Origin of the sequence: Streptomonospora mangrovi, from assembly GCF_027604915.1 — a bacterium.
Lineage (GTDB): Bacteria > Actinomycetota > Actinomycetes > Streptosporangiales > Streptosporangiaceae > Streptomonospora > Streptomonospora mangrovi.
The window spans coordinates 1-56247 of sequence record NZ_JAJAQC010000024.1; the positions used below are offsets into that span (position 1 = coordinate 1).

51 protein-coding genes are annotated in these 56247 nt (G+C 76.0%); 21 read left to right on the top strand and 30 right to left on the bottom strand.

Annotation, left to right across the window (positions count from 1 at the left end; translation table 11 throughout):
• Positions 1-267 precede the first annotated feature (267 nt).
• The 4 genes from LG943_RS14600 to LG943_RS14615 all read left to right on the top strand — a co-directional run bounded on the left by LG943_RS14600 (position 268) and on the right by LG943_RS14615 (position 3766).
• The gene (locus tag LG943_RS14600) at positions 268-1239 is read left to right on the top strand and encodes a hypothetical protein (RefSeq protein ID WP_270072823.1); all 972 of its coding nucleotides are present in this window, start codon (positions 268-270) and stop codon (positions 1237-1239) included.
• A gap of 240 nt (positions 1240-1479) precedes the next feature.
• Positions 1480-2748 (top strand): sensor histidine kinase, encoded by a 1269-nt coding sequence (locus tag LG943_RS14605; protein WP_270072824.1) that lies wholly within the window; start codon positions 1480-1482, stop codon positions 2746-2748.
• A gap of 90 nt (positions 2749-2838) precedes the next feature.
• Positions 2839-3483, top strand: coding sequence for a response regulator (locus tag LG943_RS14610; protein ID WP_270072825.1), 645 nt, complete (start codon positions 2839-2841; stop codon positions 3481-3483).
• Between the two features lie 61 nt (positions 3484-3544).
• Positions 3545-3766, top strand: coding sequence for a hypothetical protein (locus LG943_RS14615; RefSeq protein WP_270072826.1), 222 nt, complete (start codon positions 3545-3547; stop codon positions 3764-3766).
• 16 nt (positions 3767-3782) lie between these two features.
• Here LG943_RS14615 and LG943_RS14620 read toward each other — a convergent pair whose 3' ends face one another.
• From LG943_RS14620 to LG943_RS14630, 3 genes are all read right to left on the bottom strand, one after another.
• Complete coding sequence (locus tag LG943_RS14620; RefSeq protein WP_270072827.1) at positions 3783-4223, bottom strand: hypothetical protein; 441 nt, start codon at positions 4221-4223, stop codon at positions 3783-3785.
• Between the two features lie 103 nt (positions 4224-4326).
• Positions 4327-6207, bottom strand: coding sequence for an AMP-binding protein (locus LG943_RS14625; protein ID WP_270072828.1), 1881 nt, complete (start codon positions 6205-6207; stop codon positions 4327-4329).
• 157 nt (positions 6208-6364) lie between these two features.
• Positions 6365-7642, bottom strand: a complete 1278-nt coding sequence (locus LG943_RS14630; protein WP_270072829.1) for a multidrug effflux MFS transporter — start codon at positions 7640-7642, stop codon at positions 6365-6367.
• 334 nt (positions 7643-7976) lie between these two features.
• Here LG943_RS14630 and LG943_RS14635 point away from each other — a divergent pair, with 334 nt between their 5' ends.
• On the top strand, positions 7977-9188 hold the full coding sequence (locus LG943_RS14635; protein ID WP_270072830.1) for an MFS transporter: 1212 nt from the start codon (positions 7977-7979) through the stop codon (positions 9186-9188).
• Positions 9189-9238: 50 nt separating this feature from the next.
• On the opposite strand, the gene LG943_RS14640 is transcribed toward LG943_RS14635, so the two are convergent.
• On the bottom strand, positions 9239-9637 hold the full coding sequence (locus LG943_RS14640) for a DUF3037 domain-containing protein (RefSeq protein WP_270072831.1): 399 nt from the start codon (positions 9635-9637) through the stop codon (positions 9239-9241).
• A complete protein-coding gene (locus tag LG943_RS14645) occupies positions 9634-10401 on the bottom strand; it encodes a HipA family kinase (RefSeq protein ID WP_270072832.1) in 768 nt (255 codons plus the stop codon). Before LG943_RS14645 ends, LG943_RS14640 begins: the two co-directional genes overlap by 4 nt.
• A 29-nt stretch (positions 10402-10430) precedes the next feature.
• On the opposite strand from LG943_RS14645, the gene LG943_RS14650 reads away from it, so the two are divergent.
• Positions 10431-11207: a nucleotidyltransferase domain-containing protein gene (locus LG943_RS14650; protein WP_270072833.1), complete on the top strand. Its 777-nt coding sequence runs from the start codon at positions 10431-10433 to the stop codon at positions 11205-11207.
• 37 nt (positions 11208-11244) lie between these two features.
• On the opposite strand, the gene LG943_RS14655 is transcribed toward LG943_RS14650, so the two are convergent.
• On the bottom strand, positions 11245-11547 hold the full coding sequence (locus LG943_RS14655; RefSeq protein WP_270072834.1) for a hypothetical protein: 303 nt from the start codon (positions 11545-11547) through the stop codon (positions 11245-11247).
• A gap of 48 nt (positions 11548-11595) precedes the next feature.
• A complete protein-coding gene (locus LG943_RS14660; protein ID WP_270072835.1) occupies positions 11596-12837 on the bottom strand; it encodes a hypothetical protein in 1242 nt (413 codons plus the stop codon).
• 726 nt (positions 12838-13563) lie between these two features.
• Between LG943_RS14660 and erm the strand changes: the two genes are divergently transcribed.
• From erm to LG943_RS14675, 3 genes are all read left to right on the top strand, one after another.
• The gene (gene erm, locus LG943_RS14665; RefSeq protein ID WP_270072836.1) at positions 13564-14406 is read left to right on the top strand and encodes an ErmE/ErmH/ErmO/ErmR family 23S rRNA (adenine(2058)-N(6))-methyltransferase; all 843 of its coding nucleotides are present in this window, start codon (positions 13564-13566) and stop codon (positions 14404-14406) included.
• Positions 14407-14551: 145 nt separating this feature from the next.
• Entirely contained in the window at positions 14552-17590 is a 3039-nt protein-coding gene (locus tag LG943_RS14670) for a DEAD/DEAH box helicase (protein ID WP_270072837.1), read from the top strand.
• On the top strand, positions 17587-18360 hold the full coding sequence (locus LG943_RS14675; protein WP_270072838.1) for an SWIM zinc finger family protein: 774 nt from the start codon (positions 17587-17589) through the stop codon (positions 18358-18360). The genes LG943_RS14670 and LG943_RS14675 overlap by 4 nt, the downstream gene beginning before the upstream one ends.
• 57 nt (positions 18361-18417) lie before the next feature.
• Here LG943_RS14675 and LG943_RS14680 read toward each other — a convergent pair whose 3' ends face one another.
• The 7 genes from LG943_RS14680 to LG943_RS14710 all read right to left on the bottom strand — a co-directional run bounded on the left by LG943_RS14680 (position 18418) and on the right by LG943_RS14710 (position 24951).
• On the bottom strand, positions 18418-21036 hold the full coding sequence (locus LG943_RS14680; RefSeq protein WP_270072839.1) for a hypothetical protein: 2619 nt from the start codon (positions 21034-21036) through the stop codon (positions 18418-18420).
• Between the two features lie 50 nt (positions 21037-21086).
• Positions 21087-21482, bottom strand: coding sequence for an ACT domain-containing protein (locus tag LG943_RS14685; RefSeq protein ID WP_270072840.1), 396 nt, complete (start codon positions 21480-21482; stop codon positions 21087-21089).
• On the bottom strand, positions 21479-22018 hold the full coding sequence (locus LG943_RS14690; protein ID WP_270072841.1) for a GNAT family N-acetyltransferase: 540 nt from the start codon (positions 22016-22018) through the stop codon (positions 21479-21481). Before LG943_RS14690 ends, LG943_RS14685 begins: the two co-directional genes overlap by 4 nt.
• Positions 22019-22154: 136 nt before the next feature.
• Positions 22155-22358: a cold-shock protein gene (locus tag LG943_RS14695; protein WP_179765883.1), complete on the bottom strand. Its 204-nt coding sequence runs from the start codon at positions 22356-22358 to the stop codon at positions 22155-22157.
• A gap of 266 nt (positions 22359-22624) precedes the next feature.
• Positions 22625-23644: a sigma-70 family RNA polymerase sigma factor gene (locus LG943_RS14700; RefSeq protein ID WP_270072842.1), complete on the bottom strand. Its 1020-nt coding sequence runs from the start codon at positions 23642-23644 to the stop codon at positions 22625-22627.
• Positions 23645-23896: 252 nt separating this feature from the next.
• Positions 23897-24226, bottom strand: a complete 330-nt coding sequence (locus tag LG943_RS14705; RefSeq protein ID WP_270072843.1) for a hypothetical protein — start codon at positions 24224-24226, stop codon at positions 23897-23899.
• Positions 24227-24336: 110 nt separating this feature from the next.
• Positions 24337-24951 carry a TetR/AcrR family transcriptional regulator gene (locus LG943_RS14710; protein ID WP_270072844.1) on the bottom strand — a complete coding sequence of 205 codons (615 nt, stop codon included), beginning with the start codon at positions 24949-24951 and terminating at the stop codon, positions 24337-24339.
• Positions 24952-25081: 130 nt separating this feature from the next.
• Here LG943_RS14710 and LG943_RS14715 point away from each other — a divergent pair, with 130 nt between their 5' ends.
• Positions 25082-25939, top strand: coding sequence for an SDR family NAD(P)-dependent oxidoreductase (locus LG943_RS14715; RefSeq protein WP_270072845.1), 858 nt, complete (start codon positions 25082-25084; stop codon positions 25937-25939).
• A gap of 34 nt (positions 25940-25973) precedes the next feature.
• On the opposite strand, the gene LG943_RS14720 is transcribed toward LG943_RS14715, so the two are convergent.
• Complete coding sequence (locus tag LG943_RS14720) at positions 25974-26348, bottom strand: VOC family protein (RefSeq protein ID WP_270072846.1); 375 nt, start codon at positions 26346-26348, stop codon at positions 25974-25976.
• 207 nt (positions 26349-26555) lie between these two features.
• Between LG943_RS14720 and LG943_RS14725 the strand changes: the two genes are divergently transcribed.
• Complete coding sequence (locus LG943_RS14725) at positions 26556-27089, top strand: DUF1697 domain-containing protein (RefSeq protein WP_270072847.1); 534 nt, start codon at positions 26556-26558, stop codon at positions 27087-27089.
• Positions 27090-27126: 37 nt separating this feature from the next.
• Here the strand turns inward: LG943_RS14725 and LG943_RS14730 are convergent, their stop codons facing one another.
• The 3 genes from LG943_RS14730 to LG943_RS14740 all read right to left on the bottom strand — a co-directional run bounded on the left by LG943_RS14730 (position 27127) and on the right by LG943_RS14740 (position 29526).
• Positions 27127-28311, bottom strand: a complete 1185-nt coding sequence (locus LG943_RS14730) for an SGNH/GDSL hydrolase family protein (protein ID WP_270072848.1) — start codon at positions 28309-28311, stop codon at positions 27127-27129.
• Between the two features lie 96 nt (positions 28312-28407).
• Complete coding sequence (locus LG943_RS14735; RefSeq protein WP_270072849.1) at positions 28408-28977, bottom strand: TetR/AcrR family transcriptional regulator; 570 nt, start codon at positions 28975-28977, stop codon at positions 28408-28410.
• Between the two features lie 138 nt (positions 28978-29115).
• Positions 29116-29526, bottom strand: a complete 411-nt coding sequence (locus LG943_RS14740; RefSeq protein WP_270072850.1) for a RidA family protein — start codon at positions 29524-29526, stop codon at positions 29116-29118.
• Between the two features lie 81 nt (positions 29527-29607).
• Here LG943_RS14740 and LG943_RS14745 point away from each other — a divergent pair, with 81 nt between their 5' ends.
• Both LG943_RS14745 and LG943_RS14750 read left to right on the top strand, forming a co-directional pair.
• Positions 29608-29985 (top strand): winged helix-turn-helix transcriptional regulator, encoded by a 378-nt coding sequence (locus LG943_RS14745; RefSeq protein ID WP_270072851.1) that lies wholly within the window; start codon positions 29608-29610, stop codon positions 29983-29985.
• 681 nt (positions 29986-30666) lie between these two features.
• Complete coding sequence (locus LG943_RS14750) at positions 30667-31032, top strand: hypothetical protein (protein ID WP_270072852.1); 366 nt, start codon at positions 30667-30669, stop codon at positions 31030-31032.
• Between the two features lie 285 nt (positions 31033-31317).
• Here the strand turns inward: LG943_RS14750 and LG943_RS14755 are convergent, their stop codons facing one another.
• Together LG943_RS14755 and LG943_RS14760 are read right to left on the bottom strand one after the other, a co-directional pair.
• Complete coding sequence (locus LG943_RS14755; protein ID WP_270072853.1) at positions 31318-32046, bottom strand: sigma-70 family RNA polymerase sigma factor; 729 nt, start codon at positions 32044-32046, stop codon at positions 31318-31320.
• A 270-nt stretch (positions 32047-32316) separates the two neighbouring features.
• Positions 32317-32838 (bottom strand): hypothetical protein, encoded by a 522-nt coding sequence (locus LG943_RS14760; RefSeq protein ID WP_270072854.1) that lies wholly within the window; start codon positions 32836-32838, stop codon positions 32317-32319.
• Between the two features lie 326 nt (positions 32839-33164).
• Between LG943_RS14760 and LG943_RS14765 the strand changes: the two genes are divergently transcribed.
• Positions 33165-33638 (top strand): MarR family winged helix-turn-helix transcriptional regulator, encoded by a 474-nt coding sequence (locus LG943_RS14765; RefSeq protein ID WP_270072855.1) that lies wholly within the window; start codon positions 33165-33167, stop codon positions 33636-33638.
• 135 nt (positions 33639-33773) lie between these two features.
• On the opposite strand, the gene LG943_RS14770 is transcribed toward LG943_RS14765, so the two are convergent.
• From LG943_RS14770 to LG943_RS14780, 3 genes are all read right to left on the bottom strand, one after another.
• Entirely contained in the window at positions 33774-33986 is a 213-nt protein-coding gene (locus LG943_RS14770) for a helix-turn-helix transcriptional regulator (protein ID WP_270072911.1), read from the bottom strand.
• A gap of 109 nt (positions 33987-34095) precedes the next feature.
• A complete protein-coding gene (locus tag LG943_RS14775) occupies positions 34096-34950 on the bottom strand; it encodes an ABC transporter permease (RefSeq protein WP_270072856.1) in 855 nt (284 codons plus the stop codon).
• Positions 34947-35933, bottom strand: coding sequence for an ABC transporter ATP-binding protein (locus tag LG943_RS14780; RefSeq protein ID WP_408648595.1), 987 nt, complete (start codon positions 35931-35933; stop codon positions 34947-34949). Before LG943_RS14780 ends, LG943_RS14775 begins: the two co-directional genes overlap by 4 nt.
• 225 nt (positions 35934-36158) lie before the next feature.
• On the opposite strand from LG943_RS14780, the gene LG943_RS14785 reads away from it, so the two are divergent.
• Positions 36159-37709 carry a flavin-containing monooxygenase gene (locus LG943_RS14785; RefSeq protein ID WP_270072857.1) on the top strand — a complete coding sequence of 517 codons (1551 nt, stop codon included), beginning with the start codon at positions 36159-36161 and terminating at the stop codon, positions 37707-37709.
• On the opposite strand, the gene LG943_RS14790 is transcribed toward LG943_RS14785, so the two are convergent.
• On the bottom strand, positions 37706-37990 hold the full coding sequence (locus LG943_RS14790) for a DUF2277 domain-containing protein (RefSeq protein ID WP_270072858.1): 285 nt from the start codon (positions 37988-37990) through the stop codon (positions 37706-37708). The two genes, LG943_RS14785 and LG943_RS14790, sit on opposite strands and share 4 nt — an antisense overlap.
• Positions 37991-38064: 74 nt before the next feature.
• Positions 38065-38715: an HhH-GDP family DNA glycosylase gene (locus tag LG943_RS14795; RefSeq protein ID WP_270072859.1), complete on the bottom strand. Its 651-nt coding sequence runs from the start codon at positions 38713-38715 to the stop codon at positions 38065-38067.
• Positions 38716-38960: 245 nt separating this feature from the next.
• Here LG943_RS14795 and LG943_RS14800 point away from each other — a divergent pair, with 245 nt between their 5' ends.
• Together LG943_RS14800 and LG943_RS14805 are read left to right on the top strand one after the other, a co-directional pair.
• Positions 38961-40268: a serine hydrolase domain-containing protein gene (locus LG943_RS14800; protein WP_270072860.1), complete on the top strand. Its 1308-nt coding sequence runs from the start codon at positions 38961-38963 to the stop codon at positions 40266-40268.
• Between the two features lie 250 nt (positions 40269-40518).
• Positions 40519-41196 (top strand): sulfotransferase family protein, encoded by a 678-nt coding sequence (locus tag LG943_RS14805; protein ID WP_270072861.1) that lies wholly within the window; start codon positions 40519-40521, stop codon positions 41194-41196.
• A gap of 127 nt (positions 41197-41323) precedes the next feature.
• Here the strand turns inward: LG943_RS14805 and mmuM are convergent, their stop codons facing one another.
• Together mmuM and LG943_RS14815 are read right to left on the bottom strand one after the other, a co-directional pair.
• On the bottom strand, positions 41324-42208 hold the full coding sequence (gene mmuM / locus LG943_RS14810) for a homocysteine S-methyltransferase (RefSeq protein WP_270072862.1): 885 nt from the start codon (positions 42206-42208) through the stop codon (positions 41324-41326).
• A gap of 136 nt (positions 42209-42344) precedes the next feature.
• Complete coding sequence (locus LG943_RS14815) at positions 42345-43004, bottom strand: ThuA domain-containing protein (protein ID WP_270072863.1); 660 nt, start codon at positions 43002-43004, stop codon at positions 42345-42347.
• A gap of 164 nt (positions 43005-43168) precedes the next feature.
• Here LG943_RS14815 and LG943_RS14820 point away from each other — a divergent pair, with 164 nt between their 5' ends.
• Entirely contained in the window at positions 43169-46429 is a 3261-nt protein-coding gene (locus LG943_RS14820; RefSeq protein ID WP_270072864.1) for an AAA family ATPase, read from the top strand.
• A gap of 82 nt (positions 46430-46511) precedes the next feature.
• On the opposite strand, the gene LG943_RS14825 is transcribed toward LG943_RS14820, so the two are convergent.
• Positions 46512-48740 (bottom strand): ADP-ribosylglycohydrolase family protein, encoded by a 2229-nt coding sequence (locus LG943_RS14825; protein ID WP_270072865.1) that lies wholly within the window; start codon positions 48738-48740, stop codon positions 46512-46514.
• Positions 48741-49206: 466 nt separating this feature from the next.
• Positions 49207-50424, bottom strand: a complete 1218-nt coding sequence (locus LG943_RS14830) for a CaiB/BaiF CoA transferase family protein (RefSeq protein WP_270072866.1) — start codon at positions 50422-50424, stop codon at positions 49207-49209.
• Positions 50425-51118: 694 nt separating this feature from the next.
• Here LG943_RS14830 and LG943_RS14835 point away from each other — a divergent pair.
• Positions 51119-52108, top strand: coding sequence for a sulfite exporter TauE/SafE family protein (locus LG943_RS14835; RefSeq protein ID WP_270072867.1), 990 nt, complete (start codon positions 51119-51121; stop codon positions 52106-52108).
• Positions 52109-52305: 197 nt separating this feature from the next.
• Entirely contained in the window at positions 52306-52773 is a 468-nt protein-coding gene (locus tag LG943_RS14840; RefSeq protein WP_270072868.1) for a hypothetical protein, read from the top strand.
• A gap of 100 nt (positions 52774-52873) precedes the next feature.
• On the opposite strand, the gene LG943_RS14845 is transcribed toward LG943_RS14840, so the two are convergent.
• Positions 52874-53986, bottom strand: coding sequence for a hypothetical protein (locus tag LG943_RS14845; RefSeq protein ID WP_270072869.1), 1113 nt, complete (start codon positions 53984-53986; stop codon positions 52874-52876).
• A gap of 556 nt (positions 53987-54542) precedes the next feature.
• On the opposite strand from LG943_RS14845, the gene LG943_RS14850 reads away from it, so the two are divergent.
• Entirely contained in the window at positions 54543-55445 is a 903-nt protein-coding gene (locus LG943_RS14850; protein WP_270072870.1) for a Gfo/Idh/MocA family protein, read from the top strand.
• Positions 55446-56247 lie beyond the last annotated feature (802 nt).

Consider the following 56247-nt stretch of genomic DNA (forward strand, 5'->3'; position numbering starts at 1 on the left):
CCCAGGCCCTCCTCCGACTCGCCCGACAACGGATCAACGTGCTGTTCGCGATGCTCCGCGACGGCACCTTCTACGAACCCAGAACCCCACGCCTCGCTTGACCAAAGACATAGAGGCACCCCCCCGCTCACCGAGCGCATCCGCATTCACCCCTTTGGGCACGCTGCGTCACGGAACCGCCCGAACCCGTGGGTACGTGCCCCCGCCGCCGGTCGCGCGGCTCAATGGCCTCGGGATCCGCCCCGCGCACAGCCCGAGGAGAACGCCATGCACGTACCCGCCCCGGCGCGCCTGGTCGCCCTGGCCGCCGCCCTGGCCCTGGCCCACACCGGCGCGGCACCCGCCCACGCCGCGGCCCAGCCCGACTACCCCGGCCACACCGACAGCCGCTACCTGGTGCTCGACGGCTCCGAGGCCGACCTGCGCACCGCCCGCGACGCCGGCTGCGCCGACGCCCGCCAGAACCGCGACGGCCTGCGCATCCTGTTCCTGGGCACCCAGGAGGAGGGCGACCTGCTGCGCCCGCCGGGCACCACCGCCTCCACTGAGGCCGCCCGCACCTCCACCGACCGCGTGCCCCAGGTCGCCGCCGCCTACACCGAGTCCTTCGCCGAGTGCCGCACCGGCGACACCACCGCCGTGCTGGCGCTGGGGGTCAACAACAAGGACGACGGCGGGGTCTCGGGGGCCGCCGCCGGCACCGCCTGGGCCCGCGTGGTCGAGGCCTCCGCCGAGCGCGCCGACAACCGGGCGGTCACCGTCACCGGGGCCGTCGACGCCGAGCCGTCCTGGTCCACCCCCTCCTGGGCGCGGTCCTGGGTGGGCTCCTACGCGCGCGGCACCGAACGCGCGCTCTACGCCGCCAACTCCGCCGACGGCTGCCCCACCTCCGCCACCGGCACCACCGCCTGCAACAACGGCTGGGACCTGGCCGACGTCCACTACACCGCCGGCGGCGCGGCGCCCACCGTCGTGGCCATCCCCCAGATTTACCGGACCGACGGCATCCAGGCCCGCCAGTGGGCCGCCGTCAGCCACTGGGGCCACATCCACGCCGACGGGCCGCTGCGCTTCGCCGGGGCGCTGGCCCAGCACACCGCCTGCTCCCAGCGCGGCGGCTGCGAGCGCACCGACAACACCCCCAAGGCCGCCTGGACCCAGTTGCGCGACGCTCTCAACGCCAACGCCCACACCCGGGTCAGCGAACTGCCCTACGCCAGCGACATGAGCTGGGCCTGACACCGATCCCTACCGGCCATCCCTGACCGGCACCGACCCGCAGCCGGGCGCCGTTGACGCTGCGCCCGGCCCCGCCGCCGGCCGCGCTGCGCGCGGCCGGCGCGCGTGTGTGCGGCCCGCCGGCGCCCACACCGCTCCACCCGTGTCCACAGGGGACCTGGCACCACTGCGCGCACCCCCCGCCACCCCGCACAATGGAAAGGCACCGCCACCGACGCCACCCACCGCAGAAGGACCGCCATGGCACGCACCGACCACCGCCCCGCGAACAGATTCACCCTGTTCGTGTGGTCGCTGCTGCTGGTGGCCCACGCCGCCGCCAGCGTCGTGCTCACCGTCCTGAGCCTGGTGGCCGCGAGCCTGTCGGCCATCTGGGTGGGCCTGCCGCTGCTGCTGGCGCTGACCCGGCTGCTGCGGGGCCACGCCCAGACCCACCGCCGCCTGCTGGGCCACCTGCTGGCCGACGGCCCCGTGCCCGACCCCGGCTACCGCCCCCTGCCCGACACCCGGCTGCGCACCCAGATCAGCGTGGTGCTGGCCGACCCCACCGCCCGCCGCGACTACATCTGGCTGGCCACCAACGCCACCCTGGGCCTGACCCTGGCGGCGCTGCCCCTGACCCTGCTCGCCCACGCCGTCCAGGCGGTGCTCTATGTCTGGCTGTGGCGGTGGGAGGACTCCTGGTACGCGCTGCACCCGGTGGCCGGCCAGGCCGACGCCTACGTCGCCCTGGTCACCGCCACCGCCCTGTTCGCGCTGTTCTGGCTGCTGACCCCGCCGATCATGCACGCCTACGCCCTGCTCAACCGCCGCCTGCTGGCCCCCAACGAGAACGCGCGGCTGGCCGCCCGGGTGGAGCACCTGGCCACCTCCCGCGCCGAGACCATCGACGCCCAGGCGTCGGAGGTCCGCCGCATCGAGCGCGACCTCCACGACGGCGCCCAGGCGCGGCTGGTGGCACTGGGCATGAGCCTGGGCATGGCCGAGGAGATGCTGGCCGCCGACCCCGACCTCGCGCGCCGCATGCTCACCGAGGCCCGCGAGACCACCCGCCAGGCCCTCACCGAGCTGCGCGACCTCGTGCGCGGCATCCACCCGCCGGTGCTGGTGGAGCGCGGTCTGGAGGGCGCGGTGCGGGCGCTGGCCATCACCCAGCACCTGCCCATCACCGTCGACATCGACCTGCCCGGGCGCCCGGCCGACCCCGTGGAGTCGGCCGCCTACTTCGCGGTGGCCGAACTCCTCACCAACGCCGCCAAGCACGCCAACGCCGACCGAGCCTGGGTGCGCATCAACTACGGGCGCGGGCGCATGGTGGTCATCGTCGGCGACGACGGCGTGGGCGGGCTCGACCCCGACTCCGGCACCGGCCTGCCGGGCATCCGCCGCCGCCTCAGCGCCTTCGACGGCACCATGTCGTGCGTGAGCCCCGCGGGCGGGCCTACCATCGTCACCATGGAGCTGCCCTGCGCGCTGCGTGCGGCGCCACAGGCCCCGCCCGCCGGCTGACCCCCGCCGGTGCGGGGGGCGCTCCGCCGTCCCCTCACCTTCTCCGCCCGGGCGCCACGCGCGCCGGGCCGCACCACCGCGGGAGCCGCTGTGCGCGTCGTGATCGCCGAAGACCTCGCCCTGCTGCGCGACGGGCTCATCCGCCTGCTCCAGGCCCACGAGTTCGAGGTGGTGGCCGCCGTGGACAACGGCCCCGACCTGCTGGCGGCGCTGACCGGCCAGCGCCCCGACGTGGCCGTGGTCGACGTCCGCCTGCCGCCCACCTTCACCGACGAAGGGCTCCAGGCGGCCATCCGCGCCCGCCGCGCCGTGCCCGGCCTGCCCATCCTGGTGCTGTCCCAGCACGTGGAGCAGCTCTACGCCCGCGAACTGCTCTCCGACGACACCGGCGGGGTGGGCTACCTGCTCAAGGACCGGGTCTTCGACATCGGCCAGTTCATCGACGCGGTGCGCCGCGTGGCGGCCGGGGGCACCGCCATGGACCCCGCCGTGATCTCCCAACTGCTGGCCAAGCACGGCGACGCCGGCCCGCTGGCCCAGCTCACCCCGCGCGAGCGCGAGGTGCTGGCCGAGATGGCCGAGGGCCGCTCCAACTCCGCCATCGCCGGGCGGCTGTTCATCACCGACAAGGCGGTGTCCAAGCACATCAACTCCATCTTCACCAAGCTGGACCTGCCGCCCTCCAACGACGACAGCCGCCGGGTGCTGGCGGTGCTGGCCTACCTCAACCAGTGACCGCCGCGGGGCGCGCGGCCGGCGGCGGAACCCGGGGGCCACCGCGCGCGTCGCAGTGCGCATGCCGGTTTCGATCTTCATCCTGGACGCTGTGGTGCTGGCCTTCTGCGCGGCGTTCATTCTCACTCCCCGTGCCTGGCTCGGCCGCTACGTCTCCGCGCGCTTCGACGACCCCGACACCCACCCCACCCCCACCGGGTGCTGCCTGTACCGGATCGTGTTCACGGTGTTCGCCGCGCTGATCGTCTACTCCACCGTCCAACTGGCCCTGGCCGCCTCCTGACCGGGTGCCCCCCGACTCAGCCGCACCAGCAGGCGTAGTCGCAGGCGGTGCAGTTGCCGCAGGTGGCGCAGCGCGGGGCATGGCGGTGCTCAAAGCGCAGGAACAGCGCCGGATCGTCGTGGCGGCGCCGCTCGCGCGCCAGCACCACCCCGCCCGCCGCCAGGGCGGCGGCGCCGGCCGCCCCGGCGGGCAGCGCCAGGGCCGCGCCGTCGGTGAACGCGGCGGCGTGCTCGCGGGCGACCTCCTCATACCCGCGCGGGTTGGCGCCCTCGTAGCAGATGTGCTCGCGGGTCATGGGCCGCCCGCCGCACTCCACCGGCCCCCACCCCTCCACCAGGCCGCCCACCAGAGCCAGCACGGCCAGCACCAGCAGCCCGAACCCGGCCAGCACACCCGCCAGCGCCGCGGCCAGCACGGGGGTGTGCCAGCGGCCCGGGGGCCGGCCGGCAGCGGTCACGGCGCCTCCTTCGCGTGTGCGGCGCCCGGCGGGTGCGCCGGTACGGGGTCGATGATGCCCGTGCCGGCGCGCGGGCGCGACCCGCCCGCGCGCCGGCACGCCCTCAGCGGCCGGCCTGGGGGGTGCGGTAGAGGCTTTCGATCTCCTCGGCGAAGGCGCGCAGGACCGCGTCGCGGCGCAACCGCCCGTCGGGCAGCACCAGCCCGCCGGTGGGGCTGAACTCCTCGGCGAGCACGTGGAAGGCGCGCACCGCCCAGGCCGGCTCCACACCGCTGTTGGCGTCGACCACGGCGGCGCGCACCTCGGCGGCCAGTTCGGCGTCCATCACCAGTTCCTCGCGTGACCAGGCCAGCGGCCGGTTGTTGACCAGCCGCCAGTACTCCAGTTGGTCGGCCGAGAGGGTCAGCAGCGCGGCGGGGTAGGGGCGGCCCCGCCCGATGAGCATGGCCTGGGCGATGAGGGGGTGGCCGCACACCCGCCGCTCCCAGGCGCGGGCGGGCTCGGGCACCTGGTCGGGGGCCTGGGGGGCCGGGCGCGGTGGGCCGGCCGGCGCGGTGCGGCGGGCCTGGCGGGGGGCGGCGGCCAGGGGCGCGGCCTGGGGGCGCAGGCGGCGGCCCAGGGTGAGCAGCCCGGAGTCGTCGAGGCTGGCGGCGGTGCCGGTGGCCAGCCAGTCCTCCCAGCGGGCGGCGCGCCCGGCGGCCTCGTCGCCCCAGTAGCCGGTGAACACCCCGGGGCCGCGCACGTAGACCTCGCCGTCGCCGGCCAGGCGCACCTCCACCCCGGGCAGGACCGGCCCGGCCGTGGCGCCGCGCCGGCGGCCCGGCACGCCCAGGGACACCACCCCGCCGGACTCGTCGGTGCCCCACCCCTGCACCAGCTCCACCCCGGCGCCGTTGAAGAAGTGGTCCAGCCACGGCTCGGCGGTGCCGGCGGCGCACACCACCAGCACCGCGCGCCCGCCCAGCGCGTCGCGCATGCGCGAGTACATCCACTCGTACATCGCCCGCGACACCCGCCGCCACGGCCCCTTGCGGGGCGACTGGTCGAACCGCACCGCCAGGTCGGTGGCGGTGGTGAAGGCGTTGAGGTTGTCCCAACTGGTCTCGTGGGCGATGGCGCGCTCGCGGGCGTAGACCCGCGACAGCAGCCGGCCCCGGCACACCACCACGTGGGGGGCGGCGGCGCGCAGCAGGGCGTCCTCGTCGGCGCCGCGGCCCACCGGGCACACCCGTGCCCGCGCCAGGGCGCAGGCCACCAGCGCGACCAGGCCGCCGGCGCCGCTGAGCGGCAGCTCCACCAGCACGGTGGGCGCCTCGCCCTCCTCCACGCGCTCCAGGGCGGGGGCCAGGCGCTCCAGCACGGCCGAGGCGCCGGCCAGCAGCGCGCCGTGGGTCAGCACGGCGCCGCGCACCTGGCCGGTGGCGGTGGGGGTGTAGACGAGGGCGGCGGGGTCGGTGTGCTCCTGCTCCTCGCGGCGGAACCGCACGGCGGTGGAGTCCATGTAGGCGCCGGGGCGGGCCAGGGCCGCCAGGCCCTCCTCGTCCAGCCGCCACACCCGCGCCAGGTCGGTCAGCTCCCGCCCGGCGCGGGCCACCGCCTGGGCGTGGCGGCCGTCGCCCAGCACGACCGCGGCCGGGCGGCAGTCTCGCAGGATGCGGGCCAGCCGGTCGGCCGAGGCGGCGGGCTCCACCACCACCGCGACGGCGCGGGCCACCCACACCGCCTGGACGAGCACGGCGGCGGCGTACCCGGTGGCCCCGGCGATGACGACGCGGTCACCGGCGGCCACCCCGACCCCGATGAGGCCTTTGGCCACGGCGGCGACCTCGGCGACGAACTCCCGCGCCCCCACCGGCGCCACCGCGCCCTGGGGCTCGGGGCGCAGGTAGACCTCCTGGCGGGGAGCCTGGTCGCCGTGGTGGTAGGCCAGATCGCCCAATCCCCGCAACCGCTGTGGGGCCGCGCCGCGCGGCGACTTCGCCATGCCCTTGACCACTCCTCCACCGCCCAGGGGCGCACCGGGGCGGCGCGCGCCACAGCGCCCTACTGTGCACGCAATCCTCACCCGCAGGCAACCCTGCGGCGGCCGGGCGGAGGGGGCGGCCGGGCAGGTCAGGCGGGATGGTCACCCGCTGAGGCGATCATCGGATGTCAGCAGCCGCGCGGCGCGCCCAGCGGGCGCTCAGGGCGAAGGCCAGCGCGGCGGCCGCGCCCACGGCGCCCATCACCACCGCCATGCTGGCCAGGGTGGGCTCGCCGGTGGCGGTCAGCCCGGCCAGGGAGGACAGGCCCCCGCCCAGGGCGAACTGGAGCGAGCCCATCAGCGCCGAGGCGGTGCCGGCCACCGAGGCGGGCTGGCTGGAGATCGCCAGCGTGGTGGCGTTGGGGAACACGAACCCGACGCTGAACATCATCAGGAAGAACACCGCGGTCAGCACGGGCAGCGCGAAGGGCCCGGTGGGGCCGGCGGCGGCCAGCGCGCCCAGGGCGGCCACGGCCACCAGCGCCCCGCCCAGCCCGGCGGCCAGCCGGCGCGAGGTCTCCACGCGCCCGATGAGCAGCGCGTTGACCTGGGTGCCGGCCATCAGGCCCAGCGTGTTGACGGCGAAGATCAGCGCGAACTGCTGCTCGCTGGCGCCGAACTCGCTCTGGGAGACGAAGGAGAACGAGGAGATGTAGGTAAACATGGCGGCAAAGCTCAGGCCCAGGGTCAGGGCGGGGCCGGCGAAGGCGGCGTCGCGCGCCAGGCGCCCGGCGGTGGCGCCCAGGCGGGCCAGATTGAGTTCGGCGCGGCGCTCGCGCGGCAGGCTCTCGGGCAGCCCGAACACCACCACGACCAGGCTGGCCAGGGCCGCCACGCCCAGCACCACGAAGCTCAACTGCCAGGGGCCCAGCCGCAGCAGTTGGGCGCCCAGCACCGGGCCCAGCAGCGGGGCCAGGCCGGTGACCAGCATCAGCCGGGAGAAGAAGCGGGCGGCGTCGTCGCCCTCGAACAGGTCGCGCACCACCGCGCGGGCGATGACCGCCCCGGCCGCGCCGGCGATGCCCTGGACGAACCGCAGCCCGATCAGCAGCGGCGCGGAGTCCACCAGCGCGCACAGGAACGAGGTGAGGGTGAACAGCGCCAGGCCCACCAGGAGGGGGCCGCGCCGGCCCAGGGCGTCGCTGAGGGGTCCGATGAGCAACTGGCCCAGCGCCAAGCCCAGCATGATGGCGGTGAGGGTGAGCTGGATCTGCGCCTGGGGCGCGCCCAGGTCGGCGGCGATCTGGGGGAAGGCGGGCAGGTAGAGGTCGGTGGCCAGGGGGCCGGTGGCGGTGAGCGCCCCCAGGACCAGCACCAGCAGGGCCGCGGCGCGGCGCGCGGGCGGGGCGGGGGTCCGGGGCGGTGCGGACTCCTCTGTCGGGGCGCTGGTGGACACGCGGCAACTCCTCCTTCGTCGGCACTTCCCTCGGGGGCGGGCTCGCGGGCAGGGCGCGGCACCCTCAGGCTGCAACGCGCCGGCCCGCGCCCGCCATCCAATTCCACGCCCCCAGCGGCGCCCGGGCGGGGTGAGCTTGGCCACCACTCCGTCGCGCAGCGGCATAACCGCAGGCCCCCGGCTTGCTTAGTTAGCGAAGCTAAACATATGGTGGGTGCGGTGCCCCGCCCCCGCACCGCCCGCACCAGGCGCCCCACCACCTGAGGCGCCCGCCGGCGCGCCCGCACCGCCCGCGCGCCCCGCACCCGCACGCACGCAAGGAACACCGCCCGGCATGTCCACCACCGGCCACACCCGCGCCCCCGCGCGCCCCGCACCCGCCCCCAGCCCCTGGCGCCAGCCCCTGTCGGTGTGGGCCACCGCCTTCGCCGCCGTCGTGGCGTTCATGGGCATCGGCCTGGTCGACCCCATCCTGCCCTCCATCGCCGAAGGGCTCGCGGCCACGCCCTCCCAGGTCTCCCTGCTGTTCACCAGCTACTTCCTGGTCACCGCCGTGGCCATGCTCATCACCGGCGCCGTCTCCAGCCGCATCGGCGGCAAGGCCACCCTGCTGCTGGGCCTGGCCCTGGTCGTCGTCTTCGCCGCCCTCTCGGGCACCTCCGACACCGTCGGCGCCCTGGTGGGCTTCCGCGCGGGCTGGGGACTGGGCAACGCCCTGTTCATCGCCACCGCCCTGGCCGTCATCGTCGGCGCCGCCAGCGGCGGCATGGCCGCCGCCATCGTCCTCTACGAGGCCGCCCTGGGCGTGGGCATCGCCTCAGGACCTTTGGTGGGCGCGGTGCTGGGCGACTGGCACTGGCGCGCCCCCTTCTTCGGCACCGCCGTCCTCATGGCCGCCGGGTTCCTGCTCATCGCGGTACTGCTGCGCGCCCCCGCCCGCCCCGACCGGCCCACCCGCCTGGGCGACCCGCTGCGCGCCCTGGCCCACGGCGGCCTGGCCACAACTTCGGCCACGGCGCTGTTCTACAACTTCGCCTTCTTCACCGTGCTCGCCTTCACCCCGTTCGTGCTGGGCATGGGCGCCTACGGCATCGGCGCGGTGTTCTTCGCCTGGGGGGTGTGCGTGGCCGTGTCCTCGGTCGTGGCCGCCCCGCGCCTCCAGCGCCGCATCGGCACCGTCCCGCTGCTGCACACCGCCCTGGTCCTGCTCCTGCTGGCCCAAGCCGCCATCGCCGTGGGCATCGCCGCCGGCGCCACCCCCGCCGTCATCGCCGCCGTGGTGGCCACCGGGGTGCCCATCGGGCTGTGCAACACCGCCTTCACCGAGGCGGCCATGGAGGTCTCCGACGCGCCGCGCCCGGTGGCCTCGGCCGGCTACAACTTCGTGCGCTGGATCGGCGGCGCGGCCGCGCCCTTCGTCGCCACCACCCTGGGCGAGGCGCTGACCACCTGGGCCCCCTACCTGCTGGGCGCCGCCTGCTGCCTGGTGGCCACCGCGATCCTGGCCGCCCGCCGCCACCACCTGGGCGCCCTGGCCCGCGTCTGAGGCCCCGCGCGCCCCCACCGCCGGTGCGGGCGCGCGGAGCGCTGCGGGGTTCAGCGCACCAGCCGCTCCAGCAGCCGCTCCAACTCCGCCGCCGGATCGGCGGTCAGCCCCGTGTGGATGGGTCCGGGCTGCACGATGGTGCTGCGCGGCGCGGTCAGCCACCGAAACCGCCGCCCGGCGTCCTCGGTGCGCGCCGGCCCGGCACCCGGACCCCCCGCGCACACCTTCTCCACGGCCTCCAGCGCCCGGCCCACACCGCCCACGTCCACGCCCGCGTCCAGCGCCCGCAGCCGCGGCTCGTCCACCACGCACCGCGCGCCCAAGAACCCCAGCGCCTGGCAGTACAGGATCACCCCGGCGTTGACCTGCTCGCCGCGCTCCAGCCGCGGCACCACCCGCACCAGCGCGTACTCGAACACCGCCCGCGCCCCGGGCGCGCCGCCGCTCATCGGACCGCCTCCGGCACCCACACCCGCTCGCGCGCCCGCGCCAGCAGGTGGCGCACATAGGCCGCGCGCACCTGCGCCGGGGAGTCGAACCCCTCCTCGCCCTCCAGCCACACGTCCGGCACCAGGCCCACCACCTCCTCCAGCAGCGCGGCGGTCACCCGGGGCCGCAGCGCCTCCTCGGCCGCCGCCACATCGGGCGACAGCGACGCCATCACGTGGTCAGCCGCGTCGTAGGGGCGCGCCGCCGCCCGGTCGGCGCCCCGCCAGTTGTGGTGGAAGATCAGCGAGGCCCCGTGGTCGATCAGGTAGGGCTCGCCGTGCCACACCAGCATGTTGGGGTTGCGCCAGGTGCGGTCGACGTTGCCGATGAACGCGTCGAACCACAGCACCCGGCCCGCCAGAGCGGGGTCCACCTCGAACACCAGCGGGTCGAACCCCAGCGCCCCCGGCAGGAAGTCCACGCCCAGGTTCAGCCCGCCGCTGGCCTTGAGCAGCTCCTGCACCTCGAAATCGGGCTCGCCGCGGCCGATCACCGCGTCCACCCGCACCAGCGCCAGCACCGGCACCGGCAGGCCCAGGCGCCGCGCCAGCTCACCGGCGATCACCTCGGCCACCAGCGTCTTGCGGCCCTGGCCCGCGCCCACGAACTTCACCACGTACATGCCGCAGTCGTCGGCCTCGACCAGCCCGGGCAGCGACCCGCCCTCGCGCAGCGGCAGCACATACCGCGTCGCCGCGATCTCTTCTAGCACGCCGATCAGCATAGGGCGCCGCCGTCCGATAGCGTGCCGCCATGCCCCTCAGCGACGACTCGGAGTTTCGCGACCACATCGCCCAGGCCCTCGCCGGCCTGCCCGGGGTCCAGGCGGTGGCGCTGGGCGGGTCCCGCGCCGCCGGCACCCACCGCCCCGACAGCGACTGGGACTTCGCCCTCTACTACCGCCACCGCTTCGACCCCGCCGACCTGCGCGCCTTGGGCTGGCCCGGGGAGGTCTTCGACATCGGCGCCTGGGGCGGCGGGGTGTTCAACGGCGGCGCCTGGCTCACGGTGGAGGGCCGCCACGTCGACGTCCACTACCGCGACCTCGACGACGTCGAGTACCGGATCGCCGAGGCCGCCAAGGGCCGCTTCGACGTCGAGCACCTGGCCTTCCACCGCGCCGGGGTGCCCACCTACATCGTCGCGGCCGAACTGGCCGGCGCCGAGGTGCTGCGCGGCGACCTGCCGCGCCCGCGCTACCCCGACGAACTCGCCCGGCTCGCGCCCCGGCGCTGGTGGCAGGCCGCCCAACTGGAACTGGCCTACGCCCGCACCGCCTACGCCGAACGCGGCCAACTGGCCCCCACCGTGGGCGCCGTGGCCACCGCCGCCGCCCAGTGCGCCCACGCGGTGATGGCGGCCCGCCGGCGCTGGGTCACCAACGAGAAGCGGCTGCTGGAGGCCGCCGGGCTGCGCCACATCGACGAGGTCTGCGCCCACCTGGACTCCGAGCCGCCCACCCTGATGGCCGCCGTGGACGCCGCCGCCGAACTGCTGGGCAGAGCCGTGGAGGAGGCCGTGGACGCCTAGCCGGGGCGCGCCACCGGGCACAGCGCCGGCGGCGCGCTCAGCCGGACGGGGGCGCCGGCGAGGCGTAGGCGGCGGCGATGGCCGCCACCTGTGCGGCGTCCCCGGCCGCGTCGGCCCGCACCAGGCGCTCGGAATCGGCGCGGGCGGTCTCCAGGGCTTGGCGCGCGGCGCGCTCGGCGGCGGCGTCACCGGCGGCCGACGCCCGCTCCAGCAGCGCCCGCTGCCGGCCGATCGCGGCGTCGATCCGGTCGCGCGCGGCGTAGAAGGCGGCCGCGCCGGCGTGGTCGTCGCCGGGCTCGGCCGCGTCGGGGGCGGTCTCAACGGGTTCGGCGGCGCTCACGGTCAGGCTCCTCGGCGGGTTCGGCGGTGGCGGTGGGCAGGGCGCGCGCTAGCGCGCCGCGCCCCGGCGGGGTGCGGGCGGGCGGGGCGCCGAGCGGCGCGGGCTGGACGCCAGCCCCCGCGCCGCCAGCCGGGCGCGCACCGCCTGGCCGAGGCTTTTGGCCGGCCCCGGGCGCGCCGCGGCGGCCGCCTCGGCACGCGTGACGCCGTCGAGGTCCGCGATGTTGCCGTCCTCGTGGTGCCGGTTGATCCCGCGCAGGACCGTGTCGACGTAGTTCCGGTCGCCCACCGACATCCGGTCGCGCTGGCGCCGCATCCACTTGGCCGCCTCGCCGGCCAGGTTGCGCTCCGCCGCGCGGGTGGTGCCGGTGCTCACGCTGAAGGGCCGCGCCCGCCCCGAGGCCACCAGTTCGGCGCGGTGCCACATGCCGCCCGCGCGGTGGTCGCCGTTGTCGTAGGGCGTCGGCAGGTTCTTCAGCGGCGAGGTGTTGATGTATGCGTAGATCGGGGGGATGCGGGCGGCGCGATTCCACGCCTGGGCATCGCGCATCTCCCGCTCGGCGGCCGCCGCCCAGGCCACCCGCTCGCGCGGCAGGACCGCGCTCCAGCGCCCCGAGTACGTGGGCAGGCCCTCGCGGTAGGCGAAACCGGCGCGGGCGGCCTCGATGGACGCGCGCGAGCCGTCGACCACCCGCACCACCTGGTCGCCCTGCTGGCGGGCGCTCGTCACGATCGCGTCGGCGGCCTCGGAGGCGTCGGCGCGCGCCAGGTCCCGCATCAGGCCGTCCAGGACGGAGCCCGTGGCCCAGTGCGCCTCCAGGGCCGCGGCCATCCAGTCGCCCGCCACGCCGTTCAGTTCGGCGGGCCGGCCCTCGGCGACCGCGCCCACATAGGCGGCGACCTCCGGCGTCGAGCGCTCGCGCGTGGCCTCCTGCATCTGGGCGGCGAAGCGGAAGCGCTCCTGCTTGGTCAGGGTGCCCTGGCGGGCCCCCTCCACCATGGCCGCGCCCCACTCCTGCGCCAAACCCATAGCCGTCTGGAAGTTGCCCAGCGCATCCCAATGGCGGCTATAGCGCATCAGCCGGTGCTCGTCGGCCACCACCACGGTGCCCCGCGCCCCCAACTCCTCCCGCAGCCGCTGGAGGTGGGCGCGCGCGTCGGCACCGGGATACTGCACCACCAGCGCGGCGACCGGCAGTTCATAGGGGGCGTGCGCGCGGGGGCGGTGGTAGACCTCCGCGCCCAACTCGCTAAGGCGGGAATAGGCGGAGTCGGCGGACTGCTCGGCCATCGGCCATCCTCACGTGCGCGGCGGTGCGCGAAGAAGAACACAGGGGGGCGGCGCGGCCGGGGTCGCGGGCCGGTGCCGGCTACAGAACGCCCGACACACTCCCACACCAGCCCTGAACCGGCGCGCAACCACCGCGGGCGCCCCGGTGAAACCGCGGTGAACGCGCGGCGGGGCGCCGGCGCGGAAAACCGGTTGTGCGGCCCGGCCTACGGCGGCTAGCCTGCCCGGCGTTATGGGAATCAACGCGATCTACCTGCGCCGGTCCGCGATCCGGTGGTCCTCGGCGCCCTCGCGCCGGCTTCGCCACCGGTCCGCCTCCCCGGACCGGCCGCATCGACGCACCCGCGCCCAGGAGTCCCCGCGCGTCTGACGCCCCTGCCGCGCCCCCGCGCGCGGCAGCGCCGGGCAACCTGCGGCGGCCCCCGCCCGCATCGGCGGGCGCCCGCCGCCGCATGACCCCGGCGTCAGCGCCGCGCCCCTGCGGCGCCCGCCCGCGCGGCGGGCGCTCCCTGATGCGCCCCTGCGTTTTCCCGCGCGCCCTGGTGGCCAGCACTGAGCGCGTGCCCGCCTCCCCCGGTCCGGGGTCCCGTCCCGTCCTGCTCGTCGGACGGGCGGCCCGGACCGCCGCCGCATGCCCGGCGCGCCGTGCGCGCGCCCCCGCTGCCGTGCCGCCGTGCCGCCCGTCCCGTCCGCCGCCCCACCAGGGCCGGCTGGAACGGACCCGCCATGGCACGCACACCGCGCGACCGCGCACCCCGCACCACCTCCGCCGCCCCCGCGTCCGCTGGGCGCCGCACCGGCAACCGGCGCCGCTACTCCCAGAACTTCCTGACCGACCCCGCCGTGGCCCGCGCCGTCGTGCGCGCCTCGGGCGTGGGGCCCGCCGACACCGTCTGGGAGGTGGGCGCGGGCGAGGGCATGATCACCCGCCACCTGCTGCCCGCCTGCGCTCACCTGACCGCCTACGAGATCGACCCCCGCCTCGCCGCGACGCTGCGCCGCCGCTTCGGCGGGCGGGTTCGCGTCGTCCGCGCCGACTTCCGCACCGCCCACCCGCCCTCAGCCCCCTTCCACGTGGTGGGCAACATCCCCTACGCCATCACCGCCGCGATCGTGGACTGGTGCCTGGCCGCCCCCTCCCTGCGCTCGGCGACCCTGGTCACCCAACTGGAGTACGCCCGCAAGCGCACCGGCGGGTTCGGCCGCTGGTCGCGCCTGACCGTGCTGCACTGGCCCCGGTTCGACTGGCGGATGGGGCCCCGCATCCACCGCGACCGCTTCACCCCGGTGCCGCGCGTGGACTCCGCGGTGCTGCTGCTGCGCCGCCGCGACCGGCCCCTGCTGCCCCGCGAGGCGCTGGGCGAGTACCGCCGCCTGGTGGAGACCGGGTTCACCGGTGTGGGCGGCAGCCTGCGGGCGTCCCTGCGCACCGCCGCGCCCGTCCGCCGCGTCGACGCCGCCCTGGCCTGGGCCGGGGTGCCGCGCGGCGCCCTGGTCGCCGAGGTCTCCCCCGACCAGTGGGTCCGCCTGTTCGCCCACCTGCACCGCCTGGAGCCGGGCACCGGCTGAGGCGGCGGGGCGGGCCGCCGCGCGGGCGGCCCGCCCCCCTCGACCCGCGCAGGTCGTGGCCGGTGCGCCGGTCATGCGCGCCGCCGGGGCGCCCGCGCGGGCCGATGCAGGAGTGTCGGTGGGCGCGGCCATACTGGAGGGCGGCGTGACCAGGCGGCGACGGGAGGGGCGATCGGTGCTGGTGCTGCACGGGTGGTGGCGCCCCGGCGCCCAGGGGGCGCCGGGCGCGCTGCTGGTGTGGGGCGAGCACCCCCCGCCCGGCGCGGGCGCCCGCCGCCCCGGCGTGCACCCCTTCGCCGCCTCCCCCGCCGAACTGCGCCGCGCCCTGGCCGCGCGGGCGCCCCGCACCGACCCCGCCGCCTCGGTGGAGCGGGCGGCGCTGCGCCTGCCCACCGCCGGCACCACCCCGCTGCCCTCCCCCGCCCACGGCGCCGCCGCCGCGCCCCACCGCCCCGCCTGGGGCACCTGGCGGGTGCCCGCGCTGCGCCTGAACCCCGCCGCCGCCCGGCCCCTGCTGCTGGCACTGGCCACCGCGCCCGACCCCGACCCCGCCACCGGGCCGGGCCTGGCCCACCTGGGCGAGGTCGCCGCCTTCGCCGCCCGGCTGGCCGCGCGCGGCCACCTGCTGCCGGCCCTGGCCGCACCCGGCGCCCAGTGGCGCCCGGTGCTGACCGGCGCCGCCCAGACCCACCTGGACGCCCTCACCGCCGCCCTGCCGCCCAGTGCCCAGGCCGAGGACCCCGCCGCCGACCCCTCGGCGCGCCTGCTCGACGCCCTCACCCACCTGGCCGACGCCCACGCCCGCGCGCTGCTGGCCGGCCACCCCGCACCCGGCCACCCCCTGGCCGCGGCCCTGGCCGCCCCGCGCCCCCGCCCCCTCAGCCCCGCCCCGCCCGGATTGGGCGCGCGCCTGGCCGCCTGGCACCGCGACGCCCGCCGCGCCCGCACCGGCGCCCACCTGGTGCTGCGCCTGCGCGACCCCGACACCCCCCAGCAGCCCTGGCACCTGGAGTTCTGGGTGGCCTCACGCGCCGACCCCAGCCTCCAGGTACCGGCCGCCGCCCTGTGGCAGGATGCCGACCACGCCGCCGCTGTTGGCCCTGAGGCCGGCACCGCCCTGCTCACCCAGTTGCGCGCCGCCGCCCGCCACTACCCCGCCCTGGCGCCGGCCGCCGCCCAGGCCGCACCCACCCACCTGGCGCTCACCCTGGGCCAAGCCCACACCTTCATCACCGCCGACGCCCCCCGGCTCACCGCCGCCGGCATCGGCGTGGTCCTGCCCGAATGGGTGGGCCGGCGCCGCCTGGGCCTGCGCCTGACCACCCGCGAACGCCCCGCCGCCGCCCCCGGCGGCATCGGCGCCGGCGACCTCCTGGACTTCTCCCTGGCCGCCGTCTGCGACGACGACACCCTGGACCTGGACGAACTCGCCCGCCTGGCCCGCCTCAAGGAGCCCCTGGTCCACCTGCGCGGCCGCTGGCTGCTCGCCGACCCCGCCCACCTGCGCGCCGTCGTGGCGTTCCTGCGCCGCCGCGGCCACGGCGCCCTCCACCGCTCCCAGGCGCTGCGCCTGGCGTTGTCGTCGGCCTCCGAGGCGCCCCTGCCCGTGGTCGGCGTCGACGCCGACGGCGCGCTGGGCGACCTGCTGGCCGGCGCCGCCCACCAGCGGCTCCACCCCCTGGCCGACCCGCCCGGGTTCACCGCCTCCCTGCGCCCCTACCAGCGGCGCGGCGCCGCCTGGCTGCGGTTTTTGGACCGCCTGGGCCTGGGCGCGGTCCTGGCCGACGACATGGGGCTGGGCAAGACCGTCCAACTGCTGGCGGTCCTGGCCGACGAACGCGCCCCCGGCCGCCCCGCCCCCTCGGGCCCCACCCTGCTGGTGTGCCCGGTGTCGCTGCTGGGCAACTGGCGCCGCGAGGCCCAGCGGTTCGCCCCCGGCCTGCGCCTGCACACCCACCACGGCCCCCGCCGCGCCCGCGGCAACGACCTCGCCCGCGCCGCCGGCGCCGCCGACCTGGTCCTGACCACCTACGGCACGCTGCGCCGCGACGCCGAGGAGATGGCGGCCCTGCCCTGGGACCGCGTCGTGTGCGATGAGGCCCAGGCGCTGAAGAACGCCGACGCCGCCCAGGCACAGGCCGTGCGCCGGCTGCCCGCGCGCGCCCGCGTCGCGCTGACCGGCACCCCGGTCGAGAACAACCTGGAGGAGCTGTGGGCGGTGGTGGACTTCGCCAACCCCGGCCTGCTGGGCAGCCGCCAGGCGTTCGCGGCGGGGCTGGCGGCCCGCGCCGCGCGCGCCGCCCAGAACGGCGGCGGTGAGGACTCCCCCGGCACCGGCGACGAGGGCGAGGACCCCGCGGCCCTGCTGCGCCGCGTTACCGGCCCCTTCATCCTGCGCCGCCTCAAGACCGACCGCGCCATCATCACCGACCTCCCGGCCAAGCACGAGATGCGCACCTGGTGCACCCTCACCCCCGAGCAGGCCACCCTCTACCAGGCCGCCGTCGACGACATGGCCGCCCGCCTGGCAGAGTCCGACCAGCGCGAACGCAACGCCGTGGTCCTGGGGACGCTGGGCCGCCTCAAGCAGATCTGCAACCACCCCGCCCAGTTCCTGGGCGACGGCTCGCCCCTGGCCGGGCGCTCGGGCAAGCTCGCCCGCCTGGAGGAGCTGCTGGAGCAGGTGGCGGCCGCCGGCGAACAGGCGCTGTGCTTCACCCAGTACACCGCCCTGGGCGACCGCCTGGCCCCCTACCTGCACCAGCGCCTGGGCGTTGAGGTGCTGTGGCTCCACGGCGGCACCCCCCGCGCCCGCCGCGAGGAGATCACCGCCCGCTTCCAGGCCGCCGACCGCCCCATGGTGCTGCTGCTCTCCCTCAAGGCCGCCGGCACCGGCCTCAACCTCACCGCCGCCAACCACGTCGTGCACATCGACCGCTGGTGGAACCCGGCGGTGGAGGACCAGGCCACCGACCGGGCGTTTCGCATCGGCCAGCGCCGCGACGTCCAGGTGCGCAAACTGGTGTGCGTGGGCACCGTCGAGGAGCGCATCGACGAGCTGATCGAGCGCAAGCGCCGCCTGGCCCGCGCGGCGGTGGCCACCGGCGAGCACTGGCTGGCCGACCTCACCACCGACCACCTGCGCGACCTGGTGCGCCTGGCGCCCGAGGCGGTCGCCGCGTGAGCCCGGCCCCCGCCGCCCGCCCCGGCGCCGAGTGGGCGCGCCTGCTGCGCGGCCTGGCCCCCGACCCCGCGCCGCCGCTGTGGCGGCGCGCCCGCGCCCTGGCCGAATCGGGCGCGGTGAGCGGGCTGAAGGTGCTGCCCGGCGAGGCCGCCGCCCAGGTGCGCGGCCCCGGCGGGCCGGCCGCCGCGAGCCTGCTGTGGCCCCCGGCCCAGGACCAGGAGTGGGACCGCGCGGCACGGGCGCTGGCCGACCAGCCGGTGTTTCGCGACGCCGTGCTGGCCGGGCTGCTGCCGGTGGAGGCCGGGCGGGTGTGGGAGCTGGTGGGCTGGCCGGCGCTGCCCCGCCGCTTCGGCGAGGTCGCCTGCGTGTGCTCCTGCCCGGCCTGGGAGGACCCCTGCGTGCACGCCGCCGCCCTGCTGTTCGCCTTGGCCGACCAGGTCGAGCGCGACCCCTTCACCGTGGCCGCCTGGCGGGGGTGCGCCCGCGAGGAACTGCTGGAGCGGGTGCGCCGCGCCGCCGCGCCCGATCCCGCCCCCGCCGCCGCTGCCGACCCCGGGGAGTTCTGGGCGGCGCCGCCGCTGCCGGCCCTGCCGCCGCTGCCCGGCGACCCCGCCGCCACCTGGGCACCGCCCCCCGGCGGCGCCGACGGCGAGGATGTGGCGGCGGTGCTGGCGCCGCTGTACGCCCGCCTGCTGCGCGCCGAGACCGCCCCGGACCCCGGCGCGGCCCCCGGTCAGGATCCGCCGCCCCCGCCGCCGGCGAAGGGCTGAGCGCGGCGCGGGTGCGGCCCGGCCCCGGCGGCCCGGGGCCGGGCATCCCGCAGCGGGTCAGCCGGTGCGGGCGGCGCGCAGGCGCTCCACCAGCGCCGCGCGGTCCTGCTCCAGCGCGGCGGCAGCGGCCACCGCCCGGGCCACCCCCTGGCGGATCGGCTCGTGGACCACCCCGGGCACCCGCTCGTCCAGCACCGCCAGCGCCTTGTCCGCACCTCCCTCGGCGTGGGCCGCCAGCAGCGCCCGCGCCTCCTCCAGACCCGCCTGGCGCAGCGCGGCCGAGGAGGCGGCGTCGCGCAGGCCCAAAAAGTGCCAGAACCCCACCGGCGGGAAGAACGGCAGGTCGCGCGCCGGCAGTTGGCGCCGGTGCGCGGGGGCGGTGACCACCTCCCACTGGAGGGAGTCGTCGTCGGCCGCGTAGCAGCAGACCCGCTCCATGCGGGCGCTGCCCCGCCCCTGGGTGAGCAGGAGGTCCACCCCCGAACCGGGGAAGCGCAGGATCGCCCAGGGGTGGCCCATGGCCCGCGGCCGGTGGTGGCGGGCCCGGCGGCCGTCAGCACCCTCCACCAGGTAGTCGTCGGAGTAGTTGCCGGGGCGGTCGGTGACCGCCGCCACCCGGAAGCCCGACAGCCGCCCGGACTGCCCCAGCGGGGACTCCACCCCCTCGGGCAGCCGCACCAGGGACAGGCTCTGCCGCTCCCACTCCCAGCCCGCCTCGGGGCCGGCGGAGAAGAACGCGGGCAGGGAGGCCTGCGCGGCGGTGGCCTCGCCCGACCAGGCGTACCACCCGGTGTCGCGGCCGCGCTCCCCGCCCAGCCACACCGTGGTGCCGTCGCTCATCTGCCCGGCCCAGCTCAGGCGCTGCGGGACGGCGGCCAGCCGGTGGCCCGTCCACTCGCTCACGGCGTGGGCGGGGAACTCCCGCGCCCAGCTCGCGGTGGACCAGTCGCCCTCCCGGTCCGGGTCAAAGCGCTCGTTGGGCCGGTCGGACCAGTAGGCCCACCCCGCGCCGCCGGAGGCGCCGGGATAGGCCACCAGGAAGCGGCCCTGGAGGTGGCGCACCACCGGGACCGGCGGCGCCTCGCCCTCGCCCGGGGGTTGCAGGTCCACGACGCCCACCCGCCCGGAGTGGTCCACCGCGATCGCGCGCTCGCGCCCCACCAGGGTGCACACCGGCCAGGAGGAGCACACGCGCAGCACCGCCTCGGGTCCGCCCAGTTCGGCGACGGCGGCGTCGAAGGCCGGCCACCCCAGCTCCTCGGGCAGCCCGCCGCGCAGGGCCCGCAGCAGCGGACCGGCCCCCTGCACCGCGGCGACCTCCTCCTCGACCCCGGCGAGCGCGGCGGTGGCGGCGTCGTCGAGCAGGCGGTCCAGGGTGCGCAGGCTGTCGGCGGCGCTGGGCAGGCCGGCCGCGCCGATGTCGGCGACCAGGCGCCGGACGCGCTCGCGCACCAGCGGCACCACCTCGGGGATGTCGGGGAAGGCGGTGATGGCGCTGCGCGCGGCGGCGGGCGGGGTGGCGTTGGGGTCGCGGTGGCGGCCGGAGACCTGGCGCTCCAGGCGCGGCCCCAGCACGGGGTGGGCGAACAGGAGGCCCAGGTGGGGGCCGTGCAGGAAGGCGAACTCCCGGCCGCGCGCGGGCAGGTGCACCGGGATGTTGTGGGCCAGGCAGGCCGCCAGGAGCTCGGCGTCCAGCCGGGAGTGGCCGCACTCGGAGGACCAGGTGTCCAGGGGGCGGTCCTCGGCCCGCAGCCGGGGCGCCAGCCGCGGCAGGATCGCATACAGCCGCTGGGGCATGCGCTGGGCCATGACGCCCTGCCCGCTGCCGGTGTACTTGAACAGCCGGCTGAAGCGCTGGAGCCAGCCGGACACCCCGCCCCGGGGGGTGACCTCGCCGCGGGCCAGCGCCTCCACCGCGCCAGACGCCTCCAGCAGGTGCAGCCACGCGCCGCCGTCGTTCTTGACCCACCTCCCGGGCGGGAACAGCTCCCACAACGCGGCCAGGCGCTCAGGCGGCGGCGGGGCGGCGGCGAACACCCGGGCGGCCTTGGTGAACAGGGCCGGGGGCACGGCGGTGCCCCGCGAGGCGGCGAGCAGGTCGGCCAGGGCGCGGGCCACCTCCTCCTGGGCGACGCCGGCGGCCGCGGCGGTCTTGGCCAGCAGGGTGTAGGTGCCGGCCGCCGGGGCGCTGCCCCCGGCGGCGCGCGCGGTGACCAGCGCGCTCAGCGCCGGATAGGCCTCCGCGGGCGGCAGGGTGGCGGTGATCCACTCCTGGAAGGCGCGGACCTCCTTGGCGGGCAGGGCGCCGGCGCGGGCCAGGAACAGCGCCTGGGCGGTGTGGTGGCCGGTGTCGAGGTCCAGACCGTGGTCGGCCTCGGCCTGGCGGGCGCGGGCATAGGCGCGCGGCGCCGCCCACAAGGCCTTGGCCCCGCCCAGCAGCACCAGCCCCTGGGCCGCGCCGTCCCACAGCCAGGGCCGCATCTCCGGAGGCACCTCCTGGGCCAGGCGGTCCAGGGAGCGCAGGAAGTCGTCGGCCTTGCGCGCGGCACCGGGCAGGTGCCGGTGCAGGCGCTCCTGCGCCTCGTGCGCCGCGGGCAGCAGGTCGGGGCGGTCGCGGCGCGCCCAGTCCGTCAGCAGGCTGACGTCGCCGGAGGAGGTGGGGAGGGTGAAGGTCATGCCGGGATGGTGGCACAGCCCGCGGACAGACTCCGGCCGCGCCCGGGCGGCTATCCGGATGCGGCCAGGGCGCGCAGCAGCGCCACCGCCCGCTCGCCCTGGGCGTAGGGCACGAACAGGTGGTCGTGGTGGAATCCGGCCACCACGTTGCAGGCGATGCCCTCGCCGGCCAGCGCGCCGGCCACCGCCGCGGTCAGGCCCACCGCTTCCAGCGCCGAGTGCACCCGCAGCGTGATCCACGCGCAGGGGAAGGAGGAGATCAAGCCGGTGCGCTCGGCCTCGGCGCGCTCGCACACCACCGTCCACCCCTCGGGCTCGGCCACGGTGACCACCGCCGCCAGGCCCTCGGGCACGCGCGCACACGAGGCGAACACGTACTCCCCCGGGTGGGGGTGGGGGTCCAGCCCGGCCAGCAGGCGCGCCAGGTCCCGCTCGGGCGCGCTCACGCGCCGCGCTGGGAGGGCCGGGCGCGGAACACCTGGAGGCGGGTGTTGTAGTACTTCTCGGTCTCCCCGACCCACTCCATGCCCAGCCGCCGGGCCGTGGCGATGGCCCGCGCGTTCTTGGGCCGGGCCACCGCGAACAGCTCCTCCACGCCCTGCTCGAACGCCCAGGCCACCAGCGCCCGGCTGGCCTCGGTGGCGTAGCCGTGCCCCCAGTGGCGGGGGTCTAGCTGCCAGTTCAGCTCGAAGTCCTCCTCAAAGGGCGGCAGCAGCCGCAGCGACAGCCCGCCGATCAGGGTGTCGTCGGCGCTGCGCACCACCGCCCAGCGCCCCGCCGGCGGCACCAGGTTGGGCTGGGCCTCCGCCCACGCCGCCAGGACCGAGCGCATCGCCTCCACGTCGGTGACCACCCGCATCTCCGGGGTCAGCCACCGCGCGACCTCCTGGGCGCCGTAGATGCCCAGGGCCGCCTCAGCGTCGTCGGTGCTCCAGTCGCGGATGGTGAGCCGTTGGGTGCGCAGCACGGGCGTCGAGGTCATAGGGGGCATGCTAACCAAGAACGGGCGCTTTTGACCGGTGTGCCCCAGCCTGTTCGCCGGCGCGGCCCCACACAACGACGGCGGGGCCGCCCGGAGAAGACTCCGGACGGCCCCGCCGTACTGCGAAAACCTGGGGTCAGAGGCCCTGGACGTTCTCGGCCTGCGGGCCCTTGGGGCCCTGCGTGACGTCGAACTCCACGCGCTGCTCTTCCTCAAGGTTGCGGTAGCCGTTGCCCGCGATGTTGCTGTAGTGGACGAACACGTCCGGGCCGCCCTCGTCCTGCTGGATGAAGCCGAAGCCCTTTTCGCTGTTGAACCACTTGACGGTGCCCTGCGGCATGTGCGTCTCCCATTCGAGATCGGTCCCGACCCCGCACTTTGCGGTGTCGGCGGGTGCTGCGAACTTTCTCGAAAAGAAAAACGCCCGCTGGTCAACAACTCCGCAGGCGCAAACAACATGCGCGTTCAGGCGAAATCACGACTGCAACCCGATGCCTCAACACTACCACCCATCCGCCCACGCGCCAGGTGCGCTGCGTCACGCCCGCGCCACGATCCCCCCGGCACTCCACCCGGCCTGGGCAAACACGCGGCAAAACCGGCGCGCTAGCGCGCCCGGCGGGGGTCGGCGGGCAGCCCGAACAGCGGGAACAGGCGCGCGGTGTCCAAGAAGGAGTTCAGCGCGCTGATACGGCCACCGCGCACCTCGACCACCTGGAGCGCCCAGGGCTCGAACCCCCCGCCGGGCGCCGGGCGGTACTGCCCGAACGCCGCCGAGCCGTTGGCCGCCACCGGCACCAGCACCGACCCCCGGCACCCGTGCCCGGGACCCAGCATCCACGAGCAGATGTCGGGCGCCCCCTGGAGCCACAGCGCATAGGGCGGCATCGACAGCGTGGCGTCCTCGCGCAGCAGCGCGGTCAGCGCCTCCAGGTCATAGGACTCAAACGCCGACACATAGCGCCGCAGCAGCTCCTGCTGCCGGCTGTCGCCGGGGCGCAGCGGCTCGGTGGCGCCCAGGTCGCCCGCCGCCGCCAGCGTGGCCCGCGCCCGTTGCAGCGCGCTGTTGACCGAGGCCACGCTGGTGCCCAGCAGTTCGGCGACCTCCGCCGCCCGCCACGCCAGCACCTCGCGCAGGATCAGCACCGCCCGCTGGCGCGGCGCCAGATGCTGCAACGCCGCCACGAACGCCAGCCGCACGCTGTCGCGCAGCGCGACCTCCTCGGCCGGGTCGCCCGAGCCCGGCAGCGCCCGGGCGTCGGGGAAGGGCTCCACCCACACGTCCTCGCCCAGCGCCGGACCCAGCACGGGCTCGGCGCCGCCGGCCGGGCCCATCTCGACCGGGCGGGCCCGCCGCTCGCGGCCGTTGAGCGCGTCCAGGCAGGTGTTGGTGGCGATGCGGTACAGCCACGACCGCAGCGAGGAGCGGTGCTCGAAGCGCTCATAGGCCCGCCAGGCCCGCACCATGGTCTCCTGCACGGCGTCCTCGGCCTCAAAGGCCGACCCCAGCATCCGGTAGCAGTAGCCGGTCAGCTCCACGCGGAAGCCCTCCAGGCGGTCGGCCAACTCGGCCGAGCCGAGCTGCTCGGGCACCGGACGCTCCGAGCGCGCGGTGAGTTCGCTCATGGGTGTGCCCCTCCGGCGCCGCCGGAGCGCCGGCCGCGCGGGCCGACACCGCCCGAAGGCCGCCTTTTCGCTGGTGGTGAGTCTTTTCACCACCCTAGCCGCGGGGTGTGACAAACCACAGGACCGCGCCACCGCCCCCGGGAGCGCACCGTCCCCGGCCCCGCCACCCACCTGCCCGCCACCACCCACACCGCGCCGGACACCGGCCACGGCAGGGAACCTCGACCGCCCGCCGCCGATGACCCGGCCCCCTCACCCCGGGTCATCCGACCCCGGCGCCGCGCCCTCCCCCACCCCCGCCGCCGCGTCCCCCACCGCCCCCACCGCGGCCCCGCGCCGCCGGCTCACCGCCACCAGCACCAGCGGCACCGCGCCCGTGTTGCGCAGCCACCGCAGCCGCAGCCCCGCGAAGAACAGCACCGCACCCGCGCCGAACCGCGCCCGCGACCCGTCGCGCGTCTCCACCTCCACCTCGCCCCCCTTCACCACCACCAGCGCGTCGCGCCACACCGCCGCCTCATAGGGGCGCACCTCACCGCAGCCCAGCACCACCTCGCGCCGCACCACACCGCCACCGCCCATCACCGCACCCCCGCCCACGCAACCGGACCCCACGCCCACTAAGACCGGCCCCGCGCCCCAAATCCATCGGTCCCGCGCCAAGCGGCACGCCAGAGCGGGCCCCGCGCGCCTCACCCGGCGCCGGGCACATCCGGCAGCGGCCCCCGCCCCGGACCCGCCCGCAGCCCGTCCACCAGCACCGCCAGGTAGCGGCGCCACCGCAACGCGCCCTCCTCGCCCGGCAGCGCCATCACGGCGTCCACCATCGCCGCGATGGGCGCGATGTCGTGGGGACCCACCCCCTCGCGCAGCGCCCCCTGGTCCCGCGCCCGCTCCACCAGCGCCCCGCAGTGCGCCGCGATCTGGGCGCGCGCCCCCGCCAGCGCCGGCCCCAACTCCCCGCCCTGGCGCATCAGCTCCCGCAGCCCCCGGCTGCGCGCCGCCCGCCCCAGCGCCTCCTCCAAGAACCCCGCCAGCGCGCCGAACGCGTCGGGCGCCTCCAGCGCCGCGCGCGCCAACTCCGCGATCTCCGCCAACTCCTCGGCGAACACCGCCTCGGCCAGCGCCCGCTTGTCGGGGAACCTGCGGTAGACGGTGCCCACGCCCAAGCCCGCGTGGTGGGCGACGTCGTTGAGCGTGGCGCCCAGCCCCCGCTCGGCGAACACCGCGCGCCCGGCCGCGACCACGCGCCGCCGGTTCTCCTCGGCGTCGCGCCGCAGCGCGCGCCCTTCCCCCGCCGCGTCCATGGGCTCTCCTCACGCTCGTCAGCAGAAGCGGACACACCATATCCGGTTCGTGGTACGGTCTCCACGAAACCGGATAGTCGATATCCGGTATCCGCTTTCGGCTGCCGCCGCCCCCGCGAAAGGAACCCCCATGCGCACCATCGTCATCACCGGAGGCACCGACGGCCTCGGCCGCGCGCTCGCCCTGCACCACCTGAGCCGCGGCGACCGCGTCATCGCCGTGGGCAGCACCCCCGCCAAGGGCCGCGCCCTCCTGCACGACGCCGCGCGCCGGCACCCCTCAGCCGCCGACCGCGCCGCCTTCCACCAGGCCGACCTCACCTCCGCCGCCGCCACCCGCCGCCTGGCCGCCACCCTGCGCCACACCCACCCCCGCATCGACGCCCTCGTCCTGTGCGCCCAGCGCTACCGCCTCCTCGGCCCCCGCCACCTCACCCCCGAAGGGCTCGAGCACAACTTCGCCCTGGCCTACCTCAGCCGCTTCCTCCTCAGCCACGACCTGCGCGCCGCGCTGGAGGCCGCACCCCGCCCCGTCATCATGAACGTCGCCACCCCCGGAGTCCCCCTCGGCCGCATCCACTGGGACGACCTCCAGCTCACCCGCGGCTACAGCGGCACCACCGCCACCCTCCAGTCCTTCCGCGCCAACGACCTCCTCGGCGCCGCCTTCGCCGCCACCCACCCCCGCACCCCCGTCCGCTACATCACCTACAACCCCGGCGTGGTGGCCACCGGCATGCCCGACCACCTCCCCCAGCCCCTGCGCACCCTCACCCGGGCCGCATTCCGCCTCATCGCCGCCCCGCCCGACACCGCCATCGCCCCCATGTGCCGCCTCCTGGACGACCCGCCCGCCCACCCCTTCACCGCCTACGACCGCACCCGCCCCCTCCCCCTCACCCGGCGCGCCTTCGACCCCGAGGCGGCCCTGCGCCTGCACCGGGCCACCCGCGACCTCCTCGACACCCTCACCCCCCAGGAGCCCTAGCGCCGCAGCGCCCCGGCGCGGACCCGGTGCGGGATCAGTGATGGCACAGGCAGAACGGGTGGCCCGCCGGATCGGCGTAGACCCGCCAATTGGCCTCCGCGCGCACCTGGTCGGTGCGCTCCAGAACCCTCGCCCCCAACTCCAGCACCCGCGCCTCATCGGCCTCGATGTCGTCCACGTCGAAGTCCAGGTGCACCTGCTGGGGCGACCCCTGCCCCGGCCACTCCGGCGGCCGGTAGTCGGCCACCCGCTGGAAGGCCAGCGGCGTCCCCGCGAACCCCCGCACCTCCACCCAGCCCGGATCCTGCGGATCCACCACCACCTCACCGCCCAGCAGCGCCGCGTAGAACTCCGCCAGCCGCACCGGGTCCGGGCAGTCCAGCGCCACCGCCTGAAGACCGCGAATCATCCGCCGCTCCTCCCACTCGCTCACACCCGCCCCACCACGGGACCGGGCACGCGCAACCTACAGCGGCCCGCCCCCACCGCGCCGCACCCCACCCCCGCAACACGCCCACCGCGCTGCCCCGCCGCCCCTGTCACCACCCCGCGATAACCTGCCCACCCGGCACTCGCCCCGGGCGCCGCCCGCCCCACCACCAGGAGCTGACCACCGGTGACCAGATACGCGGCCCTGCTGCGCGGCGTCAACGTCGGCGGCCACAACAAGCTGCCCATGGCCGACCTCCGCGCGCTGCTCACCGACCTGGGCCACACCGGCGTCGCCACCCTCCTCCAGAGCGGCAACGCCGCCTTCACCGCCGCCCACGACGACCCCGACCGCATCGCCGCCGACATCGCCGACACCCTGCGCACCCGGGCCGGCCTGGACATCACCGTGATGGTCCGCACCGCCGCCGACCTCCAGCGCGTCGTCGCCGGCATCCCCTTCCCCGTCCGCGACCCCGCCAAGTGCGCCGTGGCCTTCCTCAACACCCCCGTCGACCACGACCGCCTGGCCGCCCTCGACCCCGCCGCCTACGCCCCCGAGGAACTCGCCGCCGGCGAACGCGAGCTGTACCTCTACTTCCCCAACGGCCTGGGCCGCGCCAAGCTCACCGCCGCCCTCGGCTCCCGCCTGCCCGGCCCGGCCACCGTGCGCAACTGGACCACCACCACCCGCCTGCTCGCCCTGGCCGAACGCGGCTGAGCCCCGCCCGCCCCGCCCCGGCACAGCGCGCGGCCCATCAGCCCCGCGCCGCCGCGAACGGCCCGCCGCCGCCGAACACCCGCGCCGCGAACCGCTCCCCGACCCGCCGGTGCGCGGCGGCGTCAAGGTGCAGCCCGTCCGGCAGCGGCAACTCCTCGTGGTCGTCCGGCCCATACAGCGCCAACCCGTCCAGATAGAACAAATGCGGGTCATGCGCCCGGCGCTCCGCCACGATCCGCGCCAACTCCTCCCGGACCACCCGCAGCGTCAGCCTCCCGGCCGCCCGCTCCGCCGGATCCCCCGTCGCCCGGAACCGCACCCGCCCCGCCCGCAGCGCCTCCACGTCGAACGCGCACGGACCGGGGGTGTCCTCGTGGATGGGGCAGAACAGCGGCGACACCACCAGCAGCGGAGCCGCCGGGTGGCCCTCCCGCACGGTGTCGAGGAACCCGTGCACCGCCGGCCCGAACGCCCGCACCCGCATCACATCCGCGTTGACCAGATTGACGCCGATCTTGAGGCTGATCACATCGGCCCGCGACACACGCATCGCGCGCGCGGTGAAGGGATCCAGCATCGCGCCGCCGCCCAACCCCAGGTTCACCAGCTCCACCCCGGCCCCCAGCGCGGCAACCGCCGGCCAGATCCCCGTGGGCGCCGCCGCGTTGGACCCCTGACTGATCGAACTGCCGTGGTGCAGCCACACCCGCCGGCCCCGATCCGGCAGCGGCTCCACCGGCGCGTCGGTGCGCAGCGCCACCAGCTCCACCGACTCGTTGTGCGGCAGCCACACCTCCACGTCCTTGACGCCGCCCGCCAGCCCCGCGAACCCCACGGTGCCCACCGGACCCGGCCGCACCTCCCGCTCCCCGGTGGCCATGGACACCACCACCGTCCTGCCCCCGGCCACCGGCGCGCCGTCCACCCGCCGGCCGTCCACCACCAGCTCAAAGACACCCTCGGGGCGCGGCGGCGCACCCTCATAGACCATCCGCGTGGGCAGCGCGTCCACCTCCACGGCGGTGGCCGCCGTGCGAAACGCCAGCCGCACCCCCGAGGGCTGGGACTCGGCCATGGCCAACTGGGGGTCCGCGCACTGGGCGCGCGCCCAGGCCGGCAGCCGGTGCGGCAACACCCCCTGGTCGGTGCGCTCCAGTTCGAAGGCGCCGCGCACCAGGGCGGCGGTGATGGGCGTGGTGGTCCAGACGGACGGAGTGGGCATGGCGGCAACCTGCGATTCGATGGGTGATGGTCGCGCGCGCGGCGCGCGGCGCGCGGCGGTCAAGGGAACAGGGCCGGCGCCGGGCGGCCCCCGCACTCAGGGCCGGGGCCAGTTGCGCAGCAGGGAGTCCAGCGCGTCGATCGTGCGCGCCCAGGTCTCCTGGGTGTCGGGCGCGCTGTGGCTGAACCCGCCCCCCAACTCCAGGCTCACGTAGCCGTGGAACACGCTGCCCAGCAGCCGGACCGCGTGGACCTGCTCGGACTCGGGCAGGTCATAGCCCCGCAGCACCGCCCGGGTCATCTGCGCGTGGCGCACACCGGCGCTCGCCGCGGCCGCCTGCGGGTCCAGCCGGAGCTGCGCCGCGGCGTAGCGGCCGGGGTGCTCGCGCGCGTAGTCGCGGTAGACGTCGGCGAACGCCGCCAAGGCGTCCTTGCCGGCCCGCCCCGCCAGCGCCTCGGCGGCGCGGTCGGCCATCTCCTCCAGCGCCGCCAGGGCGATCCGGGTGCGCAGGTCCTGGGAGTTCCTGACGTGGGAGTAGAGGCTGGCGACCTTGACGCCGAACCGCCGGGCCAGCTCCGACACGGTGACCCGGTCGAAACCGATCTCGTCGGCGAGTTCGGCACCCGCCTGGGTGAGGCGTTCGGCGGTGAGGCCGGCGCGCGCCATGGGCACCCCTCCTGTTCCGAATCCCACCCTAGGTTGCCTAAACGTTTTAGGCAAACCCTCATCGCTCTTAGGTGAAATGGGCGGCGGCCCCGCGCCCACCGGGGCGCGAGGCCGGCCGACGACGGCGATCGACGGCGATCAGTCCAGCACCGCGTAGGCCTCGACCTCCACGAGCACATCGGGCTCGAAGAGGTAGTCCACGCCGATGAGCGAGACGGGCGGCAGCGGGCGCGGGATCCCCAACTCCTCACTCACGTTGTCCACGCCCGCCATGAAGGCGTCCATCTTGTCGGGCGTCCAACCGGTGACGAAGAACCGGAGGCGCACGACGTCGGAGAACCCCGCCCCCGCGCCCGCCAGCCCCCGCGCGGTGTTGCGCAGGGCCTGCTCGACCTGGCCGGTCAGATCGCCGACGGCCACCGGCCGGGCCTCGGCGTCGCGGGAGATCTGGCCGGCCACGTGCACGTGGCGGGAGCCGGTGCCGATCGAGACGTGGTTGTAGGCCACGGGCTGCATCATGCCCTGGGGAGACAGCATCTGGACGGCCATGGGAGTCCTCTCGGGTTGCGTTCCTTGCGGTATCCCATGTCTACTTGGTACACAAAGGGAACTTCAACGAGACCAGGTGTCATGGGAGAAACCGCCGAAACCACCGCCGAGCGCCGCGTGATCGCGCCCCGCCACCGCGAACTGCTGGACCAGGTCCTGGACAAGTGGTCGCTCCAGGTGCTGGACCAACTCTGCGAGCGACCCCTGCGCTTCAACGAACTGCGCCGCGCCATCCCCGTGGTGACCCAGAAGTCGCTCACCGCCACCCTGCGCCGCCTCGAACGCAACGGGATGGTCGAACGCGTCATCACCAGCACGCGCCCCCTGGCCGTCGAGTACCGCATCGCCCCCCTGGGCAGGACGCTCCAGGACCTCATCGACGCGCTGCTGGACTGGTCGGCCGCCAACCTGCCCGCCGTGGAACGCGCCCGGGAGCGCTTCGACGCCGAGGAGGGGTAGTCCAGCCCCGGCCGCGCCGCACGATCCCCGCCCGGCGGGGGCGCCCTCGTGTCGCCCGCGGCACCGGGTACGCGCACCACCGCAACGGGGGTGCGCGCACTCCTGACGGCGACGGCGGGCCTCCGCGAGGCTGACGACGCGGACCCGCGAGCCCGGACGGCTCGGGTCCGCGTACCCCTCGCCTCGGAAAGGCCGCCATGTCCTCCACCCCACCTCCCCACCGCCCCGCACCGGGGTTCCGCTTCGGCCGCCAGGTCGCCCAGTTCACCGCCGTGTGCATCCTCATCACCTGGGTGCCGATGGCCGTCCTGGCGCTGACCGGCGCCAACGTCGACGAGGGCCTCGCCATGCCGGTCTTCGTGGTGGCCGCCTGCGGCCCCAGCCTCGCGGCGCTGGTGATGTGGCTGCGCAACCGCCGCCAGATGCCGCGCACCCCCGTGCGGCTGCGCGCCTCCTGGCCGGTGCTCTCCCTGCTCCTGGGCGCGGCACCGATGCTGGCCGTCACCGCGCTGCTGCACGGCCACGAGTGGGCGGTCGTCGCCCAGCACGCGGCCTCGGTGACGGCGAGCGTCGGGGGCCCGCTCGGCGTCCTGGCCTACACGCTCCTGGCCGGACCGCTCGCCGAGGAGTTCGGCTGGCGCGGCTACCTCCTGCCCCGCCTGCGGCCGGATCCAGACCACCGTGCTGCTGGGCGCGGCGTGGGCCGTGTGGCACCTGCCGCTGTTCTTCCTCACCGGCACGGGGCAGCACGAGACCGGGCTGCTGACCTGGGAGGGCGCGCTCTTCTTCGGCACCCTCCCGCCCCTCACCTACATCATGCTGTTCGCCTACGAGCATCTGGCCGGCGGAGTGTGGTCGGCCGTGCTCGTCCACGCCGCCTGGAACGCCACCGACGCGCTGGTGCCGGAGGTCGGCGGGACGGGCCAACTGCTGCGCTCGGCCTTCACCCTGGCCCTGGCCGTCGCCGTGGGCGTGTACTGGTACGCGCGGCGGCGGAACGCGTCGGCGGAGGCGTCTCCCGCACCGGTCGCCGGCGCCGCCACCTGAGGTCGCCACGCGTGGCTGTCCTCCGGCCTTCCACGGTGGCGGTGAGGCTGCTCGGGAGGAACGGGACGGCCGCCCGCCCTCGGCGTCGGTGTTGGTTTTTGGCCTTTCGTGGAGAAGGTTTTTACAAACCGTGACCTTTACGACGTAGATTCATAAAGGCACTGGTTTGTCCGATTTCCCCGGGCGCGGCGGAGCGCATGGCCTCCTCCTTGCCGGCGCCCCGCTCCTCCCCGAAGGAAGTGGGGCCGGGTCCGCAACCCGCCCCACTCCCCTCCTCAACCCCGCTCAGGCCGTGCGGCGCTCGCGGGCCGGTGCGCCGCTCCCCTGCTGCCGAGCCGCCACCACCCGCGCCCGCTCCCCCCGAGGGCCGGGCACCTCCCGCGCTGACGCCTCGGCGGTGCGCAGCGCCGCGATGAGGTCGTCGCGGGCGCGGGCCACCCGCGAGCGGATCGTGCCCACCGGCACGCCCACCACGGCGGCCGCCTGGGCGTAGGAGTGGCCTTCGACCTGGGTGAGCCAGAACGCCGTGCGGCGCGCCTCGGGAAGGTGGCGCAGCAGGTCGTCCAGCACCAGCTCCTCCTCGAACGACGGCCCGCCCAGGCCGGCGGCGGTGACCGCCTCCACCTCTCCCCCGGCGGAGCGGGCCGGGCGGGGCCGCGCCGCCATGGCGCGGAAGTGGTCGACGACCGTGCGCCGGGCGATCGCCATGAGCCACACGCGCGCCGGCGCCCGCCCGGCGAACGACGGCAGCGCGCGCAGCGCCCGCACGAACGTCTCCTGGGTGAGGTCGTCGGCGCTCTGCTGGTCGGTGAGGTGGGCGACGAAGCGCCACACCTGTCGGCGGGTGAGCCGGACGAAGTCGTCCACCGCGCCGGGGACGCCGCGCCGGGCCGCCAGGGCGGTCTCGGTGATGGCGCGGTCGTCGGCGGGCGACGCCTCACCGCGCTGGGGGCGTCCGGCGCGCGCCGGACGCGCGCACGCGGCGGGGGGACGCGGGGATCGGGAAGTCTGCATCGAGGTGGTGTCCTTCTCGCTTCGGACATGCCCGGGGCGGGGCCGGCGGGCATGGGCACAGGCTCGCGCGCCGCCGGCGGCACCGCTGCGGGGCGGGCGGACGCGAGCGTGGAACGGGTGCAGGGCGGCCGCGCGGGAGTGCGCGGCGCAGCCGGACCCGCACCCGCCCCGGGAGGCCGGGGCGGCGGCGCGGCACCGGTCGTCCGGCCGGCGTGCCCACCGAAGGAGGGCACGCTCGGACGCCGGCGCGGGCCGGGTTGGGTGCGGGTGTCAGGGTGCGGCGAGAAGGAGCGGCGGCCCGCGCACCACCAGCGCGTGGCGCAGCACGGCCGCCGGAAGGCGGGGCGCGGGGCGCACCGGCGCGGGCGCGAGGGGGCGTGGCGCGGGGGTCCAGCGGGGGCGCACCACCCGGGGCAGGGCGTCGGCGAGCAGCGCGCGCAGGTGGCGGGCGAGGCGGAAGGCGGCGGCCTCACCGCCGCGCAGCCACCACGACGACACGGCGGCCGCCGCGACGTGGACCGCGAACATGCCCGCGCCCCCTCCCCCGCCGCCCTCCTGCGGGGCGGCGGCGGGCAGGGTGTGGCCGAGGTGGGCGGCCGCGGGCGCGGCACCGCCGGGTTCGGCGAGGAGCTGCGCGGCCGTGAAGACCACGTGCAGGCCGAACTGGCTCCACAGCATCCAGCCGAGGATGGTGGCGTAGCCGCGTTCGCGCCCGGTCGGGGCCAGCGCGACGGCGAAGACCGCCGCGAACCCGGCGGCGACGCCGGCGAGGGGGGTCTGGTGGTCCGACATCAGGGCATGGCCGGTGCCGGACACGCCGACCGCGACAGCGGCGAAGACGGCGGCCCGGAGCATGCGCGATGGCGGCGGTCCGTTCACAGCACCGCCATCCTCGCACCGCGCCCGGCCCGCGCGCACCCGGGTCGCCCCGTTGGGGGGCGCGGACCCCCAGCGTGCGGCGTGCGCAACCCGCGCGCACCCGGGGTGGCCCCCCACTGGCGGTGCTCGCGGTGACGGCGGCGGCCGCGTCCCCCTGGAAAGGGGGGTCGGCCTCAGACCGGGAGGGGCGCAGGGCGGGTTTCGTGGGTCGGGCCAACGGCGTTGGTAGGCTGCCCGGCATGGAAACCGCCCCCGCGAGCTCGGCGCCCGAGCGCCTGAAGGCCGTGCCCACCCGCCTGTTGGGCCGGCTGGCCGTGCACAGCCACCGCCTCAGCTCCGAGGCCCTGGCCCAGGCCGGGGTCCGCAGCTACCACTACGCCCTGCTCGCGGCGCTGGCGGAGTTCGGCCCCTCCAGCCAGGCCGAACTGGGGCGGCGCTGCGGGATCGACCGCAGCGACGTGGTGGCGGTCCTCAACGACCTCCAGGAGCGCGGGGCCATCCAGCGCACCCCCGATCCGGCCGACCGCCGCCGCAACTCCATCGTCCTCACCGCCGCCGGGCGGGACCTGCTGCGCCGCCTGGACGCGGTGGTGGCCGAGATCCAAAACAGGCTGCTGGCCCCGCTGAACGCCGAGGAGCGCACCGCGCTCGTGGACCTCCTCGTGCGCCTGGACGAGCACCACGCCCCGGGCGGCCCCGCCGACCCGGCGTGACACCTCCGGGCGGCCGCCCGGACGCCCCCCGCACGGCCGCCGTCACCTCTGTTCACCGCGCCTTGGCGAGCGACCGCCGGGCTTGGGGGCGGAGGGTGCGTCCCCGCCCCGGGGCCGGGCCGCCCACCGCTGCCGCTAGCTGCCGATGCGGGGGAACGGCTCGGTGGAGAACACCACCTCCACCGGCACCTCGAAGTACCGGGCGATCCGAAGCGCCAGGTGCAGGCTCGGGTTGTACTCGCCGCGTTCCAGGTAGCCCACGGTCTGGTAGTGCACGCCCAGCGCCTCGGCCAACTGGCGCCGCGACACCCCGCGCTCGGTGCGCAGCAGGGCGATGCGGTTGTGGATGCGCTCGGCCTCGGCCGCCGACCCCGCGCCGCCGCGGCCGGCGGGCGGGGGCGCGGCGGCGCCCGCGTCGTCCTCGGCGCCGCGCTGTTCGCGCTGTTCGCCCCGGCGGCTAGGCACGCTGCATCGCCCGCCGCCGGCCGGCCTCCATGCGCGAGCCCGACTCGCGCCGCGCCATCCGGCGCAGCACCGCCGCCGCCACCACGAAGCCCACCGCCGCCCAGACACCCATGACCAGCGCGGCCTCCCCCAGCCGCCAGGACTGCCCGATCTCGATGGCCAGCATGGAGTCGGGCAGGAACACCGAGCGCATGCCCAAGGCGATCCAGTACAGCGGGAACACCTGGGCGAGCCCCTGGAGCCACTCGGGGAACCCGGTGACCTGGTAGAACACCCCGGAGATGGCCATGATCCCCATGAACGGCAGCATGACCAGCCCCATGGTGGCGCGCGGGTTGGAGATCAGCGACCCCAGGATCGCCCCGATGGGTGCCAGGGACAGCAGCCCCAGCACCGGCACCCAGGCCAGGGTGATCCAGTCGGTGGGCTGGTAGACCCCGAACCCGTCGAAGAACACGAAGGCGGGGATCAGCAGCAGGACCACCGAGGCCATCGCCACGCACACGACGTAGACGGCCTTGCCGATCAGGTAGGCGGTCACGCCGTGGGGCACCGCCTTGGCGCGCAGCAGCGTGCCGTCCTCGCGGTCCACGGCCAGGCCCTGGGCCACGGTGGTGATCGCGGTGGAGGCCACCAGGAACCCCACGATGCCCGCCAGCCACATGTTGGCGATGGGGATGTCGGTGCCGCGCACGCTCTCGCCGCGCATGAACGTCGACATGCCGGTGAACAGCACCACGATCCCCAGGTAGCCGATCAGGTCCTCGCGGCTGGTGAGGGAGTGGCGGAACTCGGTCCAGCCGCGCCGCAGGCCCGAGCCCACGGCGAGAAGGGTGGTGGCGGTCATCGGATCTCCTCGGCGAACTCCAGCGCCGCCTGCTCGGCGCTGCCGGACTCGTGGCGGTGGACCAGGCTCATGTAGGCGTCCTCCAGGCTGGCGCGGCGCACCTCCAGGTCGGCGACCGCGTCGCCGTGCTCGGCGAGCAGGCCGCGCAGGAACCCGGTGGCGTCGGAGGTGCTGTGGACGAAGCGCCGGCCGTCGCGGGTCCACTTGACCTCGGCGTCGGCGGGCACCTGGGCGGCCAGCCCCTCGGCGGTGCCCTCGGCGACGATGCGCCCGCCGGCCATGATGAGGATGCGGTCGGCGAGCTTCTCGGCCTCGTCGAGGTCGTGGGTGGTGAGCAGCACGGTGGTGTCCTCGTCGGCCAGACCGTGGACGATGTCGTGGAAGTCGCGTCGGGCCTCGGGGTCGAACCCGGCGGTGGGCTCGTCCAGGAACAGCACCTCGGGGTTGCCCACGATGCCGATGGCGACGTCAAGGCGGCGGCGCTGCCCGCCGGAGAGGGTGTTGACGCGGCTCCCGGCGTGGGCGGTCAGCCCCACGGTCTCCAGGAGTTCGGCCACGGGCCGGGGGCGGCGGCGCCGGGGCGAGGAGTAGGGGCCGTAGAAGCGGGCGAGGTAGGACAGCAGCTCCTCGACCCGCCAGCGGCCGTGGTCGCGCCAGGACTGCAACACCACGCCCAGGCGGGCGCGCCAGTGCTCGTCGCCGGTGGCGGGGTCGGTGCCAAGGACCCGGACCTGGCCGCCCGATCGCGTGCGGAAGCCCTCCAGGATCTCGATGGTGGTGCTCTTGCCCGCGCCGTTGGGTCCCAGCAGGGTCAGCACCTCGCCCCGGTGGGCGGTGAAGCTGACGCCCTTGAGCACGTCGGTGCCGCCGTAGCGCATCCGCAGGTCGCTGACCTGGATGACCGCGTCCTGCGCCGGGTCGGCGGCGGGGTCGGGGTCGGCGCGGTCGGCGGCGGCGGTGCGCCGCCGATCGCGGTCCAGCATGGCCATATCCGTCATACCTTTCATCGGTGAACCGCTACCGTTTATAGCACTCCTACTACATCATGGCCAAGGTGTACGAGAAACCGCAGGTCGCAGCGGTGCATCGAGGGCGGCGCCGGTAGTCGGGCGCCCCACCCGTCTTGCCGCGGCGCCCGCCGGGGGTCATCATCGCCCTGACACCGGCCGCTTCAGGGCCGGTCCCCCACCCCCTTGGGAGGTGCGCCGGTGGCCCCGCCCTCGGTCGCGATCATCGGCGCCGGATTCGGCGGCCTGGGCATGGCCGTCCGGCTCACGGCGGCCGGCTACCGCGACGTCACCGTGTTCGAGAAGGCCGACGACGTGGGCGGGGTGTGGCGCGACAACACCTACCCCGGCGCCGAGTGCGACGTCCCGGCCCACCTCTACTCGTTCTCCTTCGCGCCCAACCCCCGCTGGACGCGCCGCTTCCCCCGCCAACCCGAGATCCGCGACTACCTGCGCGCCTGCGTGCGCCGCTACGGGCTGGCCCCGCACCTGCGGCTGAGCACCCCGGTGCGCGGCGCCGCCTTCGACGAGGCCGCCGGCGAGTGGCGCCTGGACCTCGGCGGCGGGCGCACCCACCGCGCGCGCGTGCTGGTGTCGGCCGTGGGGCAACTGGGCACCCCGGCGCTGCCCGACATCCCCGGCCGCGACTCCTTCGCCGGCACCGCGTTCCACTCCGCCCGCTGGCGCCACGACCACGACCTGTCCGGACGCGCGGTGGCGGTGGTGGGCACCGGCGCCAGCGCCATCCAGTTCGTGCCCCGGATCCAGCCGCTGGCCGAGCGCCTCACGCTCTTCCAGATCGACGCGCCCCACGTGCTGCCCAAGGGCGACCGCCCCTACGGACCCGGGGCCGCCGCGCTGTTTCGCGCCCTGCCCGCCGCCCAGCGGCTCAGCCGGATGCGCCAGTACTGGGCCTATGAGTGGCGGGCGCCCGCCTTCACCCGCTGGCCCGCGCTGATGTCGGCGGTGGACGCCTGGGCCGTGGCGCACCTGCGCTCGCGCGTGGCAGACCCCGGCCTGCGCCGCGCGCTGCGGCCGGCCGGCCCGCCCGGCTGCAAGCGGATCCTGCTGTCCGACGACTACTATCCGGCTCTGGAGCGGCCCAACGTGGAGGTGGTGACCTCGCCGATCACCCGGATCGGTCCGCGCGGGCTCACCACCCAGGACGGCCGCCACCACACCGCCGACACCCTCGTCTACGGCACCGGGTTCGCCGCCGCGCGCTTCCTCGACGGGCTGGAGGTGACCGGCCTGGGCGGGCGCGACCTGCACGCGGCCTGGGACGGCGGCGCCGAAGCCTACCTGGGGATCACGGTCGCCGGGTTCCCCAACCTCTTCCTGCTCTACGGCCCCAACACCAACCTGGGCCACAACTCCATCGTCCACATGCTGGAGTCGCAGATCCACTACACCCTGGAGTGCGTGCGCCTGCTGGAGCGCCGCGGCCTGCGCTGGCTGGACGTGCGCCCCGCGGCCCAGCGGCGGTTCGCCGACTGGGTGGCCGAGCGCACCCGCGCCACGGTGTTCGACCGGGGCTGCGCGAGCTGGTACCGCACGGCATCGGGCCGCCACACCGTGAACTGGCCGGGGTCGACGGTGTCCTACCGCCTGCGCACCCGGCGGGTGCGGCTGGGTGACTACCGGCTCCAGCCGCGCGACGCCCCGCCGCCGGGCGCGCCCGGGCCGCTGGGCCAGCCCCACCGCCCGGCGGCGCCGGCCCCACCGGAGCCCGCGCCCGAGCCTCGGCGCTAGCCGGCCGCCGGGGCGGCGCCGTAGCGCTGGGCGGCGCGCTCGCGGGCGCGGGCGGCGTCCTCCTCGCGGGAGCGCGGCGGGGCGGCGGTCACCAGGGAGTCCAGGAGTTCGGCGGTGGCGGCGGCCACGGCCGCAACGGCGCGGTCGAACGCCTCCTGGTTGGCGGCCGAGGGGCGGGTGGTCCCGCTGACCTTGCGGACGTACTGCACCGCCGCGGCGTGGACCTCATCGGAGGTGGCGGGCGGCTCGTAGTTGTGCAGGCGGCGGATGTTTCGGCACATGCCTCCACGCTACCCACCGGCACCGACAAACGACCGGGCCGCTGAGCGGGCGCGCGGCACCCCGCGCGCCGGGCTCAGGCGGCCGCGCGGACGCGGCGGGCCACATCGGCGTCGCGGGAGGCGCGCACCAGCCCGGCGGTGAGCGCGGCCATCTCCTCTCCCCCGACCAGGGCGGCCAGCTCCTTGGCCGAGGACGGCAGCCCCAGGCGGGCGGCGCCGCCCCGGGCGCGCCGGTCGGCGTAGGGCCGCAGCCACGGCCACACCGCCTGGGCCTCGCGGCAGAACACGGCCGCGCCGGTGGGCCCGATCCCGGGGAACCCCTGGAGCGCGGCGGCCAGCCGGGTAGCCCGCCCCTCGGCCGCCGCGCCCATCCGGCGCAGGTCGCCGCCGTAGCGCTCACCGGCCAGGTCGGCGCACTCCCCCAGGCGGGTCGCGGTGCTCTCGTCGTAGCGCACGTAGCGGCCCCGCCCCAGGGCGTCCACGCGCTCCTGCCAGCTCAGGCCGGCCATGCCGGCGGGGGTGGTGCCGCCGGCGGCGAACAGTTCGCGGGCGGCGGCCACCGCGATGTCGGCGGAGATCCGCGCCGAGACCAGGTTGACCACCACCAGCAACTGCCACAGCGGCGCCGGGCGGTCGGCCAGGCGCACGCCCGCCTGCCCGGCCAGGGTCTGGCCCGCCTCCTCCAGCACCGCGCGCGCGATCCTCTTCTGGGCTGCGGCCGCCATCGCCTGCCCCTCCGTTCCCGATCCGCCGCGCGGCCGGTCCGCGCCGTGGACGGCTCCCGCTACCCCCGACCCGCCCACCGCCAACGCCCCGCACCCACCGAGCGGGGCGCGCGTGGGGCAGGTGCGCGGGATGCGATACCGTTCCTGGGTCCATCGGCCCCCACAGCCGGTGGCGCCTCCGCCCTGCGCTCGCGGAAACCCCCTCCCCCTCCCTGTCGCCGACCGTTTCCGCACCTGGAGGCTGTGTGACCACCGCCCTTGGCCGCCGCGACCTGCTGAAGACGACGGGCGCGGCCGGCGCCGCCGTGCTCGCGGGCGGCCTGCTGTCCACCGCGACCGCCGCCCCCGCCGCCGCGGCCGAACGCACCTGGCGCGCCACCGGAGTCGCCACCGCGTCCATGGCGTCCTTCGACACCACCATGAAGAGCTACATGCAGGCGCGCGGCATCACCGCCGGCTCGCTGGCGGTGGCCCGCAACGGCAAACTGCTCCACGTGCGCGGCTACACCTGGGACGACCCCGCCGTGCCCACCACCCAGCCCACCGACGTCTTCCGGCTGGCCAGCGTGTCCAAGCCGATCACCGCCACCGCCGTCATGCGCCTGGTGCAGACGGGCAAGCTGAGCCTGACCGCCCGCGTCGCCGACCTGCTCACCCTGCGCCCCCCGGCCGGACAGAGCGCCGACCCCCGGCTGGGCCAGGTCACCGTCCGCCAACTCCTCCAGCACCTGGGCGGCTGGGACCGCGACGCCTCCTTCGACCCGCTGTGGAGCGACGCCCGCATCGCCTCGGGCCTGGGCGTGGGCTACCCCCTCAGCAGCCAGGACATCATGCGCTACACCACCGGGCAGCCGCTGGACCACGCGCCGGGCACCACCTACGCCTACAGCAACTACGGCTACCTGCTGGCGGGGGAGATCATCGCCGCGGTCTCGGGCACCACCTACGAGGACTACGTCAAACGCGAGGTCCTGGGGCCGCTGCGCATCTCCCGTATGCGCCTGGGCGCCTCCCTGGCCAAGGACACCTCCGGCGAGGTCGACTACACCTCCAAGTACACCGGCCGGTCGGTCGTCGACGACTCCGGCGCCACCGTGCCCCTGCCCTACGGCGGGTTCAACATGGAGACCCAGTTCGCCAACGGCGGCTGGGTGGGCTCGGCCGCCGACGTGGTGCGCTTCTGCTACCTCTACGACCAGCCGGCCGAGGCCGGGGTCCTCACCGCCGCCTCCATCAAGTCGGTCTACGCCAAGCCCGAGGCCGGCGGCTGGAACGGCTACCACTACGGCCTGGGCTGGTACGTGCGCCCGGTCAGCGGCGGCCAGAACACCTGGCACTTCGGCGGCATGCCCGGCACCTACACGCTGGTCATGCGCAGCGGCGGCCTGAGCATCGCCGCGCTGTTCAACCAGCGCAAGGAGGGCGACGACCTCGACTGGGGCGAGATCGACCCCCTGCTGTGGGACGCGGCCGACGCCGTGGGCACCTGGCCCACCGCCGACCAGACCGCGCGGTACTTCCCGCCGGAGGGCTGGGTGCCGGTGCGCCCCTGAACGCCGGGGCGGTCCGCACACCGCCCCGGTCCCCGGCCCGGCGCGCCCCTTCGGCGGGGCGCGCCGGGCCTTTTCGCGCCGCGCCCGTCCGCGCGCACCCCCCATGACGTGCGCCGTCGCTCCAGGTGGCGGGCCGCCGACGCACCGCCACGGCAAGGCGCCATAGTGGGTCCTGTGGCCGGAGGCACCGGCGCCGCCGCGAGCGGCCCGGCGCGGTCCGGCCGCGTCCTACGCAGACGAAAGAGGAACCATGGTGCAGCTCATCGGCGCGGGATTCCCGCGGACCGGTACCACCTCGATGAAAGCCGCGCTGGAACAGCTCGGCCTGGGACCCTGCTACCACATGTTCGAACTGCTCACCCACCCCGACCACCTGGGGCGCTGGGAGCACGCCGTCCACGACGACCCGGTGGACTGGGACCGGGTGACCGAGGGCTACGCCTCGGGCGTGGACTGGCCCTTCTCCTACTTCTGGCGGGAACTCGCCGACGCCTACCCGCAGGCCAAGGTGCTGCTGACGGTGCGCGACCCCCACCGCTGGTACACCAGCATGGCCAACACCATCTTCCGCCAGATGGAGATGGTCGTCGGGGCCGCCACCGCGTCGTCGCCGCCCGAGACGCGGCGGATGGCGGGCGTGCTGGGCCCCCTCTGGGAGTCGACGTACGGCAACCGGACGGCGCCCGACGAGCGGCGGGCCGTGGAGGTCTTCGAGGCCCACACGGCGGCGGTGGTCGAAGCCGTCCCGCCGGAGCGGCTGCTGGTGTATGAGGCCGGGCAGGGCTGGGAGCCGCTGTGTGAGTTCCTGGGCGTCCCTGTGCCCGACACCCCGTTCCCCCACCTCAACGACACCGAGGCCATGCACCGGGTCATGGCCGACATCGAGGCGGGGCGGGCGCCGGCCTCGCCGTTCACGACGGGCGGCTGAGCCCTCGCGCGCAAGGCGGCCGGCACCCGCGCGCCGGCCGACACGCCGTTCGCGCCCCGCCCCGGCGCCGCCTCGTACGCGGCGCCGGGGCGGGGCCGGGATCGAGGGCGGGGGGCAGCGGCGGGCGTCAGTCCAGGTGGGCGCGGATCTGCCGGATGTGCTCGGGCGTGGTGCGGCAGCAGCCGCCGATCAGCGCGGCCCCGGCCGCCCGCCAGTCGCGCGCGGCCGCGCCGAAGGCGACCGGGTCGCGCGCGCCGCGCCACCGGCGGGCGCGGGGGTCCCACTGCTCGCCGGAGTTGGGGTAGGCCACGGCGGGCACGCCGCTGATGCGGCCCAGGAGGGCCGGGATGTGGCGCGGCGGGGTGCAGTTGACGCCCACGGCCAGCACCCGGGGGTGGCGGGCCAGGGCGGCGGCGCAGTCGGCCAGCGGGGTGCCGTCGCTGATGTGCTCGCCGTCGCGGCAACTGAAGCTCACCCAGGCGCCGATGTGCGGCGTCTCCTCCAGCAGCCGCACCAGGGCGCGCGCCTCGGCGGCCGAGGGGACGGTCTCGCAGGCCATGAGGTCGGCGCCGCTGTCGGCGAGCAGGTGCCAGCGCTCGCGGTGCCAGGCCACCAAACCGTCCTCGTCCAGGTCGTAGGCGCCGGTGTACTCCGACCCGTCGGCGCGGGCCGCGCCGTAGGGGCCGATCCCGGCGGCCACCAGCCCGCCGCCGTGCTCGTCGCGGGCCTGGCGGGCGAGTTCCACCGAGCGCACGATGAGGGCGCGCGCCTCGGCGGCGCCCAGGCCCCGGCGGGTGAAGCCGGGCACGCTGGCCTGGTAGGCGGCGGAGACCGCGACGTCGGCACCCGCCGCGAAGAAGTCGCGGTGCGCGCGGCGGATGAGGGCGGGATCGTCTTGCAGCAGCCGCGCCGACCACAGGTCGTCGCTCAGGTCGCAGCCCAGGTCTTCCAGCCGGGTGGCCAGGCCCCCGTCCAGGACGAGGACGCCGCGTTCGGGCAGCAGGGAGTCCATACACCCAGGCTAGGCGCGCCGCCCGGAGGACCCCAGTCCCGCGCTTGTGCCGCATTCGTCTAGGGTGCGCCGCCGAGCCGATCCCGCCCGTCGGCCGCTCACCTCAGGTTCAGCCCCGCGCCCGTGGTGATGACGCCTAAGCGAGCCCGGCCGCGTGGCGGAGGCCGCCCAGGAGGTGGGTGCGGAAGTCGGCCTGGGCGTAGTCCTCGGACGCGTGGCCCAGGGCGGTGTAGAAGGCGCGGCCCCGGCCGACGCGGCGGCACCAGGCCAGGGGATGGTCGGCGCCCATGTGGCCGCCCCGGTAGGTGCGTTCGTCCACCGACAGCAGGACGCGGGCGCCCGGGCGGGGATCGCGGTCGAAGTCGTACCACTCGTCGGTGCGCGCCCAGGTGGGACCCAGGTGCGCGGTGGCGGGGTGGGTGCGGTCCTCCACCCGCAGCAGCGCCGGTTGGGGCTCGGGGTGGCCGGTGAAGCGGGCGCCGAGGAGGTCGGCGTAGAAGGGCCAGTCGGGCTCGGCGGTGGCGGCGGCGTGCACGCCCACGAACCCGCCGCCGTCGCGGACGTAGGCGTGCAGGGCGGCGCGGGCGGGGCCGTCCAGCACCGGACCGGAGGCGTGGAGGAACACCACGGCCGCACAGTCGGCCAGGCGGTCGGGGCGCAGGGCGGCGGGGTCCTCGGTGGCCTCGGCGTCCAGGTCCAGGGCGCGGGCCAGCTCGGTGAGCGCGGTCGTCCCCGCCGGGATGGAGTCGTGGCGGTATCCGGCGGTGCGGCTGAAGACCAGGAGCCGTGCTGCCATTCCCCAACCCTACGCACCGCCGCCCGCCATCGGCCCCCGCCACCGCCATCCCCCCTGCTTCCCGGGCTCACGGCGTCCTAAAAGACCGATAAGGTATGCGCTGCGGGCGCGGGCGGCACCACAGGCCGGCGCCCGGTCGCCGTCTCGTCGTGAAGGGCTGGTGGATGTACACGGTCCAGGTCTCCCAGTCCCGGCGCCGTGCCGCATCCGACCTCAAGACGGTCCTGGACACCTACCCCGACACCGACCTGTACCTCTACGTCGAGCCCGGCGAGTACGTCGCCGCCGAGCCCTTCACCATCCGGCGCCACGTCATCCTCGTGCCCACCGCCGGCCCCGGCTCGGTCACCGTCACCGTCCCCGGCTCCAACGTCTTCAACGTGCGCGCGGGCCGCCTGGAACTCTACGGCGTGGGCGTCCGCAATTCCTCCACCGAGTACCCGCCGCTCTACGCCCACCCCGGCACCGTCGTCCGGGCCGTCGACGCCGTCTTCGAGGCCCCGCTGCGGGTCAACGCCGTCCAGGCCACCGCCGAGTTCGCCCGCTGCGCCTTCCACGGCGGCGGCCTGCTGCTGGACCGCACCGGCGGAGCCGTCCACGAGTCCCGCTTCACCGGCGCCCGCCTCGCCGTCTCCGGCGCCTGCTCGCCCGAACTGCGCGACCTCAGCTTCACCGGCTCCTCCGACGGCAACGCCGTGTTCATCGAGGGCGGCGCCTCCCCCGCCGTGCGCGGCCTGCGCATCACCGACGCCGGGTCGGCCGCCTACCCCGCCCTCGCCGTGACCGGGCGCACCACCGTCGAGATCGCCGACTGCACCATCACCGGCACCACCAGCGTCCCCCTCATCGCCAAGGACGGCGCCGACCTCACCCTGCGCGGCCTGCGCATCGAGGGAGGCCTGGCCGACCACAACTCCATCGGCGTGGAGAACGACTGCCGGGTGCGCGTCACCGACGCCGAGATCCTGGACTCCCCCGGCTGCGCCGTCCACGCCGTGGGCGGCACCCTCTCGCTGACCGGCCTGCGCGCCCGCCGCCCCGCCTACCTCGGCGTCTCCGTCGTCGACGGCCGCCTCGACGGCGAGAACGTGCGCGTGGAGCACCCCCTCAAAGGCGGCATCGCGCTCAAGAACACCACCACCGCCCTCACCGACGTCGTCGTGGAGGCCGACGCCGCCCCCAGCGACGACCCCGACCAGCACGGCTACGCCGCCCTCGACGTCAGCGGCGGCCGCCTGGAGGCCGACGGGCTGCGGGTCTCCGGCAGCTTCGTGGGGGTCAGCGCCTCCGACGACGCCACTCTGACCCTGCGCGGGTTCGACGTCACCGGCAGCGCCGCCAACGGGCTTGTGCTGCGCAACGGCAGCTTCGGCGAGATCAGCGACGCCCGCATCACCGACTCCGCCAAGGACAGCGTCAACCTCTCCGGCAGCCGCCTGATCCTCAGCGACGCCGAGATCAGCGGCACCCAGACCCTGGCCATCGGCGTCGAGGACAACGCCAGCGCCACCCTCACCGACACCACCGTCACCGGCGGCGCCAACGGCGCGGTGTTCCTCACCGAGCGGGCGCGGCTGCGGCTGGTCCGCTGCACCATCGACGGCGGCCAGGGCCCCGGCATCGTCGGCCCCCGCGAGGCCATCCTCCAGATGGACGACACCGCCGTCACCGACCAGGACGCCGACGGCACCCGCGTCAAGGCCGCCGCCGGCGCCGAATCCGACGCCCACCCCGACGCCGCCGGCGGCCCCCGCCCCCAGCCGCTGGAGGAGCTGCTGGCCGAACTGGACGCCATGACCGGCCTGGCGGGGGTGAAGAAGGAGATCCGCTCGGTGGTGGCCATGCAGCAGGTGAGCGAGAAGCGGGCGCGCGCCGGCCTGCCCAAGCTCAACCTCAGCCGCCACCTGGTGTTCTCCGGTCCCCCCGGCACCGGCAAGACCACCGTCGCCCGCCTCTACGGCCGCATCCTGCGCTCCCTGGGCGCCCTGGACAAGGGCACCTTCGTCGAGGTCGCCCGCGCCGACCTGGTGGGCCAGCACCTGGGCGAGACCACCCAGAAGACCACCGAGGTCTTCCAGCGCGCCCGCGGCGGCGTCCTGTTCATCGACGAGGCATACGCCCTCTCCCGGCGCTTCGGCAGCGGCAGCGACTTCGGCCAGGAGGCCATCGACACCCTCATCAAGCTCATGGAGGACCACCGCGACGAGGTCGTGGTGGTGTTCGCCGGCTACTCCAGCGAGATGCGCTCCTTCCTGGAGGCCAACCCCGGGCTGAAGTCGCGGGTCTCGCGCACCGTGGAGTTCGAGAACTACAGCCCCGAGGAGCTGACCTCCATCTTCGCCGGCATGGCCGCCGCCCAGGGCTACGTCCTGGGCGAGGGCGTCCGCGACCTGGTCGCCGCCCACTTCCGCCGCCAGTCGCGCGACTCCTCCTTCGGCAACGGACGCGAAGCCCGCCGGGTCCTCGAAGGCGTCATCCAGCGCCAGGCCGAGCGCATCATGGAGTCCGCCGCCGAGACCGCCGACGACTTCGCGCTCATCCTGCCCGAGGACCTCGACGGGCTCGTCGGCCCCGGCCTGGCCGCCCGCGTGGGCGACCCCCGCGACCAGGAGCAGACCCGGGCGCTGCTGGCCAAACTCGAGAACATGATCGGCCTGGCCGAGGTCAAGGAGCAGGTCGCGGCCATGATCGCGCTCCTGTCGGCCGGGCGCCGCCGCCAGGCCGCCGGCCTGGAGGCCCCCCAGCCCTCCCGCCACCTCGTCTTCACCGGCGCCCCCGGCACCGGCAAGACCACCGTCGCCCGCATCTACGGCGAACTGCTGGCCGCCATGGGCGTCCTGGCCCAGGGCCAGGTGGTGGAGGTCGCCCGCGCCGACCTCGTGGCCGGCTACGTCGGCCACACCGCCCAGCAGACCCGCGAGGTGTTCGAGCGCGCCCGCGGCGGCGTCCTGTTCATCGACGAGGCGTACTCCCTGACCCGCGGGGGCGCCGGCGGCGCCGACTTCGGCCGCGAGGCCGTCGACACCCTCATCAAACTCATGGAGGACCACCGCGACGAGGTCGTGGTCATCGTCGCCGGCTACACCGAGGAGATGGCGGAGTTCCTGCGCAGCAACCCCGGCCTGGCCTCCCGCTTCTCCCGCACGGTCACCTTCGCCTCCTACACGCCCGAGGAACTGGTGCGAATCTTCACCGCCACCGCCGCCCAGGCCGACTTCGCGGTGCCCGCCGCCACCGCCGCGCGCGTGGAGCAGGTGCTGCGCGCCCAGGAGAGCCGGTTCGCCGAGGGCAACGCCCGCGAGGTCCGCAAGCTGCTCGAGGACAGCGTCACCCGCCAGTCGCGGCGCATCGAGCGCCTCGCCCGCGAGGGCGCCGAACCCACCACCGAGGACCTCCAGACCCTCCTGCCCGAGGACATCGGCTGATCCCACGGGCGCCCCCAACCGGGGGCGCCCCGCACAGGGCCGGCGCGCCGCCCCGTCGCCGACCCCTCGACGGCCGCCGGCCTCAGCCCCGCCCGCGTCCGCGCCCGGGCAGCCAGTCCGGCAGCGGCTCGCGCGCCGCCCGCCACTCCGCCGGCACCCCCTCCACACCGGTGCGCGCCGCCACCACACCGCCCGCCATGGCCGCCGTGGTGTCGGTGTCGCCACCCACGCCCACACAGGCGCGCAGCGCCCCGGCGACCGAGTCGCCGTGCACCGCCGCCGCCCACAGCGCGAACGGCACGGTGTCGGGCGCGCTCACCCGCGAACCGTTGCCCAGCTCGCGGGCGGCCTCGGACGCGCCCGCGCCCAGCAGCGCCCGCGCGCGCTCCAGCCCCGAACGCACCCCGCCGGGCGCCACCCGCTCGGCCACCGCCGCCAGCAGGGCCTCGCCCGAAAGCGCGGGATCGCCCGCCCACACCGACGCGGCCACCGCCACCGCCACCGCCCCGGCCACGCCCTCGGGGTGGGCGTGGGTGACCTCGGCCGAGCGCGCCGCCTCCTCGGCCGCGCGCCGCGGATCGCCCGCGAAGTAGGCGCCCAGCGGCGCCACCCGCATGGCCGCGCCGCTGCCGTAGGACCCGGTGCCGCCGAACTGCGCCGCGGCCGCCGACCGCCAGTCGGCGCCCTGGGCGATGCGCACGAGCAGATCACGGGCGCCGGGACCGTAGCCCCGGCCCTCGGTGAAGCGCGCCGCGAAGAGCCGGGCCAGCTCGTCCTGGTCGGCCCGCCCGGTGCGGAGGAGCACGTCGACGACCGTGGCCGCCATCTCGGTCTCGTCGGTCCAGCGCCACGGGCCCGGCGGCAGCGCACCCGCCGCGATCGCGGCGGCCGCCGCCGCCGCCGCCGGGCGCTGGGTCAGCGCGCCGAAGGCGTCGCCCACCGACAACCCCTCCAGCGCGGCCCGCGTGCGGGCCGCCGCCGAGGGACCGCCCGCCGGGGCGGGCGGGGGCGGCGCCTGCCCGGGGGAGGCCGCCAGGTACTGCGCGGTGAGGTCGGCCATGCGGGCACGCTGGCGGGTGTAGCCGGCCTGGCTGGCGTAGGCGGCCTTGGACACCCGGCTGGAGTCGTCGGTACGGGCGCGCCGCGCCAACTGGTCCAGCTCGGTGATCTGCGCCGTCAGCTCCCCCGCCTGCTCGGGCGGCGCCGCGGCGGCCTGCTCGGCCAACTCCCGGCGCGCCCGCTCCAGGGTGCCGGCGGCGCCCTCGCGGTCCCCCGCCCGCAGCGCCTCGCTGGCCTCGCGCTTGGCGGTCTGGGCGTGCTGGAACGCCTCCTCGGTGCGCACGGTGGGGTTGGGCACCCGCCCGGCGGCGGTGTCGCCGGGCACCACGTTCACCGAGATCGGCAGGGTGGCGGTGTAGGTGCGCAGGGTGGCGGGGTCGGCGTAGGTGGCCACCAGGTCGGCCACGGTGGCGGTGCCCAGCGCCGCGATGCGCGGCACCGTGAAGCGCAGCAGCAGGCGGCGCTGCTCACCGGAGTAGAAGTCGCCCAACTCCAGCATGAGGGAGCCGTCGGGCAGCAGGTTGCCGGGCAGCTCCCCGGCCACGACCACCCCCGCCACCAGCGGCCCCGGGCGCACCTGCAACGACACCGCCTGAGCGGTCTTGGACAACAGGAACTCCGCCTCGCGGGCGATGAGGGCGGCGGCGGAGTCGGGGTCCTCGGCGAACAGCGCGGCCCCGGCGCCGCCGTCGGCCACCGCGCCCAGCAGCGCCTCGTCATAGCCCAGGCCGTAGCCCAGGGTCGTGGTCGTGATCCCCGACCCGTAGCCGCCGCGCGCGCAGTCGGCCAGGGCGGCGTGGTCGGTGATGCCCAGGTTGGCGTGGCCGTCGGAGACCAGCAGCAGGGTGGCGCCCCGGTCGGAGGCGCGGCGGGCCTCCTGGATGCCGCGCAGCAGCCCGCTGGACAGATCGGTGCTGCCGCCCGCCCGGATGGCCGCGATGCGCCGGCGCACGTCGTCCTTGTCGGCCAGCGGACCGGCGGGGACCTCGACCCGGGCCTGGTTGTCGAAGGTGACCAGGCCGAAGTTGTCGGAGGGGTCGAGGCGGTCCACCAGCGACAGCAGCGCCCGCACGGCGCCCTCCAGCCGGGCGCCGCCCATGGACCCGCTGCGGTCGAGCACGATCTGGAGGGTGGCGGGGGGCCGCGCGGCGTCCTTGGGCTGCTCGGGCGCCGTGACGTCCACCAGCACGGTCACGTGGTCGTCGGAGTCGACCGGGATGACGTCGAAGTCCAGCAGCGCGGACAGGTGCATGGCGGCTCCCTCGGTGTGGTCGTGCCCCGGAATATACCGAGGCGGAGGGACAGAACCGGGACAGAACCGGGCGGCGGGCGGGCGGGCGCACCGCGCCCGGCCGGCGGCCCGCCGGCACCGGGCGGGCACGCGGCGGCGCGGGCACCCCTGTGGACAGCCGGCGCACGCCCGGCCGCCGGGCTGCTACCAAAGGGGCATGACAACGTCACCCTGCGTCACCACGCCGCCCGGCAACCACCCGCTGCCGCCGCCGGTGCCTCCCCCGCCCTCCTACCGGCGCGACCGCTCCCGCCGTGCCCCGGCCGCACCGCCCCGGCCGGTCCTCCCCCGGCCGCCCGCCGGCCCGGCGCAGCGGCTTGGGCGCGGGGCAGCGCCGCCCGCTCTTGCCGGACCCGCGCACGAAGCAGGCGCCTGCGAGCGGCCCGCACCCGGCGGCGGCGCCCCCGCGCCGCCGCCGGGCACCGCCTCACGCGCCGGCCGCCGCCTCGCCGCCCAGCGTGTCGAGCCAGGCCCGCACGCTGTCGTTGTGCTCGCCCAGCCGGGGCGGCGGGCGGTGGTCGGGCCGGGTCTCGGCGCCGTCGGGGTCGCTGAACCGCACGGCCGGACCGGGCAGCTCCACCCGGCCCAGCACCGGGTGGTCCACACCCACCACCAGGCCCTGCGAACGCACCTGGTCCCACTCATAGACCTGGTCGATCGTGCGGATCGCGCCGCAGGGGATCCCGATCCCGTCGATGCGCTCCAGCCAGGTGTCGCGCGAGGCGGTGGCCAGCACCGACTCGATCACCTGGTTGAGGGCGGGCCGGTTGGTGACCCGCGCGGCGTTGTCGGCGAACCGGGGGTCCTCGGCGTCGATCCCCAGCAGGCCGGCGAACTTCGCCCACTGGCCCTGGCTGGCCACGGCCACCTGGAGCATGCCGTCGGCGCAGGCGTAGGCGCCGTAGGGGGCGATCGAGGGGTGGTGGTTGCCGATCGCCTTGGGCACCTCGCCGCCGACCGTCCACCGCGTGCCCTGGAAGGCGTGCACCCCCACGATCGAGGACAGCAGCGAGGTCCGCACCACGCGGCCGCGCCCGGTGCGCTCGCGCTCATAGAGCGCGCTGAGCACGCCGTAGGCGCCGTTCATCCCCGCCAGCAGGTCGCCGATGGGCACGCCGACCTTGGTGGGCTGGTCGGCGGAGGGCCCGGTCAGGCTCATCAGGCCGGCCTCGCCCTGGGCGATCTGGTCATAGCCCGACCGACCGCCCTCGGGGCCGTCGTGGCCGAACCCGCTGATGGAGCACAGCACCAGGCGCGGGTTGAGTTCGGCCAGCCGCTCGGCGGAGAACCCCAGCCGGTCCAGGACCCCCGGGCGGAAGTTCTCCACCAGCACGTCGGCGGCGCGCACCAGCCGGGTGAGCACGTCGCGGCCGTCGTCGGACTTCAGGTCCAGCTCGATGGACTCCTTGTTGCGGTTGCACGAGAGGAAGTAGGTGCTGATGCGCTCGTCCTCCGGCCCCACGAACGGCGGCCCCCAACTACGGGTGTCGTCGCCGGTCCTGGGCTGCTCCACCTTGATCACCCGCGCGCCCAGGTCCCCGAGCAGCATCGCGGCGTGCGGACCGGCCAGCGCCCGCGAGAGGTCTACGACGACGATTCCGCTCAGTGGTCCCACGACATCGGTTGGGTCCGCGCCCACGCCCATCAGTCCTCTCGTCTCCTCGATCCCGCAGCCCCCCGACCAGGCAGGCCGCATCGCGGGCCGCTCGGTGACGGACCGCGTCCTGCGTATTCTCCAGTTCCGCCCCGCGCCCGCGGTGATCGCCCCCCGCGTCACCCGCACCGATGGCGGGTGACGCCGCGAACCGCCAGGTCAGAGCACGCATCTGGGGCGAGGGCGGGGAGCACACACCGCAGGCGGCCCGGGGCGCTGTCGTGGCCGGTGATCAGTGCTCTACGTAGAGAATCTGAAGGGGAGCACATCCAAAAAAGCTCACCTTTATGACGTAGATTCCAAACCGCCCGAATTCGGACACGTCCGTCGAGCCACTCTCGGTGGAGGCTTCTCGACCCAGCACGACACACCCGCCCGACCGCGAAGACGCTCCCCTCCCCGGGGCGACACCAGGCGCGACCTGGGAGCATACCGCCCCGCCGGCCGCCGGCGGCGCCCCGGCGCCCCTCCCCCACCCCAGGGCGCCGACCCCCATCCTCCCCGGGGCGGCAGGTGCCACCCCACCCCCGTGGGACCGGTGAGGCGAGCCCGTCCTTCCTGCCGCACTTCGGGTGGAGATGTCCCTCACGTGCAGGTGAGCATATTTTCCCCTTGTCCAGTAGGGAAAGGAGGATTAGCATCTCCACTGAACCGGTAGACAAACTTCGCAAACGGGAAGCCGCGCATGCAGACCCTCGTCCTCCTCGCCCTTGTGGGCTTACTCGCCCAGTTGGTCGACGGCAGCCTCGGCATGGCCTACGGCGTCACCTCGACCACACTGCTGCTGCTTGTCGGCACCAACCCCGCCGCCGCGTCGGCCACCGTCCACTTCGCCGAGATCGGCACCACGCTGGCCTCGGGTGTCTCCCACTGGCGACTGGGCAACGTCGACTGGAAGGTCGTCCGCCGCATCGCGCTCCCGGGTGCCGTCGGCGCGTTCGCCGGCGCCACCTTCCTCAGTTCGCTCTCCACCGAGGCCGCCGCCCCGATCATGGCCGGCATCCTGCTGGCGCTGGGCGCCTACGTCCTCGTGCGCTTCACCGCCTGGGGCATGCCCAAGGGCCGGCTCGGCAAGCCCGTGCGCCGCCGCTTCCTCACCCCGCTGGGCCTGGTCGGCGGGTTCCTCGACGCCACCGGCGGCGGCGGGTGGGGGCCGGTGGGCACCCCCGCGCTGCTGGCCAGCGGCCGCATCGAGCCGCGCAGGGTCATCGGCTCGATCGACACCAGCGAGTTCATCGTCGCCATCGCCGCCAGCGTCGGATTCCTCGTGGGCCTGGGCAGCGCCGGCGTCAACCTCCTCTGGGCTCTGGGCCTGCTCGTCGGCGGCGTGATCGCCGCACCCATCGCCGCCTGGATCGTCCGGCACGTGCCCTCACGCGTCCTGGGTTCGGCGGTGGGCGGCCTGATCGTCCTCACCAACGCCCGTACCCTGCTGGACGCCCTCTCCACGGCACCCGCCCTGCGGACGGTCGTCTACGTGGTCCTCGCCCTGGTGTGGGCGGGCGCCATCGCCTGGTCGGTGCGCGCCCACCTGATCGAGCGCCGCAGCGAAGCCGCCGCCGCGACCCCCGAACCCGACCCCGAGCCCCCGGCCCCGGCCGAGGCCGCCCCGGCCGCCGAGGCCGACACCCCCGCGCGCCCAACCTCCCCCGCTCCCTCCGCCACGCTGGACTGAGCCGCCGAACCGACGCGCCCCGGCGCGTCCCCCGCTCCGCCCGGCAGCGCGGGTCCGGGCGGGGCACCCGGGAGGGCGGCGCGGCCCCACGGCCACGCCGCCCTCCACCCGTTTCACCGGCGCCCCACCACGGCCATCGGCACAACGCCAGGAGCGTAGGCTGACCGCCGTCGCCCGCGACCGTGGAGGAGCCGCCGATGCCCGCCGACGACCCGACACTCGCGCGGATCGGCCAAGGGGTGGACCTGCACCACCGCCAGGGCCGACGCGAGGCCGCGCGCGACCTGTTCGCGCGGATCTGGGATGACATCGGCGGTGAGAGCGGCGACCCGCTGCATGTCTGCGTCCTCGCCCACTCCATGGCCGACGTGCAGGACGACGTGCGCGAAGAGCTGACGTGGGACCTGCGCGCGCTCGCCGCCGTCGAGCACATCACCGACGACCGCGTGGCGCAGGCCGGCGTGCCGCTGCCGGTGGCGGGGCTGCTCCCGTCGCTGCACCTGAACCTCGGCGAGTGCTACCGCAAACTGGGCGATCTCAACCGCGCCCGCGGCCACCTGCACCAGGCCCGAGCGCACATGGGCGCACTCGGCGGCGACGACTACGCGCAGCTCATCCGGAGCGGACTGGAACGACTGGCACGGCAGTTGGCCGAGCCGTCCTGACGCACCCACCGAAGGCGGCCACAGGGGCATCAACGAGAGACCCGATGACCACCCACCCGGACGACCCACCGCCGCACCCTCCGCCCCATCGCCCCGCCAGTCAGCCCGCGAGCGCGTCCAGGCGGTCGAGTTCGCGGCACGCGGAGTCGTACTGGGCCGAACTCACCAGCGGCCGCCCGGCGAGCAGGTAGTCGCCCACCGGGGTGAGCAGCAGCGTGCCCTCGTCGAAATCCCTCAGCCGCACCCGCTGCCAGTCCTCGCGCCCGGCCTCCACCGACCGCAGCGGCAGCCCGTGAATCGGGAGGCCGCCCGCCCGGCTCTGCGGGGTCTCCCCGTTTCCGCCCTCCCAGGCCGCCGCCAGCGCCATCCCGTGGGCCTCGGCCTCCTCGCGGCGCTGGACCTCGCGGTCGGCGGCGTCGGCGATGAGGTAGCGCAACTCCTCCAGCGGTCCCAGCTCGGCGCGCGAGCCGGCGTAGTGCAGCAACTCCACCACCTCGGGCTCCATGTGCAGCCCGGCCATCTGCTCGGCGACCGCCTCGGGGCCGGGCGCGCAGTCGGCGCCGGCCAGGGCGAACATGTCCATGGCGTCCCTGGGGCCGAAAGGCCGCTGGAACCGCTCCTCGGCCACGGCGAGCAGCCCGGCGGTCCACGGGTGCTCGGGGAGCCGGGTGCGCGGCACGACGGTGCGGAAGTTGCCCGGAAGCGCCGCCGTGCGGATCTCGACCAGGTGGGGGCCGTCGAGCAGCGGGTCCAGCGAGGGCCAGTGCAGCACCGCCGACACGTGCCGGTGGTCGGAGCCCATGAGGCAGACGTCGATGCGCTGCACCGGCCGCTCCCGCCGCACCCGGCGCACCGCCCGCCACAGCGAGGGCTCGTCGGCCACGGCGAGTTCGAGGTCGCCCACGGGCCGCAGCAGGCCGTCGGGGTACAGCTCCCCCAGCGCCGGACCCTTGAGGACGCGGCAGCCGACCTCGGCCGCCAGGACGCGGTGCAGGCCCCGGTAGTCCTCGGCCCGGCGGCGCGCCCGGCGTAGTTCGTCGCGCGCGCCACTGCCCAGCGGGTGGCCGTCGCGGTGCAGGATGGACAGCAGCAGGTGCGGCAGGTTGGGCGCGGTGGCGCGCGCGGCCGCCATGAGGTCCGCCAGATCGTCCTCCTCGGCGTCGAGGCAGAGCCGGAACAGCTCAAGGTCGATCTGCGGTGCGGATTCGCTCATGTACCTGTTTCCTTCGCCGGTCGGCGCCCGTTCACCGCATCGCGGGACGAGCCCCGACGCCGCGCCGCCGAGGCGGCACTCCGAACGCGCCGACACACGAGGGTGGGCGCCGACGCCAACCGGATGGGGCATTTTCCCATTGGCCACGCTAACCAGACATACAGTGATCCGTATGGCGCCGCCCTTTTCCGTCCGCTACAGACAATAATCAAATCACAACGCAACGCGCAACCTCTTGACCACATCGCGCCATTGTCTGGGGTCACCATTCACGGTGTACCGGAAAACAGGGGCGCCCGTTGCGTGCTCGCCGATATATGCGTGTGTTCCTTCGCGCGCGCAGGCCGCCAATTGCCGTGGAAAACGTCGGGCGGGCGAGCGCCGCGCGCAATTGCGCATTCCCCCGGCCCGCCCAGCCCGTCCGGCGCGGTCCGCGCGGCCGGCGCCGATCCGGGCGCGCCGCAGAACGCGCCTCCCGGCGGACGGCCGCCCCGCCCGGTTGGGAAGAATGGCCGTGACCGCCACCGGGGCCGCACCACCGGAGAGGAGCCACCGCATGGGGCTGAGGACGGGACTTCTGGGCACGGGCTACTGGGCCAGGGAGACGCAGGGCGCCGCGCTGGCCGCCCATCCCGACGTCGACCTGGTGGGAGTGTGGGGGCGCGACGCCGGGCGCGCCCAGGCGCTGGCCGACCACCTCGACACGCGGGCCTACACCGACGCCGACGTCCTGATCGGCGACGTCGACGCCGTGGCCGTGGCGCTGCCGCCCGACGTCCAGGCCGAACTCGCCCTGCGCGCGGCGCGGGCGGGGCGCCACCTGCTGCTGGACAAGCCCGTGGCGCTGTCGGGCGACGCGGCCGCCGCGCTCGCCGCCGAGGCCGGGCGGCGGGGCCTCGCCTCGGTCGTGTTCTTCACGATGCGCTTCTCCGCCGCCATGGACGCGTTCCTGCGGGAGACGGCGGCCACCGGCGGCTGGACCGGCGCGCAGGCCACCCTGCTGGCCGACGCGCTGCGGCCGGGCAGCCCCTATGCGAACTCGCCGTGGCGGCGGCGCAAGGGCGGGCTGTGGGACATCGGCCCGCACGCGCTGTCGCTGCTGCTTCCGGTACTGGGGCCGGTGGCCGAGGCCACGGCCGTCGCCGGACCGAACGCCACCACGCACGCGCTGCTGCGCCACGAGGGCGGCGCGGTGAGCGCGCTGGCCCTCACCTTGGACGCGGCGAGCGCGGGCCGCCGCTGGGAGTTCGTGTTCCACGGCGAGCACGGCGTGGTGTCGCCGCCCAAGGACGCGCAGACACCGGTGGCGGCGTTCACCGCCGCGATCGACGAACTGCGCAAGACGCTGTCGGGCGGCGGGCCGAGCGCGTTGGACATCGGTTTCGGCTGCGAGGTCGTACGCGTACTGGAGGCGGCGGAACGCGCGGTGACCGAGCGCCGCACGGTGGCGGTGGAGTGATAAGCGCCCGCACATTGCTGAACCGAATTCAGTACTGGTGAAAACGAGAAGTGCGAAGTGCGGGGACAGCAGCCGCGTTTCTGTTCGCTCCCCAGCCAGGTGGGGAACGGCCGCAGGAAGGACGCGCGCGGCGTTGCACGAAGACCGCTCGTTTCGGTGACGGCTGCGCGGCGCGGCCGACCCGCACGGATGCCGCATGCGGAGCACGTCCGCGCGGAGTAAAAGCGCGGCCGGTCGCCGGACCGTTCCGGAGACGGTCGCGCCCACCACTCCGCCATCCCCCCGCCTCCGCCCACCCGTGGCCTGCCCTTCCGCCCCGCTGTGGGAGGGCCGGCCACGCACACACCGCAGGGCGCCTCAGGCCGGGCAGGACGGCGAGCAGGCGAAGCGCCGCCCGCCTCCGCCCCGTGGGGGCAAGGCCACTCGTCCACGACCCGGGAGCCGCCTGCTGCCTGCCGCGCCATGCGCAGGGCCGGACGCGCTGCCATCCCGACATCCACCGCGCGCGCTCCCGCGCCGCCGCGACCACCTCGGCCTCCGCGCGGCACGCCCACCCGGGTGTCTCGCGCGCGGGCCAGCGCGGCGGCCGTGATGCCGAAAACTCCCAGGTCAGTGCGCGCCGGAGGCGACCCGGAGCGCCGTCGTGGCCAGTGGTCAGTGCCTTGGGTGAAGGGTTCGGCGGAATGGGATGTCAAAAAACTCGCCTTTATGACGTAGATTCCAAACTGCCCGAATCGGACGCGCCCACCCGAGCCCCCCTTAGGGGAGGCTTCTCGACCCATCCCGACACCCTCGCCTCGCC

Coding starts and splice junctions, on each gene's coding strand:
- LG943_RS14760 (WP_270072854.1), bottom strand. CDS start 32,838: ATGTCGGACCACCAGACCCCCCTCGCCGGCGTCGCCGCCGGGTTCGCG.
- LG943_RS14845 (WP_270072869.1), bottom strand. CDS start 53,986: ATGAGCGAATCCGCACCGCAGATCGACCTTGAGCTGTTCCGGCTCTGC.
- LG943_RS14700 (WP_270072842.1), bottom strand. CDS start 23,644: ATGAGCGAACTCACCGCGCGCTCGGAGCGTCCGGTGCCCGAGCAGCTC.
- mmuM (WP_270072862.1), bottom strand. CDS start 42,208: ATGGACTCCCTGCTGCCCGAACGCGGCGTCCTCGTCCTGGACGGGGGC.
- LG943_RS14740 (WP_270072850.1), bottom strand. CDS start 29,526: ATGGCCGTCCAGATGCTGTCTCCCCAGGGCATGATGCAGCCCGTGGCC.
- LG943_RS14775 (WP_270072856.1), bottom strand. CDS start 34,950: ATGACCGCCACCACCCTTCTCGCCGTGGGCTCGGGCCTGCGGCGCGGC.
- LG943_RS14835 (WP_270072867.1), top strand. CDS start 51,119: ATGCAGACCCTCGTCCTCCTCGCCCTTGTGGGCTTACTCGCCCAGTTG.
- LG943_RS14660 (WP_270072835.1), bottom strand. CDS start 12,837: ATGGCCGAGCAGTCCGCCGACTCCGCCTATTCCCGCCTTAGCGAGTTG.
- LG943_RS14635 (WP_270072830.1), top strand. CDS start 7,977: ATGTCCACCACCGGCCACACCCGCGCCCCCGCGCGCCCCGCACCCGCC.
- LG943_RS14645 (WP_270072832.1), bottom strand. CDS start 10,401: ATGCTGATCGGCGTGCTAGAAGAGATCGCGGCGACGCGGTATGTGCTG.
- LG943_RS14850 (WP_270072870.1), top strand. CDS start 54,543: ATGGGGCTGAGGACGGGACTTCTGGGCACGGGCTACTGGGCCAGGGAG.
- LG943_RS14765 (WP_270072855.1), top strand. CDS start 33,165: ATGGAAACCGCCCCCGCGAGCTCGGCGCCCGAGCGCCTGAAGGCCGTG.
- LG943_RS14780 (WP_408648595.1), bottom strand. CDS start 35,933: ATGCTGGACCGCGATCGGCGGCGCACCGCCGCCGCCGACCGCGCCGAC.
- LG943_RS14615 (WP_270072826.1), top strand. CDS start 3,545: ATGCCGGTTTCGATCTTCATCCTGGACGCTGTGGTGCTGGCCTTCTGC.
- LG943_RS14625 (WP_270072828.1), bottom strand. CDS start 6,207: ATGGCGAAGTCGCCGCGCGGCGCGGCCCCACAGCGGTTGCGGGGATTG.
- LG943_RS14755 (WP_270072853.1), bottom strand. CDS start 32,046: ATGCAGACTTCCCGATCCCCGCGTCCCCCCGCCGCGTGCGCGCGTCCG.
- LG943_RS14790 (WP_270072858.1), bottom strand. CDS start 37,990: ATGTGCCGAAACATCCGCCGCCTGCACAACTACGAGCCGCCCGCCACC.
- LG943_RS14600 (WP_270072823.1), top strand. CDS start 268: ATGCACGTACCCGCCCCGGCGCGCCTGGTCGCCCTGGCCGCCGCCCTG.
- LG943_RS14805 (WP_270072861.1), top strand. CDS start 40,519: ATGGTGCAGCTCATCGGCGCGGGATTCCCGCGGACCGGTACCACCTCG.
- LG943_RS14795 (WP_270072859.1), bottom strand. CDS start 38,715: ATGGCGGCCGCAGCCCAGAAGAGGATCGCGCGCGCGGTGCTGGAGGAG.
- LG943_RS14695 (WP_179765883.1), bottom strand. CDS start 22,358: ATGCCGCAGGGCACCGTCAAGTGGTTCAACAGCGAAAAGGGCTTCGGC.
- LG943_RS14730 (WP_270072848.1), bottom strand. CDS start 28,311: ATGCCCACTCCGTCCGTCTGGACCACCACGCCCATCACCGCCGCCCTG.
- LG943_RS14735 (WP_270072849.1), bottom strand. CDS start 28,977: ATGGCGCGCGCCGGCCTCACCGCCGAACGCCTCACCCAGGCGGGTGCC.
- LG943_RS14840 (WP_270072868.1), top strand. CDS start 52,306: ATGCCCGCCGACGACCCGACACTCGCGCGGATCGGCCAAGGGGTGGAC.
- LG943_RS14825 (WP_270072865.1), bottom strand. CDS start 48,740: ATGCACCTGTCCGCGCTGCTGGACTTCGACGTCATCCCGGTCGACTCC.
- LG943_RS14605 (WP_270072824.1), top strand. CDS start 1,480: ATGGCACGCACCGACCACCGCCCCGCGAACAGATTCACCCTGTTCGTG.
- LG943_RS14745 (WP_270072851.1), top strand. CDS start 29,608: ATGGGAGAAACCGCCGAAACCACCGCCGAGCGCCGCGTGATCGCGCCC.
- LG943_RS14715 (WP_270072845.1), top strand. CDS start 25,082: ATGCGCACCATCGTCATCACCGGAGGCACCGACGGCCTCGGCCGCGCG.
- LG943_RS14650 (WP_270072833.1), top strand. CDS start 10,431: ATGCCCCTCAGCGACGACTCGGAGTTTCGCGACCACATCGCCCAGGCC.
- LG943_RS14705 (WP_270072843.1), bottom strand. CDS start 24,226: ATGGGCGGTGGCGGTGTGGTGCGGCGCGAGGTGGTGCTGGGCTGCGGT.
- LG943_RS14640 (WP_270072831.1), bottom strand. CDS start 9,637: ATGAGCGGCGGCGCGCCCGGGGCGCGGGCGGTGTTCGAGTACGCGCTG.
- LG943_RS14720 (WP_270072846.1), bottom strand. CDS start 26,348: ATGATTCGCGGTCTTCAGGCGGTGGCGCTGGACTGCCCGGACCCGGTG.
- LG943_RS14690 (WP_270072841.1), bottom strand. CDS start 22,018: ATGACCTCGACGCCCGTGCTGCGCACCCAACGGCTCACCATCCGCGAC.
- LG943_RS14820 (WP_270072864.1), top strand. CDS start 43,169: ATGTACACGGTCCAGGTCTCCCAGTCCCGGCGCCGTGCCGCATCCGAC.
- LG943_RS14680 (WP_270072839.1), bottom strand. CDS start 21,036: ATGACCTTCACCCTCCCCACCTCCTCCGGCGACGTCAGCCTGCTGACG.
- LG943_RS14830 (WP_270072866.1), bottom strand. CDS start 50,424: ATGGGCGTGGGCGCGGACCCAACCGATGTCGTGGGACCACTGAGCGGA.
- LG943_RS14815 (WP_270072863.1), bottom strand. CDS start 43,004: ATGGCAGCACGGCTCCTGGTCTTCAGCCGCACCGCCGGATACCGCCAC.
- LG943_RS14710 (WP_270072844.1), bottom strand. CDS start 24,951: ATGGACGCGGCGGGGGAAGGGCGCGCGCTGCGGCGCGACGCCGAGGAG.
- erm (WP_270072836.1), top strand. CDS start 13,564: ATGGCACGCACACCGCGCGACCGCGCACCCCGCACCACCTCCGCCGCC.